Source organism: Weizmannia sp. CD-2023 (genome assembly GCF_036225245.1).
Lineage (GTDB): Bacteria > Bacillota > Bacilli > Bacillales > Bacillaceae_C > Weizmannia > Weizmannia faecalis.
This window is the reverse complement of sequence record NZ_JARTJQ010000070.1, coordinates 1-54,405: the sequence shown is the minus strand read 5'-3', so window position 1 is coordinate 54,405 and position 54,405 is coordinate 1. Positions and strand designations below refer to the sequence as shown.

General features: G+C 48.6%; 64 protein-coding genes, 1 pseudogene and 1 riboswitch. Of the genes and pseudogenes, 12 read left to right on the top strand and 53 right to left on the bottom strand.

Features of this window, described 5'->3' with window-relative positions:
• From P9687_RS10015 to P9687_RS09980, 8 genes and pseudogenes are all read right to left on the bottom strand, one after another.
• Positions 1–150 (bottom strand): annotated as a pseudogene (locus P9687_RS10015) (ISLre2 family transposase); the annotation flags it as partial.
• 275 nt (positions 151–425) lie between these two features.
• The gene (locus tag P9687_RS10010) at positions 426–698 is read right to left on the bottom strand and encodes an HU family DNA-binding protein (protein WP_013859513.1); all 273 of its coding nucleotides are present in this window, start codon (positions 696–698) and stop codon (positions 426–428) included.
• A gap of 290 nt (positions 699–988) precedes the next feature.
• Positions 989–2,467: a stage IV sporulation protein A gene (gene spoIVA / locus P9687_RS10005; protein WP_014098155.1), complete on the bottom strand. Its 1,479-nt coding sequence runs from the start codon at positions 2,465–2,467 to the stop codon at positions 989–991.
• A 243-nt stretch (positions 2,468–2,710) separates the two neighbouring features.
• Positions 2,711–3,430, bottom strand: coding sequence for a hypothetical protein (locus tag P9687_RS10000; RefSeq protein WP_014098154.1), 720 nt, complete (start codon positions 3,428–3,430; stop codon positions 2,711–2,713).
• A gap of 18 nt (positions 3,431–3,448) precedes the next feature.
• On the bottom strand, positions 3,449–3,655 hold the full coding sequence (locus tag P9687_RS09995; RefSeq protein WP_014098153.1) for a DUF2768 domain-containing protein: 207 nt from the start codon (positions 3,653–3,655) through the stop codon (positions 3,449–3,451).
• Positions 3,656–3,894: 239 nt separating this feature from the next.
• Positions 3,895–4,935 (bottom strand): NAD(P)H-dependent glycerol-3-phosphate dehydrogenase, encoded by a 1,041-nt coding sequence (locus tag P9687_RS09990; protein WP_014098152.1) that lies wholly within the window; start codon positions 4,933–4,935, stop codon positions 3,895–3,897.
• A 20-nt stretch (positions 4,936–4,955) separates the two neighbouring features.
• Positions 4,956–6,266, bottom strand: a complete 1,311-nt coding sequence (gene der / locus P9687_RS09985) for a ribosome biogenesis GTPase Der (RefSeq protein ID WP_014098151.1) — start codon at positions 6,264–6,266, stop codon at positions 4,956–4,958.
• A gap of 88 nt (positions 6,267–6,354) precedes the next feature.
• A complete protein-coding gene (locus P9687_RS09980; RefSeq protein ID WP_017550473.1) occupies positions 6,355–6,951 on the bottom strand; it encodes a YphA family membrane protein in 597 nt (198 codons plus the stop codon).
• 100 nt (positions 6,952–7,051) lie between these two features.
• Between P9687_RS09980 and P9687_RS09975 the strand changes: the two genes are divergently transcribed.
• The gene (locus P9687_RS09975; protein WP_014098149.1) at positions 7,052–7,180 is read left to right on the top strand and encodes a YpzI family protein; all 129 of its coding nucleotides are present in this window, start codon (positions 7,052–7,054) and stop codon (positions 7,178–7,180) included.
• 94 nt (positions 7,181–7,274) lie between these two features.
• Here P9687_RS09975 and rpsA read toward each other — a convergent pair whose 3' ends face one another.
• The 10 genes from rpsA to P9687_RS09925 form a co-directional block, all read right to left on the bottom strand.
• Positions 7,275–8,411 carry a 30S ribosomal protein S1 gene (gene rpsA, locus P9687_RS09970; RefSeq protein ID WP_014098148.1) on the bottom strand — a complete coding sequence of 379 codons (1,137 nt, stop codon included), beginning with the start codon at positions 8,409–8,411 and terminating at the stop codon, positions 7,275–7,277.
• Positions 8,412–8,523: 112 nt separating this feature from the next.
• Positions 8,524–9,228: a (d)CMP kinase gene (gene cmk, locus P9687_RS09965; protein WP_017550474.1), complete on the bottom strand. Its 705-nt coding sequence runs from the start codon at positions 9,226–9,228 to the stop codon at positions 8,524–8,526.
• A 121-nt stretch (positions 9,229–9,349) separates the two neighbouring features.
• Complete coding sequence (locus P9687_RS09960) at positions 9,350–9,994, bottom strand: flagellar brake protein (protein WP_014098146.1); 645 nt, start codon at positions 9,992–9,994, stop codon at positions 9,350–9,352.
• 121 nt (positions 9,995–10,115) lie between these two features.
• Positions 10,116–11,465 carry a germination protein YpeB gene (ypeB, locus tag P9687_RS09955; protein ID WP_035184684.1) on the bottom strand — a complete coding sequence of 450 codons (1,350 nt, stop codon included), beginning with the start codon at positions 11,463–11,465 and terminating at the stop codon, positions 10,116–10,118.
• Between the two features lie 15 nt (positions 11,466–11,480).
• Positions 11,481–12,275, bottom strand: a complete 795-nt coding sequence (sleB, locus tag P9687_RS09950) for a spore cortex-lytic enzyme (RefSeq protein WP_014098143.1) — start codon at positions 12,273–12,275, stop codon at positions 11,481–11,483.
• A 111-nt stretch (positions 12,276–12,386) separates the two neighbouring features.
• The gene (prsW, locus tag P9687_RS09945) at positions 12,387–13,067 is read right to left on the bottom strand and encodes a glutamic-type intramembrane protease PrsW (protein ID WP_014098142.1); all 681 of its coding nucleotides are present in this window, start codon (positions 13,065–13,067) and stop codon (positions 12,387–12,389) included.
• 107 nt (positions 13,068–13,174) lie between these two features.
• The gene (locus tag P9687_RS09940) at positions 13,175–14,158 is read right to left on the bottom strand and encodes a YpdA family putative bacillithiol disulfide reductase (protein WP_014098141.1); all 984 of its coding nucleotides are present in this window, start codon (positions 14,156–14,158) and stop codon (positions 13,175–13,177) included.
• Between the two features lie 157 nt (positions 14,159–14,315).
• Positions 14,316–15,593 carry a Glu/Leu/Phe/Val family dehydrogenase gene (locus tag P9687_RS09935; RefSeq protein ID WP_035188063.1) on the bottom strand — a complete coding sequence of 426 codons (1,278 nt, stop codon included), beginning with the start codon at positions 15,591–15,593 and terminating at the stop codon, positions 14,316–14,318.
• Between the two features lie 97 nt (positions 15,594–15,690).
• A complete protein-coding gene (locus P9687_RS09930) occupies positions 15,691–16,236 on the bottom strand; it encodes an adaptor protein MecA (protein ID WP_017550477.1) in 546 nt (181 codons plus the stop codon).
• Between the two features lie 59 nt (positions 16,237–16,295).
• Complete coding sequence (locus tag P9687_RS09925) at positions 16,296–17,075, bottom strand: metallophosphoesterase (RefSeq protein ID WP_026683317.1); 780 nt, start codon at positions 17,073–17,075, stop codon at positions 16,296–16,298.
• A 176-nt stretch (positions 17,076–17,251) separates the two neighbouring features.
• Here P9687_RS09925 and P9687_RS09920 point away from each other — a divergent pair, with 176 nt between their 5' ends.
• From P9687_RS09920 to P9687_RS09910, 3 genes are read left to right on the top strand one after another with little or no spacing between them, the layout of a single operon-like run.
• Positions 17,252–17,479, top strand: coding sequence for a spore coat associated protein CotJA (locus P9687_RS09920; RefSeq protein ID WP_061565204.1), 228 nt, complete (start codon positions 17,252–17,254; stop codon positions 17,477–17,479).
• Positions 17,476–17,736: a spore coat protein CotJB gene (locus tag P9687_RS09915; protein ID WP_017553600.1), complete on the top strand. Its 261-nt coding sequence runs from the start codon at positions 17,476–17,478 to the stop codon at positions 17,734–17,736. The genes P9687_RS09920 and P9687_RS09915 overlap by 4 nt, the downstream gene beginning before the upstream one ends.
• Before the next feature lie 23 nt (positions 17,737–17,759).
• Positions 17,760–18,329, top strand: a complete 570-nt coding sequence (locus tag P9687_RS09910; RefSeq protein WP_061565205.1) for a manganese catalase family protein — start codon at positions 17,760–17,762, stop codon at positions 18,327–18,329.
• A 64-nt stretch (positions 18,330–18,393) separates the two neighbouring features.
• Here the strand turns inward: P9687_RS09910 and P9687_RS09905 are convergent, their stop codons facing one another.
• The 5 genes from P9687_RS09905 to P9687_RS09885 form a co-directional block, all read right to left on the bottom strand.
• Positions 18,394–18,840: a YpbF family protein gene (locus P9687_RS09905; protein ID WP_035188060.1), complete on the bottom strand. Its 447-nt coding sequence runs from the start codon at positions 18,838–18,840 to the stop codon at positions 18,394–18,396.
• 129 nt (positions 18,841–18,969) lie between these two features.
• On the bottom strand, positions 18,970–19,209 hold the full coding sequence (locus P9687_RS09900) for a hypothetical protein (RefSeq protein WP_014098133.1): 240 nt from the start codon (positions 19,207–19,209) through the stop codon (positions 18,970–18,972).
• 24 nt (positions 19,210–19,233) lie between these two features.
• Positions 19,234–19,812 carry a CPBP family intramembrane glutamic endopeptidase gene (locus tag P9687_RS09895; protein ID WP_035184675.1) on the bottom strand — a complete coding sequence of 193 codons (579 nt, stop codon included), beginning with the start codon at positions 19,810–19,812 and terminating at the stop codon, positions 19,234–19,236.
• The gene (locus P9687_RS09890) at positions 19,785–21,269 is read right to left on the bottom strand and encodes a RecQ family ATP-dependent DNA helicase (RefSeq protein ID WP_061565206.1); all 1,485 of its coding nucleotides are present in this window, start codon (positions 21,267–21,269) and stop codon (positions 19,785–19,787) included. The genes P9687_RS09895 and P9687_RS09890 overlap by 28 nt, the downstream gene beginning before the upstream one ends.
• Complete coding sequence (locus tag P9687_RS09885; protein ID WP_061565207.1) at positions 21,241–22,317, bottom strand: helix-turn-helix domain-containing protein; 1,077 nt, start codon at positions 22,315–22,317, stop codon at positions 21,241–21,243. The genes P9687_RS09890 and P9687_RS09885 overlap by 29 nt, the downstream gene beginning before the upstream one ends.
• A 265-nt stretch (positions 22,318–22,582) precedes the next feature.
• Between P9687_RS09885 and P9687_RS09880 the strand changes: the two genes are divergently transcribed.
• The gene (locus P9687_RS09880; RefSeq protein ID WP_014098129.1) at positions 22,583–22,831 is read left to right on the top strand and encodes a ferredoxin; all 249 of its coding nucleotides are present in this window, start codon (positions 22,583–22,585) and stop codon (positions 22,829–22,831) included.
• A gap of 31 nt (positions 22,832–22,862) precedes the next feature.
• Here the strand turns inward: P9687_RS09880 and P9687_RS09875 are convergent, their stop codons facing one another.
• The 13 genes from P9687_RS09875 to P9687_RS09815 all read right to left on the bottom strand — a co-directional run bounded on the left by P9687_RS09875 (position 22,863) and on the right by P9687_RS09815 (position 35,387).
• A complete protein-coding gene (locus tag P9687_RS09875) occupies positions 22,863–23,441 on the bottom strand; it encodes an ECF transporter S component (RefSeq protein ID WP_014098128.1) in 579 nt (192 codons plus the stop codon).
• A gap of 147 nt (positions 23,442–23,588) precedes the next feature.
• Positions 23,589–23,724: riboswitch (FMN riboswitch) on the bottom strand.
• 70 nt (positions 23,725–23,794) lie between these two features.
• Complete coding sequence (locus P9687_RS09870; protein ID WP_235601121.1) at positions 23,795–24,520, bottom strand: peptidoglycan DD-metalloendopeptidase family protein; 726 nt, start codon at positions 24,518–24,520, stop codon at positions 23,795–23,797.
• 99 nt (positions 24,521–24,619) lie between these two features.
• Positions 24,620–26,389 carry an ATP-binding protein gene (locus P9687_RS09865; RefSeq protein WP_035184669.1) on the bottom strand — a complete coding sequence of 590 codons (1,770 nt, stop codon included), beginning with the start codon at positions 26,387–26,389 and terminating at the stop codon, positions 24,620–24,622.
• Positions 26,386–27,102: a response regulator transcription factor gene (locus tag P9687_RS09860; RefSeq protein ID WP_014098125.1), complete on the bottom strand. Its 717-nt coding sequence runs from the start codon at positions 27,100–27,102 to the stop codon at positions 26,386–26,388. Before P9687_RS09860 ends, P9687_RS09865 begins: the two co-directional genes overlap by 4 nt.
• Positions 27,103–27,252: 150 nt before the next feature.
• Positions 27,253–28,452 (bottom strand): c-type cytochrome biogenesis protein CcsB, encoded by a 1,200-nt coding sequence (gene ccsB, locus P9687_RS09855; protein ID WP_061565236.1) that lies wholly within the window; start codon positions 28,450–28,452, stop codon positions 27,253–27,255.
• Between the two features lie 43 nt (positions 28,453–28,495).
• Positions 28,496–30,136 (bottom strand): cytochrome c biogenesis protein ResB, encoded by a 1,641-nt coding sequence (gene resB / locus P9687_RS09850; RefSeq protein WP_035184667.1) that lies wholly within the window; start codon positions 30,134–30,136, stop codon positions 28,496–28,498.
• Between the two features lie 15 nt (positions 30,137–30,151).
• Positions 30,152–30,691: a thiol-disulfide oxidoreductase ResA gene (resA, locus tag P9687_RS09845; RefSeq protein ID WP_035184665.1), complete on the bottom strand. Its 540-nt coding sequence runs from the start codon at positions 30,689–30,691 to the stop codon at positions 30,152–30,154.
• Between the two features lie 117 nt (positions 30,692–30,808).
• A complete protein-coding gene (locus P9687_RS09840; protein WP_035184663.1) occupies positions 30,809–31,546 on the bottom strand; it encodes a pseudouridine synthase in 738 nt (245 codons plus the stop codon).
• Between the two features lie 131 nt (positions 31,547–31,677).
• Positions 31,678–32,211, bottom strand: a complete 534-nt coding sequence (locus P9687_RS09835) for a spore maturation protein (RefSeq protein ID WP_019720473.1) — start codon at positions 32,209–32,211, stop codon at positions 31,678–31,680.
• A complete protein-coding gene (locus P9687_RS09830) occupies positions 32,211–32,801 on the bottom strand; it encodes a nucleoside recognition domain-containing protein (RefSeq protein WP_013859547.1) in 591 nt (196 codons plus the stop codon). The genes P9687_RS09835 and P9687_RS09830 overlap by 1 nt, the downstream gene beginning before the upstream one ends.
• A complete protein-coding gene (locus P9687_RS09825) occupies positions 32,794–34,074 on the bottom strand; it encodes a D-alanyl-D-alanine carboxypeptidase family protein (protein WP_080666377.1) in 1,281 nt (426 codons plus the stop codon). The genes P9687_RS09830 and P9687_RS09825 overlap by 8 nt, the downstream gene beginning before the upstream one ends.
• A complete protein-coding gene (scpB, locus tag P9687_RS09820; protein ID WP_014098117.1) occupies positions 34,040–34,642 on the bottom strand; it encodes an SMC-Scp complex subunit ScpB in 603 nt (200 codons plus the stop codon). The genes P9687_RS09825 and scpB overlap by 35 nt, the downstream gene beginning before the upstream one ends.
• A 1-nt stretch (position 34,643) precedes the next feature.
• Entirely contained in the window at positions 34,644–35,387 is a 744-nt protein-coding gene (locus P9687_RS09815) for a segregation/condensation protein A (protein WP_017550482.1), read from the bottom strand.
• A gap of 156 nt (positions 35,388–35,543) precedes the next feature.
• Here P9687_RS09815 and P9687_RS09810 point away from each other — a divergent pair, with 156 nt between their 5' ends.
• A complete protein-coding gene (locus P9687_RS09810; protein ID WP_014098115.1) occupies positions 35,544–35,636 on the top strand; it encodes a YjcZ family sporulation protein in 93 nt (30 codons plus the stop codon).
• Between the two features lie 70 nt (positions 35,637–35,706).
• Here the strand turns inward: P9687_RS09810 and P9687_RS09805 are convergent, their stop codons facing one another.
• From P9687_RS09805 to P9687_RS09730, 16 genes are all read right to left on the bottom strand, one after another.
• The gene (locus P9687_RS09805; RefSeq protein WP_014098114.1) at positions 35,707–36,066 is read right to left on the bottom strand and encodes a GNAT family N-acetyltransferase; all 360 of its coding nucleotides are present in this window, start codon (positions 36,064–36,066) and stop codon (positions 35,707–35,709) included.
• A gap of 148 nt (positions 36,067–36,214) precedes the next feature.
• Positions 36,215–37,531, bottom strand: coding sequence for a diaminopimelate decarboxylase (gene lysA, locus P9687_RS09800; RefSeq protein ID WP_035184659.1), 1,317 nt, complete (start codon positions 37,529–37,531; stop codon positions 36,215–36,217).
• 142 nt (positions 37,532–37,673) lie between these two features.
• Positions 37,674–39,152 carry a spore germination protein gene (locus P9687_RS09795; protein WP_014098112.1) on the bottom strand — a complete coding sequence of 493 codons (1,479 nt, stop codon included), beginning with the start codon at positions 39,150–39,152 and terminating at the stop codon, positions 37,674–37,676.
• Positions 39,145–39,717, bottom strand: a complete 573-nt coding sequence (locus P9687_RS09790) for a stage V sporulation protein AE (protein WP_014098111.1) — start codon at positions 39,715–39,717, stop codon at positions 39,145–39,147. Before P9687_RS09790 ends, P9687_RS09795 begins: the two co-directional genes overlap by 8 nt.
• Before the next feature lie 16 nt (positions 39,718–39,733).
• Positions 39,734–40,159 carry a stage V sporulation protein AB gene (locus P9687_RS09785; protein WP_014098110.1) on the bottom strand — a complete coding sequence of 142 codons (426 nt, stop codon included), beginning with the start codon at positions 40,157–40,159 and terminating at the stop codon, positions 39,734–39,736.
• Positions 40,146–40,766, bottom strand: a complete 621-nt coding sequence (locus P9687_RS09780; RefSeq protein WP_014098109.1) for a stage V sporulation protein AA — start codon at positions 40,764–40,766, stop codon at positions 40,146–40,148. Before P9687_RS09780 ends, P9687_RS09785 begins: the two co-directional genes overlap by 14 nt.
• 205 nt (positions 40,767–40,971) lie before the next feature.
• Entirely contained in the window at positions 40,972–41,730 is a 759-nt protein-coding gene (gene sigF, locus P9687_RS09775; RefSeq protein WP_014098108.1) for an RNA polymerase sporulation sigma factor SigF, read from the bottom strand.
• Positions 41,731–41,742: 12 nt separating this feature from the next.
• On the bottom strand, positions 41,743–42,186 hold the full coding sequence (gene spoIIAB, locus P9687_RS09770; protein WP_014098107.1) for an anti-sigma F factor: 444 nt from the start codon (positions 42,184–42,186) through the stop codon (positions 41,743–41,745).
• On the bottom strand, positions 42,187–42,537 hold the full coding sequence (gene spoIIAA, locus P9687_RS09765) for an anti-sigma F factor antagonist (protein ID WP_014098106.1): 351 nt from the start codon (positions 42,535–42,537) through the stop codon (positions 42,187–42,189).
• A gap of 111 nt (positions 42,538–42,648) precedes the next feature.
• A complete protein-coding gene (locus tag P9687_RS09760) occupies positions 42,649–43,812 on the bottom strand; it encodes a D-alanyl-D-alanine carboxypeptidase family protein (RefSeq protein ID WP_014098105.1) in 1,164 nt (387 codons plus the stop codon).
• Positions 43,813–44,088: 276 nt separating this feature from the next.
• Positions 44,089–44,982 carry a site-specific tyrosine recombinase XerD gene (gene xerD / locus P9687_RS09755; RefSeq protein ID WP_014098104.1) on the bottom strand — a complete coding sequence of 298 codons (894 nt, stop codon included), beginning with the start codon at positions 44,980–44,982 and terminating at the stop codon, positions 44,089–44,091.
• 5 nt (positions 44,983–44,987) lie between these two features.
• Positions 44,988–45,206: a YqzK family protein gene (locus P9687_RS09750; RefSeq protein ID WP_013859564.1), complete on the bottom strand. Its 219-nt coding sequence runs from the start codon at positions 45,204–45,206 to the stop codon at positions 44,988–44,990.
• A gap of 140 nt (positions 45,207–45,346) precedes the next feature.
• Positions 45,347–45,823, bottom strand: coding sequence for a ferric iron uptake transcriptional regulator (fur, locus tag P9687_RS09745; RefSeq protein ID WP_013859565.1), 477 nt, complete (start codon positions 45,821–45,823; stop codon positions 45,347–45,349).
• Positions 45,824–45,932: 109 nt separating this feature from the next.
• Entirely contained in the window at positions 45,933–46,577 is a 645-nt protein-coding gene (gene spoIIM / locus P9687_RS09740; RefSeq protein ID WP_035188054.1) for a stage II sporulation protein M, read from the bottom strand.
• A gap of 93 nt (positions 46,578–46,670) precedes the next feature.
• Positions 46,671–47,846, bottom strand: a complete 1,176-nt coding sequence (locus P9687_RS09735; protein WP_014098102.1) for an endonuclease Q family protein — start codon at positions 47,844–47,846, stop codon at positions 46,671–46,673.
• Complete coding sequence (locus P9687_RS09730) at positions 47,843–48,397, bottom strand: NUDIX hydrolase (RefSeq protein ID WP_014098101.1); 555 nt, start codon at positions 48,395–48,397, stop codon at positions 47,843–47,845. Before P9687_RS09730 ends, P9687_RS09735 begins: the two co-directional genes overlap by 4 nt.
• An 85-nt stretch (positions 48,398–48,482) precedes the next feature.
• Here P9687_RS09730 and mciZ point away from each other — a divergent pair, with 85 nt between their 5' ends.
• Positions 48,483–48,614 (top strand): Z-ring formation inhibitor MciZ, encoded by a 132-nt coding sequence (mciZ, locus tag P9687_RS09725; RefSeq protein WP_014098100.1) that lies wholly within the window; start codon positions 48,483–48,485, stop codon positions 48,612–48,614.
• Positions 48,615–48,683: 69 nt separating this feature from the next.
• The gene (locus P9687_RS09720; RefSeq protein WP_014098099.1) at positions 48,684–49,595 is read left to right on the top strand and encodes an aldo/keto reductase; all 912 of its coding nucleotides are present in this window, start codon (positions 48,684–48,686) and stop codon (positions 49,593–49,595) included.
• Between the two features lie 206 nt (positions 49,596–49,801).
• Here the strand turns inward: P9687_RS09720 and P9687_RS09715 are convergent, their stop codons facing one another.
• A complete protein-coding gene (locus P9687_RS09715; protein ID WP_026104517.1) occupies positions 49,802–50,050 on the bottom strand; it encodes a YqkE family protein in 249 nt (82 codons plus the stop codon).
• A 329-nt stretch (positions 50,051–50,379) separates the two neighbouring features.
• Here P9687_RS09715 and P9687_RS09710 point away from each other — a divergent pair, with 329 nt between their 5' ends.
• The 4 genes from P9687_RS09710 to P9687_RS09695 all read left to right on the top strand — a co-directional run.
• Positions 50,380–51,030 (top strand): 5-bromo-4-chloroindolyl phosphate hydrolysis family protein, encoded by a 651-nt coding sequence (locus P9687_RS09710; RefSeq protein WP_014098097.1) that lies wholly within the window; start codon positions 50,380–50,382, stop codon positions 51,028–51,030.
• Entirely contained in the window at positions 51,027–52,235 is a 1,209-nt protein-coding gene (locus tag P9687_RS09705; protein WP_061565209.1) for a toxic anion resistance protein, read from the top strand. The genes P9687_RS09710 and P9687_RS09705 overlap by 4 nt, the downstream gene beginning before the upstream one ends.
• Positions 52,236–52,433: 198 nt before the next feature.
• Positions 52,434–53,357 (top strand): alpha/beta hydrolase, encoded by a 924-nt coding sequence (locus P9687_RS09700; protein WP_046720761.1) that lies wholly within the window; start codon positions 52,434–52,436, stop codon positions 53,355–53,357.
• A gap of 74 nt (positions 53,358–53,431) precedes the next feature.
• On the top strand, positions 53,432–54,405 hold a 974-nt coding region (locus tag P9687_RS09695), incomplete at its 3' end, for a LysM peptidoglycan-binding domain-containing protein (RefSeq protein ID WP_328228891.1).

Sequence of the window (54,405 nt, the reverse complement as noted above, 5' to 3'; positions counted from 1 at the left end):
CTCCTGTTTTAGTGATTTATCTAACTCTTCAAATATTTCCCCAACCCATTGTGTAAAAGCCTTCTGCATCAGAAGTTTAAGCTGTTCTTCAAATTCGATAAGACTCTTTGTATCCTTTAATAATCCAGCAATTATTGATATAATATCCATGGGAAGACCTCTCTCTCTAGATGTTCATCTTGAAGTGTACAATTAGATGATAGAGCGTCTTCCCATTTTTTTCCACTCATCTGCCCCTTCGAGTAAAATTTTACACATACAAACGCCGCGCTCAGGCTTTCCCCGGCTGTACCGGGATTTCGCAGGCATTTGCCCCGGGAAAACGGGTGCCAAACGTATGCGCGTTTCCCTTTTTTGGGCCCTGCTGTATTAAAAAAAAGGCTGCCCAGGCAGCCTTTTTTCCGCTCAAAGCCAACCATATGTAATTACTTCACTGCGTCTTTAAGCGCTTTCCCCGGCTTGAATGCAGGCACTTTGCTTGCCGCAATGTCGATTTCCTCGCCGGTTTGCGGGTTTCTTCCTTTACGGGCAGCGCGTTCGCGCACTTCGAAATTACCAAACCCGATCAGTTGGACTTTATCTCCGTTTGCCAATGCATTTTGAATTGTATCAAAAATAGCGTCAACTGCTTTTGTCGTATCTTTTTTGGAAAGTTCGGTAGCTTCTGCCACTGCATTGATTAAATCCGTTTTATTCATTCCATTCACCTCCTCCAAAAGAAACGTAGAAGTCATTTCCAGTTTCTTCTCTTCAGTGTATACGGTTTTCCCTCATCATAAACGTTTAAAACCGGATGGAATCAGGCTTTTCAGCACCAATTCTGTTAAAAGATTATCATAATCGCAAGAGAGGTGCAAGAACTATTCGCTAACAAAGGAAAACTTTTCAATTTTTTTCGGATTTAAAGTACTTTTCCCGAAAAAATTCTAACTTGCGGCCAAAGATGCTCGTCCCACGTATACAAAAAAGGGATACCGCGGTATCCCTCTTACAAAATAATGGCGATCAGGCCGCCTGACCCTTCGTTAATGATCCGTTCGAGCGTTTCTTTTAACTTATAGCGGGCATTTTCCGGCATAAGCGATAATTTTGCCTGGATGCCTTCCCTGACAATGGAACTTAAGTTGCGCCCGAAAATATCCGAATTCCAGATGGACAGCGGGTCATCTTCAAAATCCTGCATCAGGTACCGCACAAGCTCCTCGCTCTGCTTTTCCGTCCCGATGATCGGGGCAAATTCCGATTCGACATCGACTTTGATCATATGGATGGACGGCGCCACTGCCTTCAGCCGGACGCCGAAACGGGATCCTTGGCGGATGATTTCCGGCTCATCCAGGCTCATATCCTGCAGGGAAGGTGAGGCAATCCCGTAGCCGGTTTGTTTCACCATTTTCAGGGCATCGGAAATTTGGTCGTATTCCGATTTTGCATGGGCGAAATCCTGCATCAGCTCGAGCAGATGATCCTTGCCGCGGATTTCAACGCCGACGATTTCCTTTAAGACCTGGTCGTACAGTTCATCCGGCGCCTCGAGGTCGATTTCCGCCACCCCTTGCCCCATTTCAATGCCAGCAAGGCTTGCAGATTCAATAAATTCATATTCGTTAAAAGCCTGGACAACGCGGTCCACATCGCGTAGCCGCTTAATGTCTTTTACTGACTCTTTCACGGCGTCCTGATAATTTTCACGCAGCCAGTGGTTTTCTTTTAACACCATGACCCAGCTCGGCAGGTTCACATTGACTTCCAGTACCGGAAATTCGTACAGCGCTTCCCGCAGCACATTCAGCACATCGGCTTCACGCATGCTTTCCACTGACATGGCGAGCACCGGAAGATCATACTTTTCCTGCAATTCCGCCCTCAGCATTTCCGTCTCCGAATGATGCGGCTTTGCCGAATTGACAACAATGATAAACGGTTTGCCGACTTCTTTTAACTCGGCAACAACCCTTTCTTCCGCTTCCACGTAATCCTCACGCGGAATTTCGCCGATCGTGCCGTCTGTCGTGATCACAACCCCAATGCTTGAATGTTCCTGAATGACCTTTCTCGTGCCGATTTCCGCCGCTTCGTGGAAAGAAATCGGTTCTTCATACCACGGCGTATGGATCATGCGCGGGCCGTTTTCATCTTCATATCCTTTCGCGCCCGGAACCGTGTAGCCGACACAGTCGACAAGCCGGATGTTCACATCAAGCCCTTCGTCGACATGGACAGCAACCGCCTGGTTCGGCACAAATTTCGGTTCTGTCGTCATAATCGTTCTCCCAGCCGCGCTTTGCGGGAGTTCATCCTGCGCCCGGTTTCTGTCCGCTTCGTTTGTAATGTTCGGAAGCACAACGAGTTCCATGAATTTTTTAATAAAAGTGGATTTCCCCGTTCTGACGGCGCCCACGACCCCCAAATAAATATCGCCGCCCGTACGTTCTGCAATATCTTTAAAAATATCAACTTTTTCCAATTTGTTTCCCTCCCCACATTCGTTCCCGGGACACCATCATTCGCGCTGATGATAGGACATTATATGTGTATGATGTTGTCCGACCGCCTTATGTCTATAAAATGATTTTTTATAGATTTTCAAAAAGTTGCTGTACAGGATTTGCCCCTGTTTATTTTTTCAAAATTTTTCCTTACGAAGAGACGCAGGACCAAAAAATAAACCCTTTCTCTAACAATATATTGGGATGAGAAAGGGTTATGACTATTTTGCCATAAATACCGGTTCATTTTTTTGATTTACGGTGCAGGGAAGGGAATAAGCCGGTACAAACGGGGAGCCTTCAGTTAACAGCACGCGGATATCTTCCCCGGGTTTAAACGCCCGCTTGCCCGTTTTGAGCGCTTTTGCCAGATCAGCCCGGTAATCGACATAAATGCCGCCTCTCCCGGTAATGACAAACGGCAGTTTCCGGCCGGTATACGGAGACACCACGTACGGATCTGTTTTGTAACCGAGCTTTTTAAAATCTAAAGCGTATACATTTCTTGCAATCTCTTTTTTAAATGGCGGATAGCCCTGGGACGCAATCCGGATTTGCAAGTCTCTTATTTTCTCGGGTATTCTCGTATCAAACACTTTGACCGTCGGATGATGTTCCGGATCAAGGAGCACATATTGCAACGTGCCGCCGTTGTCATACGCATTTGCCGGCGGATCGGGCAGGTAGTTTTTCGGGCTTTTCAGCTTGTTGAAATCAATCGGGTATTTTAAATAGACCGGCGTATTTTGCGGCTTTGTCTTGATCGGAAGCAGGCCGCTATTGTCTTTCCGGTATTCATCTACAGCTTTTTGCACCATTTGAAGCTGCATGTCATCCGGCAGCCCGCTTTCTTTTTCCTGTGCCCCCGGATAAAGGCAGCCGCCTAAACTGATGCAGGCGCAAACAGCTACAAGCAATAGCAGCATATTTTTGAAGTGCAAAACGATCTCCCCCTCCGGTTAATTTGCCGGCCCGCTCAGCACGATATAAGCCATAATCAGGCCGCCCAGCGCCAGGCAGGCATACGCAATCACAGCAGCCGCCCATTTGAACAGTTTTTGTTTCAGCCTGTATCGGCTTGCAACAATCAATACCATCGCCAAACAGAGCAGGCCCATGCCAAAAAGCGAAATCCACATATTCGCCATCCCCCGGGACAAAACCATCTCCCCTTTCTCCCTTGTAAAATTCGTAAACTTTTCGGACTTCGGACATTATATCATAAGCTTTTGAAATGTTTCAATTTACGGCATAAAAAAGGCCGGGGCGAACGTCTGCCCCGGAGAAAAGGTTGACTATACCCAGCCTGCGCAGTTTAAAGCGAATTCTTTTTCCTTGCAGTTTATGCAACATGCATCCATCCGGTATCGTCCGAAAGCCTACCGGGACTTTTTTGCCAAGATGCCTAGTACTGTTCCCCCAGCATATCCATCAAACCTTCCATTTCATGTTTTTTCAGCCGGCCCATTAAATTGTCGACTGCTTCTTTCGGATCAAGTCCTTCAAATAAGACATGGTAAAGGGCATCGGTAATCGGCATTTTCACTTCGTACCGGCTGGAGAGCTGGTAAGCCGCCTTTGTTGTCCGGACGCCTTCCACGACCATTCCCATTTGTTCCAGCACATCATCGAGCTTTTTGCCTTTGCCGAGCATATTGCCGGCCCGCCAGTTCCGCGAGTGGACACTCGTACACGTCACGATCAGGTCGCCAATTCCGGCAAGCCCGAGAAAAGTGAGCGGATTTGCACCCATTTTAGTGCCGAGCCGGGCGATTTCCGCAAGCCCTCTTGTCATTAAAGCCGCTTTCGCATTGTCCCCGTAGCCGAGGCCGTCCGAAATGCCGGCTGCAAGCGCAATAATATTTTTCAGGGAACCGCCCAATTCGACGCCAATGATGTCGGGATTCGTATAGACGCGAAAATTCGAGTTCATAAAAATGTCCTGCGCTTTTTTGGCAGCTGCCATTTTTTTCGATGAAACGGTTACGGTCGTCGGATGGCGCAGGCTGACTTCTTCAGCATGGCTCGGCCCCGATAAAACCGTGAGATCCCGCAGCAACGATTCCGGCATTTCTTCTTCAATCATTTCCGAAATGCGCATCAGGGAACCCGGTTCAATCCCTTTCGTGACATGGATGATGGAAAGCGGGCTTTTCCGCACCGCTTTTACTTGCCTGCATACATCACGCACCGCTTTTGTAGGGACCGCCAGTACAGCGGTATCAATGTCGTCTAACGCTTCTTCAAGTGAAAAGATGCCGGTAATGGCAGATTGCAGCTGAATGCCCGGCAAATAAAACGCGTTTGTATGGGATGTATTGATTTCATCGATCTGGCCTTTTTTGTTTCCCCACAACCTGACCTGAAAGCCGTTATCAGCCAAAACAATCGACAAGGCAGTGCCCCAGCTCCCCGCGCCGAGCACTGCAATCGTTTTTTTGGACAAATGAAACACCCTCTTTATGTTTATTTACGCGCACGGGCGATGATGTGGATCGGCGTTCCGGTAAAACCAAACGCATCACGGATCCGATTTTCCAAAAACCGTTCGTACGAAAAATGCATCAATTCGGGATCATTGACAAACACAACGATCGTCGGCGGTTTGACGGAGACTTGCGTTGCATAAAAAATTTTCAGCCGCCGCCCTTTGTCCGTCGGCGTCGGATTCATCGCAACCGCATCCGTTATAACTTCATTCAGCACGCTGGACTTCACGCGCATCGCATGGTTCTCGCTGACCGTCTTAAGCAGCGGGAACAGCTGGTCCAGCCTCTTTTTCGTTTTTGCCGATACGTAAATGACCGGCGCATAATCAAGAAACTGAAAATGGTCCCGAATTTTCTGTGTAAACTGATTCATCGTTTTTTCATCTTTTTGAACGGCATCCCATTTGTTGACGACAATGATCACGCCGCGGCCCGCTTCATGGGCGTAGCCGGCAATCCGCTTATCCTGTTCGCGGATCCCTTCCTCGCCGTTTAAAACGACACAGACGACATCGGAACGCTCAATCGCCCTCAATGCGCGCAGCACACTGTATTTTTCCGTGTTTTCATACACTTTTCCTTTTTTGCGCATCCCTGCTGTATCAATCATAACATAAGTTTGATCTTCATAAGTATAGACGGTATCCACTGCGTCTCTTGTCGTCCCTTCTATGTCGCTAACAATGACGCGCTCTTCGCCGAGAATCGCATTAAACAGCGAAGATTTTCCGACGTTCGGCCTCCCGATGAAACAAAATTTAATGACATCTTCCCCGTACTCCTCGTCCGCTTTTTCCGGAAAATGTTTGACAACTGCATCGAGCAGGTCGCCAAGGCCGAGGCCGTGTGCGCCTGATATCGGGAAAGGATCGCCAAAACCGAGGGCGTAAAAATCATAAATCTGGGTGCGCATCTCGGGATTGTCGACCTTGTTCACTGCCAGAACGACCGGCTTTTTTGACCGGTACAATATTTTGGCGACCATTTCATCCGCAGAAGTCACGCCTTCTCTGCCGCTTGTGATAAAAATGATCACATCCGCTTCCTGGATGGCGATTTCAGCCTGCTGCCGGATCTGCTCGAGGAACGGTTCATCCCCGATATCAATGCCGCCTGTATCAATCACGTTAAATTCGTGTGTCAGCCATTCAGCCGGACTGTATATGCGGTCCCTTGTCACTCCCGGAACATCTTCCACAATCGAAACGCGCTCTCCTACAATTCGGTTAAAAATGGTAGATTTGCCTACATTCGGGCGTCCGACAATTGCCACAACCGGTTTTGCCATACGATTCACCCTTTCTGTTCCGTTTTCGCAAAACAAATCAACTTTAGTAGTTTATCAATATTTTCTTGTTCAAGCAATATGCCGTAATTCATCCTGGCTTTTCCTTTTTTGCCGCTCTTTCTGAGATGAGATTCAAGGCGGTATCGATGAAATGCCAGCCGCACGCGTAGAGGAGAAAAAGCCCGGCGATATCGAGATATGCCGCAGATCCTGCCGTAATATGGAAATCCCATTTTGCAAGCACGAGCGCATACAGGATTTCCCCTTGTGCCGTACCGGTGAGTGCAGCGGCAACAGCATCCATTTTTGAGCGAAAAAGCAAATGGACAAGGATAAACAAAAACAGGCTATAGCAAATAGTACGCCAGGCAAACATCCAGACCGGATCGTACAGTTCAAATAACAACAGGCCTGCATAACCTGTCATCACGATGAAGACGCCGGCGAGCCGGACCAAAAGTGCCCATTTCGAAAATCTGCCGAAGTACCCATAACCGGCAGCCATAATGACGATGAGCGCCCAGCTCATATCAAGACGGCCCACCGCCGCTTGATGCGGAAAGGCAATCAAAAGCAGCAAAGCAACCAGTGCTGCCGGAAACCGCAAAGGGTGATCCCTTTCCAGCAAAAATGTCGCCCAAATCCATACCGCCCACATCACCCCCAAAAAAAATGCTCCTTCCACGGTGCACCCTCCTTTATCTCCATTATGGGAAAGATTGCACCGGGTTAACCGCAAGTTTTTCGCTTTTTTCAGGCATACTACAAGCGGGGGTGAATGGGCAATGGGAAAAGACCGCCAGGAGAAAAAACTGCGCCAAAGCGGGCGTGTAGAAAGCGACCGTGACCAAGCGCTCCATTACGGAGGGGCAACCCGCCTCGAAAGCGCTGACGCAGCACGCAAACGGCAGTAAAGAAAACGGTTTATAGAAAAGACAAAGCGCAAAAAAGCTGAGCGGCACCGGCAACCCGGGCGCCGCTCAGCTTTTCCATTCCATCCGGACATTTTTACTGTTTAAATTTCTTCAACTGGTCCCCAATCATATCCCCGAGCTGGAACCCGGTATTTTCTTCAGGCAGGTCATAATCAGAAGCTTCTGTATCGGCCTGTTCCAGTTCTTTCATGCTTAAGGACAAGCGGTGTGCCTGTTCGTTGACATCGAGCACTTTCACCTGCACTTCCTGTCCTTCCCTTAACACTTCATGCGGGGTGGACACATGCTTATGGGAAATTTGTGAAATATGAACAAGCCCTTCAACGCCCGGGAATACTTCTACAAACGCCCCGAACGAAACTAGGCGTTTTACCGTTCCTGTAAGGACAGTCCCTTTCGGCGCTTTCTGTTCAATGCCTTCCCAAGGGCCCGGAAGCGTATCCTTGATGGACAAGGAAATCCGCCCGTTGTCCCGGTCCACCGACAACACTTTCACTTTGACTTGCTCTCCTTCTTGGACGACATCGGACGGCGTTTCCACCCGTTCGTGCGCAAGCTGGGAAATATGGACAAGGCCGTCAATTCCGCCGATATCGACAAAAGCGCCGAAACTCGTCAGCCTTTGCACGGTCCCTTCCAGCACCTGGCCTGCTTCGAGATGGTCAAGGATATCCTGGCGTTTTTCTTCTTTTTCTTTTTCCACAACAGCTCGGTGTGATAAAATCAACCGGTTTTTGTCTTCGTCCAGTTCAACGATCAAAAAGGGCAATGTCTTCCCTTTATAGTCGGAGAAGTCTTCAACAAAGTGGTCCTCGACAAGGGACGCAGGAACAAAGCCGCGGACACCCAAATCGACAACAAGGCCGCCTTTTACCACTTCATTGACTTCCGCTTCAATGATTTCCTGGTTTTCAAATTTTTCCTTCAGCTCATCCCAGGCTTTTTCAGCATCATATTTCCGTTTGGAAAGAATGACGGCGTCTTCTTCCACTTTCGTAACGACGAGATTCAGCTCGTCCCCTTCTTTCACGGCATCTGATGCGGTTTCAATATGGAGATTGGAAAGCTCGCTGATCGGAATAATCCCGTCCACTTTGCTGCCTTCAATGGAAACGAGCACTTGCTTTTCCTCCACTTTGACAACCGATGCTTTCACTTTATCCCCTACAGAAAGGGACCGTACTTCTATTTCATTCATTTCGTCTGACATATGTACTTCCTCCTTATCCGGCGCTTCAACTACCATTGAATATACCCGTTCTTTTCAAATTAATTCGTATAATTCAAAAAGAAACGCTTTCCTATCAAATTTCTAACATCTTTTACTTTTTGTCAAGTAAAGAAGCCGATTGCTGCTGTGCCATTTTTTCTTTTGCCATCGCAAGAATCTTTCCGGCAACTTCATCAATATCCATGCTTGTCGTGTCCAGTTCTACGGCGTCCGCCGCTTTAGAGAGCGGTGAAACTTCCCGTTCGGAATCCAGCCTGTCCCTTTCCTCAATCTCCTGTTTTAAACGGCTGAGGTCTGAAGGGATCCCTTTTGCAACATTTTCGGCATGGCGCCGCTTTGCGCGCTCATCGGCGCTGGCTAGCAAAAAAATTTTCAATTCGGCATCCGGCAGTACTTTTGTCCCGATATCCCGGCCGTCCATGACAACGCCGCCACCGCGGGCGAGCATCCGCTGCCGCTTGACCATTTCTTCACGGACAACGGCATGCTTTGAAACAGCCGAAACTGCTCTCGTCACTTCCCTTTCCCTGATCTTGCCGGTTACGTCTTCACCGTCGACAAAAACGACCTGGCCGTTTTCCCCCGGCTCCAGGCGGATATTTGTCTTGTACAAAAGTTCGGCAAGCGCATTGCCGTCTTCAAGGTCCGTTCCGTACTGCAGCGCTTTATAAGTAAGCGACCGGTACATTGCCCCTGTATCAATGTAAATATATTGCAACTGCTCGGCAACTTTTTTCGCCGCCGTGCTTTTCCCTGCAGCAGCAGGACCGTCGATGGCAATATTGATTTTTTTCATACAACGATTTCACCCTATTCTCTCTTGTTGCATATACCCGTTTTTTGGGCAGATAAAAGGATACACCCTTTTTATAGTGTACCATAAAATGGTGAATCCTCCTATCCATGAAATGCAAGTTTTATCCGGAAAGCCCCTTTTTACGGAGCAAAAGCTGCTGCTCGAAGCAAAAACGCAGGATATACTGCCTCTCTTTCGCGCTTGTATTTTTAAACTGGAGCGAGGCCCCTGTTTTTCCGCCGGTTTCAAACAGCCTAACGACGGAAAAATGCAGCTGTAAGTATTGGTAACCTTCTTTTAGCGGCAGGACAAGAAGCGCTTTTCCTGTTTCATGCTCCCTTGGGCGGATATCATCAGGCAAATAGACCGCACAGCCGCCCGAACTGATGTCTTTTGTAACTGCCGTTGTTTTCAAATTGGATTCCGGAAAGGTGAGGGCAATATCGAGTGCGGCGTCTACCCTGACATACTGCCGTCGCTGGATTTTGCGCACATCTTCCGGATCAGGAGCGGATAAAATGAGCATCGGGATATTGCCGAGTTCCCTGCCGGTTACTTTTGATGAAAACCGGTAAGGAATCTGGCCGTCCGAAACGAAATCAACGAGCAGCCCCTGGCCGAGCAGCAAAAATACGGTCCGGTTTGTTTCCATGTCGATCGGGTAATCAATATAAATTTTATCCTCTTTTATATCCGCAATTTTACATCTATATCTTTTACCTGTATCTTTATCTTCCAGTGTGAGTTCCAGCCCGACTTTTAACATCTTCCCAAACCCCTTTTATAGATTCCAATCTTATTATGACACAGGCTGGGCAGTTTTGTATTCTTTTTTCGCGTTTCATTTCATTTTTTGCCAAAAGGCCCGGCTGTACGCCGGGCAATGCTCATATGGACTTGCCGTATGCTCTTTCCGTGTTTTTCAGCTTTTCCACTTTTTCTTCGTTGCCGTTTTCCGCGTTGATATAAATCCGGTACGTTTCATCATGCAACACGCCGAGAAATTCATAACAAAGCACTTCCCGGTTCATGTCGCCGGTCATGATCGCAAGGCGGCTTTCCATAATGTCAAGCTTCGGATTCACACGGGACCTTGCTTCTTTTTCGCTGATGGCGGGCTTTGGAATATCCCTTTTTTGATGGCTTTTCAGAAAATCATCCGCTACAAACCCGATCACCTGGCCGTTGTCAAGCGCCACTTTTAATTTGACCGTTTCCGGATAAATGCGGACATTCCCCTGTTTCGCAGCGAAAGAAAAAACACCGACGTTGTCATATTGTGTGCTTTCAAACATGTCCATTTTCTCAAAATGGTGCCGGTTTAAAAAATCCGCCGCTTTCTTTTGGGCCTCGTTTAAACTGATTTTTTGCTTTCCCACCGGACGCTTGTTGAAAAACCAGACCGGGTATCCCCCTTTCCGCGTCACATCTGCGGTTGTTTCATTGCCGTTTTTGTCTTTTATACGGACGGTGTAAAAAGAAAAACGGGCGCCTTTTTGATTCGGTTTGGCTTCCGCCTGGCGGGCCGTTTTGAGTCCGGCGTATTGTTTTACAGTGGCGACCGCCTGTTTTTTGCTGATCATTTTTCCTTCCAGGTGCTCATAATGGTCATCGCGGTTTTGGAAACTCGTAAAAGACGGGCTGTTCAAATCGGCATTGTCATAGCCTTTGACCGTCCTTTCGACCGTCTTAAAGCCGTCGATGATCGTGTTATCCTTCGTTTCTTTTCCTTGGGCAAGGGCGCGTTCCACGTCCATCCAGCGGAGATTGTGCTTTAAAACATTATTTTGCACGCCCCGGAGCTGGTCCTGGATATCCGCGCTCTGGCCGTACAGTTTTTTCAGTGAAGCATACTCTTTATCGGATAGAGGTTCTTTATCCAAATCGCGCACCGCCGTCCGGTAGCTGAAATTCCCGATATTAGTCAGAAATTCTTCCGTTTTATGAAAAGGCAGAAGCGATAACGGAAGTTGGCCGACATCCGCATGCGCTTCTGATGTCAGGCGCCATACTTCAGCCAGTGCCGGTGAAAGGGACTTGCGTGAGTTCATGGCGAGGGTGTTTCCGATTTCATCATGCAAAAGGTCCATTCTGTATGCAAGGTCATGAAAAGCCCTTTGATACGTGCTTTCTGCATTTAACAAGACCGCCTCTTTTTCACGGTGCTCTTTATATGCCCAGGCAGCAGTCCCGCAAAGCCCGAGGGCAAGCACAACAATCATTGCCCGTTTCAGCATATTCATTTCCCCCTCTTATTTACAAAAAATATGTTTGCCGATTCGTTTGATTTGCGGCCTTGACCAGATCCACTTGCTTGTTGCGGTCGCCGGATTAAAATAATACAGCGCATTACCGGACGGATCCCAGCCATTGATCGCATCGAGGACGGCTTTTTTTGCCGTATCATTCGGCGCAAGCCAGATCTGCCCGTCGGAAACACAGGTAAACGCACCCGGTTCGAAAATCACCCCCGAGATGGTGTTTGGAAAAGACGGGCTGTCAATACGGTTTAAAATAACAGCCGCCACGGCCACCTGCCCTTCATACGGTTCGCCGCGCGCCTCCCCGTAAACCGCTTGCGACAAAAGGCGAATATCGTTTTGCGAAAATCCGTTCGGCACATTGGTAGCGGTTTGGACGGGTTTTTTGGCTGCCGTTTTCGGTGCCTGCTTTTTTGTGCCGCCGTAATACGTGAATTTTTTCCCGCTTGCAACCATGGACTTTACGTATGCCGCATCGTATTTTGACGCTTTGACGAGTTTCGCTTTGACGCCCGGGCCGGCGAGGCCGTCAACAGGCATTCCGTATGCCTTCTGGAAATTTCTTAAAGCCCAGTAAGTGCTGTAACCAAACACCCCGTCAATCGTTCCTTTATAGTAACCGATGTACTGCAGCCTCGCCTGCAGTTCAATCACATCATCCCCGACCGCTCCTTTTTGAATCACCTGATTCGAAAACGCCCGGGCCGTCCCGCTTGTGCCAAAAGAAAACAAGGCCAATACGGCACAAAGCAGCAACATGTATTTTAAGCGATTTTTTCCAATCATACCGCACCCCCCAAAAACTTTAAGCATTATCCGTAGTTTCTGGAGAAGGCGGCAATTTTATGCAAGACATAAAAAAACAACCGGCGATTGATCCGGTTGTTTTGCCCATTATCATAATTGTTGTGTCCCTGCCGCATCCTGCGCAAAATGTTTGGCAGAAAGGCTGTGCGCCTGCTTTGCTTTTTTCAGGCCGAGCCACCAAAGCCCGAGCATAAACGGTACCATAAAATACAGCCATTTTTGCTGGGTGAGCATGATCCAGTCGTAAAAACCGTGCAGGATCACCGGCACCATAAAAGAAAAAAGGAACCAGCACTTTTTGCGCGGGGAGAATCTGGATTTTCCCATATAAAAGCCCATCATGACACCGAAAATGGCATGGCTTGATACAGGAAGAAGCGCACGCCCGAACGCCAGGTCAACGCCGCCCGAAAAAAGCGATAAAATATTTTCGAGCGTGGCAAATCCGAGCGAGACGCTGACGCCGTAAACGATGCCGTCAAAAGGTTCATCAAATTCCCGGTTAAAAAACACAATAGCGGCCAAACACAGCCACTTGCAAAGTTCCTCCGGCAAAGCGGAATGGAGGAAAGCATGCCAGATGCTGCCCGAAAAGAGATGCTCCCGTTCGAGGATAAACTGCAAAAACATAACCGGCAGCGTGACAAGCGCACCGTATAAAAACGCTTTTGCAACAACAAGTATCGGCTCTGGCTCAAACTGGTCCCGCAAATAAAAATAGCATAGCAGGGCAAGTCCGGGGGCGATGCCGGCTGACAAAAGGACAAGCATATCGAAACCTCGCTTTTTGCAAAACTCAAATGATCCGTGCCAAGTCATTTGTTTTCATCGTAACATGAAAAAGCCGGAAAAGAAATACTGCCCCCCGAAAAAACCCTTTAATTTCCTTTTTGCAAGAGAGCCTCCCGGTTTTTGATCGCTGTGGCAATTACACCGCCATGGAAACGTCCGTTTTCAATAAAAATCTCATTGGCATTGTTTCCGGCAGCAAGCACGCCCGCAATAAAAATCCCTTCAACATTCGTTTCCATTGTCTCTTCGTTGTAATGCGGGCGGCCTGTTTCCGGGTCAACGTCCACTCCCATTTTCCGCAAAAACGTATGATCCGGATGATAACCGACCATCGCAAATACAAAATCATTCCGGATCTCTTTCACTTCTCCGCCTGCTTCGTATACAACGCTCTGTTCTTTAATTTCTTTTACGTGCGCCTGAAATTCCATTTTCACTTTCCCGTGGCGGATAAGCGAATCAAATTCAGGCAATATCCACGGTTTAATGCTTTCGGAATAATGATCGCCGCGGTACAGCACGGTCACACGGGCACCCGCCTTGTGAAGCTCAATGGCAGCGTCCACAGCCGAGTTTTTTCCGCCGATCACACAAACATCGGTGTCAAAAAACGGATGGGCTTCTTTAAAATAATGGTACACTTTGTTTAAATCTTCCCCCGGAACATCCAGCCTGTTCGGATTGTCGTAATAGCCGGTTGCGACGACCACATAAGGCGTCTCATATTGGCCTTTTGTCGTCGTAATGGAAAAGGTTCCGCGTTTCTTTTCGACACGGAGCGCTTCTTCAAACCGGTGGATGCGAAGGGCCTTCAGTTTCGCCACTTCACGGTAGTATGTAAGCGCTTGGTTGCGTTTCGGCTTTAAATTTTCGGTAATAAACGGCACATCACCAATTGCAAGCCGGTCGCTTGAACTGAAAAAAGTCTGGTGCGTCGGATACCGGTAAATCGCATTGACGACATTTCCTTTTTCCAGTATAAGCGGATGTTTCCCGATTTCCTGCAGGCTGATTGCAGCAGCCAATCCGCAAGGGCCGCCGCCGATAATAATACAATCTTCTTTTCGCATGTTTGTCCACTCATCCTTTTTTCGTATCTGCCTTTTCGTTTTCATCCGTTTATTTAAAAATCTCCCACCGTGAACACGACAGGAGATTTCAGCCTTTCCTTCTTCTGAACCTGTAAAGCCCCGTTTGCTGCCCAGCTGGAGCCGGCTTTCGGAAACTCTAAATCCAGCCTCTGAACCGCGAAGCTTCCGCCACTCTTCTCACACCGATCATATAAGCGGCAAGCCGCATGTTCACCCGGCGTGAGCGGGAAGTATTGTAGACCGTATTAAACGCCTGGACAAGCACTTTTTCAAGCTTTTCTTCCACTTCTTCCTCCGTCCAGTAATACCCCTGGTTATTTTGTACCCATTCAAAATACGAAACTGTGACGCCCCCTGCAGATGCGAGCACATCCGGAACGAGCAGAATGCCGCGGTTGGTTAAAATTTCGGTTGCTTCAAGCGTTGTCGGACCGTTTGCTGCTTCCACCACGATTTTCGCCCGGATATTATGGGCGTTTTCTTCTGTAATTTGGTTTTCAATGGCGGCCGGAACGAGAATATCGCAATCCAGTTCAAGCAATTCCTTGTTCGTAATCGTATTTTTAAACAGGGTTGTAACCGTCCCGAAACTGTCGCGGCGGTCGAGCAAATAGTCAATATCGAGGCCTTCCGGATCATGCAGCGCGCCGTATGCGTCGGATATGCCGATCACTTTTGCGCCCGCATCATGCATAAATTTTGCAAGGAAACTTCCGGCATTGCCGAACCCCTGAATGACAACCCTGGCGCCTTTTAAATCAATCCCTTTTTTTCTGGCCGCTTCACGGATGCAGATGGTTACCCCTTTGGCCGTAGCGGATTCGCGGCCGCGCGAACCACCAAGCACAAGCGGTTTTCCTGTGATAAAGCCCGGCGAATTGAATTCGTCAATCCGGCTATACTCATCCATCATCCAGGCCATAATTTGCGAATTTGTAAACACGTCCGGTGCCGGAATGTCTTTCGTTGGGCCGACAATCTGGCTGATCGCCCGGACATAGCCGCGGCTCAAATTCTCAAGCTCGCGGAAAGACATTTTCCGCGGATCGCAGATAATGCCACCTTTTCCTCCCCCATACGGCAGATTCACAATGCCGCATTTCAGCGTCATCCAGATAGATAAGGCTTTCACTTCATTTTCCGTCACATCCGGGTGAAACCGGACGCCTCCTTTGGTCGGGCCGACAGCATCATTGTGCTGCGCGCGATACCCCGTAAAAATCTTAACCGTACCATCATCCATTCTGACGGGAATTTTAACCGTTAACATACGGACCGGCTCTTTTAAAAGTTCGTATACTTCTTCAGGGTATCCAAGCTTTTCAAGAGCTTCGTGAATAATTGTCTGTGTCGATTTCAGCACATCTCGACTTGCTTCCATTGTTTGATGATCTGCGCCCTTTTCGGCTGCCATTATCGCAAACCTCCTAGATACGAAAGAAATATCTGCTATCAAATTTAGTATACAACTTTCCCCAGCAGATGAAAACCTGAAAAAACATGGCGGACGGTTACGGGAAATGCTTCAGGAGTTCCGCAAGCGCATTTTCCTCAAACACCGCGATCCCGTATTCCCGGACCATAAACGGGGAAATCCGGGCGCGCTCGCCGTATTCAAGAATAAGCGGCGCATTTTGTGTTCCCGGTTTTTGCAGCAAATAATACTGGTCTTCGAATATATAAAGGCTGCACGCGGAAATCCGGCCGATCTGGTTTAAAAAGCCCGCAAGCGCAATCACTTCCTCAATCGATGGAAAAAAGTAGGCTTCTTCCTGTTCCAGCGTTTCCGGATCCGCCCATTCGCCCGGATCCGCGTCGTCCGCTTCGCCCACTGTCAGAATAAACACCAATTCCTGGACATTAAATGAATAGATTTCAATGGTCAGCATATCGCTTTCGCCGACATGGTAAGCCTGATCCGCCAACTCCAGCATTTCTTCAAATAAATGATTCCAAATGGGCGAGTCGAGATCGTTTTCCATAATACCGCGTTCCGATAACTCTTCAAACGTAATGGAGTATTTAATTTTATTGGATGAAATCCGTTCCAGCTTCATTGATTTCCGCCCCCTGCATACGGATCTTACCTTATCGTATGCGGAAGGGGAAAGATGGTTCATGATGGCCGCCTGCTGCTTTCGATCGTAATTAAATGGGCTTCCGGTTTTGCACAAAGCCTGAGTGGAACAAGTGTCGTGCCGTAACCGTTGCTTATGAGGTGGATGACATTGCGCACTTTTCTCACCCCGCCGCGCCTGTAACGGCTAAGGCCGAGAATACGAATCTGCCCGCCGTGCGTATGGCCGCTCAGCATCACATCGATATTGTCCCATTCATGAAGCTGGTGGATCATTTTCGGGTTATGGCTGATTAAAATCCGGAGATCGTCCGGCTGCACCGATTGAAGTGCTTCATCGAGATTTTCGTTTTCCGTCGTCAAATCATCCACGCCGATCAGCGCAATTCGTTTTTTCCCGTTTACATATACAAAATCCGCCGCGTTGCGCAGCGTGCGGACGCCGGTTCTGGCAAAAACGGTCGCGAGCGCTTCGCCGTCCGCTTCATAATCATTATTTCCCCACACAAAAAATACCGGGCCAATTTTTTTCAGCAACCGCAAATTTTCCTCTGTTCTGGAAAGCGGAACCCCCTTTTCCAGCAAATCTCCCCCGATTATTGCAAATCGTGCTTCTCCTGTTGCCTCTTCGACCAGCCTGGGATCAATTTTGCGCCGGTGGATATCAGAAATAAAGAAAAAAGTGCACGGCTCCTCTCCGGCCGGATACTCATCAAGCAAAAACCGGTGCCGGATGAGCCGATTTAACGATGCTTCATAATGCATATACATCAATAAAACAATGCCAAGCAAAAAGGCAATCGATAAAAATGCAAACATACACGAGTGCTCCTGTTCCGCCGGGTGCTGGCCGGCACAAACGAAATTTTCTGCAATCCCTATCCGTATTATATCTTAATCATGGCAGATAGAAAGCATTCCGGCATTGTTTTTGACATAGCGGGAGAGAACCGCACATAAAATGAAAAAGACTTTTAAATGTCAGGAGGACTGAGATGAAAAACCATTATAAAACGTATCATCCCTTTATCGGACCGTTTGACCCCTGCCCGCCGATAACCGAAAAAGTTTACTCCACCCCGCCGAATTTGTATTTAGGGTTTCAGCCCCCGAACCTTCCGCAATTTGCACCGCAGGAAGCGTTAAGGCGCGGGACGCTTTGGAGGCCGCTTTATGACCCGTATTACAGCCCTTATGAACGGGCAAAGGAGGAAACCGATTGAAGCAGCTGCCAAAAGAGTATTACACAAGGCTTGAAGAACTGCAGGCCCTTGATTTTGCAATTGTGGAGCTGAACCTTTATTTGGATACCCATCCCGATGATCAGGCAGCGATCGAACAGTATAACACTTTTGTCCATGCCAGGAAAAAAGTCAAAAGAGCATTTGAAAAACAGTTCGGGCCGCTGACAAACTTCGGGCACAGCTATTCGCCAACGCCTTTCCAGTGGAAAGAGCCGCCGTGGCCATGGCAGGTATAAGCAAATAAAGGGGGAAAACGTTCATGTGGATCTATGAGAAAAAATTGCAATATCCCGTCCGGGTCTCAAGCTGTAACCCGAGACTTGCGAAACTTTTAATCGAACAATACGGCGGAGCGGACGGAGAGCTTGCGGCAGCGCTCCGGTATTTGAACCAGCGCTACACCATCCCGGATAAAGTGATGGGGCTTTTAAATGATATCGGTACGGAAGAACTGGCCCATCTTGAGATGATTGCGACGATGGTCTTAAAATTAACAAAAGATGCCACGCCGGACCAATTGATTGCTGCCGGCCTTGACGCGCATTATGTTGACCATGATAAGGCACTGCATTACCATAATGCCGCAGGGGCCCCATGGACAGCCACCTATATCCAGGCAAAAGGGGACCCGATTGCCGACATCTATGAAGACATTGCCGCCGAAGAAAAAGCGCGGGCTACGTATCAATGGATCATCAATTTAAGTGACGACCCCGACCTAAATGACGGGCTCCGCTTTTTAAGGGAGCGGGAGATTATCCACTCGCAGCGGTTCCGCGAAGCCGCGCAAATTTTAATGGAAGAAAGAGACAGAAAAAAAATTTTTTAGAAGATGCCGGGGCATCTTCTTTTTTTCGGCGGCTTTTAGTCTCCGTACCTGTTCCGGTGAATGGCTACTTGTTCTCGTGGTATAAATTAATATCAAACTCTTTTTGCATCATTTCGAATACAAGGTGGCGATCCTTCCAGCTTTCCCCTTTCCATAAATCTTTGCTTTTATCAATAATTTCGCAGCGGAGCGCATGAAATTCTTTTTCAGCCTTTTCCCGCTTGTCAAACAAGATTTTGCTCATGCCCCAAAGCGCAGCGGCCAAAAGCAGGAAAAACAGGTGAAACGGGCTTTCAGAAATACCGGAGAAAACGGAGAACACGGAACCGGCATTTTCAAAAGACCTGTAAACATAGTAGGCCCATGCGCATGTGTAGAGCATGCTTGTCCAAAGAAAAACAAGATGCCGCTTCCGCAGGCGGTCAAATTTTTTTTTGCGTTTGACAGCACTTTGCAGCATCTGCTTTGTCGCCGCATCTGTCCCTTTTAGCCCGGTGATGGACGGCTCCATACTGATCCCCCCTCACTCTACTATATGCGGCAAGGGACAGATCCATGACAAGCAGGCAGCTGCCCTGTCCTGAAATTTCGCCGGCAGATTCTCCTCTTTTTGGGGCGCCATTTATCGCGGGATGGGCATCTATCTGAAAAACAAAAACGTATAACAGATGTAAACGGCAATTGGCACTAAAATAAAAATGACAGCCAATAGGTTCACAAGCGGCAACCGGGAGCGGGATTCCTTTTCGGTACTTTTCCGCTTTTCTGCCCGCGAAACGGCCGCCGCCGTTTGTTTCTCCGTTTTTTCCTTTGCTTTGCCGGCCGGTTCAAGCTTTTGCCGCCGTTTTTCCATTTCAATGATATATTTTTCGTCTGACATGGCTTCCCCTTCCCCACATCCGGACTAAATCCCCTGTTTTTTGATGCGGATACCTAGTAAACAATCGATTGTAAAATGCATGATGATGACCGCCGGAAGATTTTCATGAGAAAGCACATAAACGGCACCAATCCAAAAACTCAAAAGCAGCACATTCGCGATTAAATACCAGTGGCCAAAATACCGGATATGCATGAGTGCAAAAATAAGGCTTGCTGCCGGCAATCCAAAATGCGTCTGGATGGCGCCCCGAAACAAGAGCTCTTCCGCCACCGCGATCAGCGCCGTTAAAGCAATAATAGACGGAACCGAACGGGTTTTAAAAATCCGCTCATTCACGCCCCCGTCATCATAATACGCTTTCGGGAGCCATTTCATGAGCAAAGTATCCGCAAAAACGACAGCAACTCCGTTTAATAAACCGTATGCACATTTCGCAAATGACATACGAAAGTGCTGAAAAAATGCTTTGCCATCCGGAAATAACAGAAATCCGAGCAAAGCGGCAGCAAACAGGAGAATCAGCTGTGTCAAAATTAAGTGAAAAGTAAGTTCCCGGTCTGTGAGTTCCTTGATCAAATCCGCCTGTTTTCTTCGTGCCATTTTTGTTCCCCTTTTCTGAATAGGTCCTGCAAAAGCAATTCCCATGCAGGAACGGTTTCGAGGGTGCCCCCGCTTTTTTGATTGCTTTCATATAAGGCTGTTTCAAGGCCGCAAATGTCACAGCACGCTTCATTGCCAGCAGCGGGCGGTTCACCGAAATACCGTAAAATTTCCGAGCGGCGGCATGACGAAGACCGGACCATCTGCACCATTTCCTTTAACTTCCGGCGCTTGTACGCCATCCGCTCGTTCCGGATGGCTGCAACCTCCCGGGTCCATGCTTCTTCCGGCAGGTTAAGCACTCTGTGGTGCAGCAGAAACCGGAGTTGCGGTTCCGTGCATCCAAGCGCCGCCCCGGCTTCCTTCAAATCTCCTTTCCATCTGCTGAAAGCGGCCAATTGTGCATCAGTCGGAAGCTCAGCCTCGATCAGCTGAAGCGGGAGCCGTTCATCCCCTTCCGTATACAAAAGGACGGCAATGCTCGGAAGCCCGTCCCGCCCGGCTCTGCCGATTTCCTGCAGATAGGCTTCCATCTGCAACGGCAGGTGAAAATGGATGACAAAGCGGATATCTGCTTTGTCCACCCCCATGCCAAACGCGCTTGTCGCACAAATGATCTTGATCTGTCCGTAAATAAACTGCTGCTGGATCAAAATTCTTTGCTCCTGGTCAATGCCGCTGTGATAGGCGGCCGCTTCGGCGATCCCCTCCTGCCTTAACCGCGCCGCCATTTCCTCAGCCGCCTTTTTGCTTGAAAAATAGATGATGCCGGGCTTCTGCAAGTTTTTCGCATAGGCAACTAGTTTTTCCTCTTTTTCGCGGTATGAAGGAATCCGGTCTATTTTAATGGCGATATTGGGCCTGTTGACAGAATAAATAAACCGGTTTGGGTCTTTTAAGCCAAGATACTTGCAAATATCGTCCCTCACCTGTTCTGTTGCTGTGGCGGTCAGAGCTAGGGTAAGCGGTGTGCCCAATTGTTTCCGGACTTCGCCAAGGTTTAAGTATTCCGGCCTGAAATCATGACCCCACTGGGAAATACAATGCGCTTCATCGACTGCAAAGAGCGCAGTCCGGATGGTTTTTAATTTTCCGAGGACATGGCGGTTGTGCAGCATCTCCGGCGAGACAAAGATGAATTTGAAAGCGCCCAGATGCGCAAGGGCCGCTTCCCGCTCCGGACCGGTTAAAAACGAATTTAACGCAACCACACTTTTTTCGCCGCGCATTTTCATCTGCTCTGTCTGGTCCTGCATGAGCGATAAAAGCGGAGAAACAATGATGCAGGATCCGTCCAGCAAATAGGCAGGCAACTGGTAGCATAAAGATTTTCCGGTACCGGTCGCAAGCATCGCCAGTGTATCTTTACCGTCCAGCAGTGAACGGATGACTTCTTCCTGCCCTGGCCGGAATGCGCTGAACCCGAACTTACTTTTCAAAAAGCTTAAAAGATCCACTGCGGCCCATCCTTTCTGCCAATACAAGGCGAATATGGAAATACGGGATGTCCCCTACTTTTTCTTTAATCGGTTTTAATTTCTTTGTATTTAAATCAGCGGCTGCCCGGATGATCTTTTGTTCTTCATCCTTTGGCACATACCGGTTCAGCGGAAAATCCGGGACCGTTAACGCGATTTCAATCAAATGGTCTTCAATCGTGCTTTGTTTTAACCCTCTCAGCGTGCTGATTTCCGCAATCGTTTTCCCTTGCTTCAAGAAGCCAAATGTCACCGCGGCAGACCGGGTCAGTGGCAAGGCCTTTTGCACATCGTGAAGCATTTGGTATAAATACCGGAATGTTTCAGGATCTCCGAGGATGCGCCGGACGATAAAATGAAGCAAATGCAAAAACCGGTACCAGTACTCTACAGGATCAAGGTGCAGGGCGGAGGCAGCCTGCGTGATCGTATATCCGATCCGGCCCGCACCCGTCAACCGAAGGACAAAAATTTCAGGCTTTTCCGGCGGGCTGCCGGAAAACAGACGGTAAAATTCACGGTACAAATGCTCCGCTAACGCAATCCTGCTTTTTGCATGCTGTTTCAGCCAGTTTTTTGCCCAAGCCTGAAGAGCCGGGTCCCTTTGAACCGGATAATATACTTTATTTCCATACACTAAGTTGGATACGGCCTGGGTAATGAGATTCAACCTTTTCCAAAACAGATTTGCCGAATCCTGGTATTTCAAGCCGTCCAGGTAAGGAAACCGTTCTTCCATCCTGCCGGTTGCCAAAAGCAGGGCAGCACCTTTTTCTGTGACCACGCAGGCATCCGGGCCGCTTTTTTGCAGCAACCCGGCTTTTAATAGGGCCTCTACTTCGCGTGTGAAAGCCTCACGGGAAATAAATGGAAACGTTTGAAAGAGCCTGCCAATCTTGAAAAAATGGGAATCCTGGATCGTCTGTGCTGATTTTTTGCCGTTTAATAGATGAAAAACAGCATAAGGGGTGCGTTCTCCATTCAGGTTGCTGAAGCAATCCAGCAATACAGCCTGTAAAAAAGGCATCTGAATCCTCTCCTGTTCTTTAGCTGAAAAAAGGGGGAAGTGCAAGGAAAAATCGGGGGTTGGTTCTATTTTAACATGGAAACCGGCGATTTGTTTACCATTTTTTTCATTGATTCGACAGGTTTCACGAACTCCGCCAGCCCGCTATTGAAATAAGAAAAAAAGAGTTTTAAAATGAAGGAGAAACACCGGCATGCCTTCGTGCACATGACGAGGCTGCCCGTTTTTCTTTTCTGCCATGATTGAACAACGAGGAGGAATCAAAATGGCAAAGTTTACAATCGTGGACAAAGATACATGCATCGCTTGCGGCGCTTGTTCCGCCAGCGCTCCTGATATTTTCGACTATGACGATGAAGGGCTTTCTTTTGTGATTTTGGATGATAATAAAGGCACTGCGGAAGTCCCGGAAATATTGGAAGATGACCTGATGGATGCCTTTGAAGGATGCCCGACAGAATCGATTAAAGTTTCCGACAAGCCTTTTGATGGCGATCCGTTAAAATACGAATGAAAAAAAGCAGGCCGTTTGAGCCTGCTTTTTTTCATATTCTTTTCCCCCCAATGGCGGATGCTTTGTCAATCCAATTTTTCATTTTTGTAAACATGAGCATAAACAAAGCCGTCACGATGAGGCCTTTCACAAGATTAAAAGGCAGCACGCCCGCCACAATATACGCTTTTACATTCCCGACCGAAAAGTTCATGAAGTACAGGTAAGCCGGTAAAATGACGAAATAATTTAAAATGCTCATACATACCGACATGGATACCGTGCCAGTGACTAGACCTACAGTCATGCCTTTTTTTGTCCGCATCCGTTTGTAAATGAGATATGTCGGCAGGACGAACAGCATCCCTGCAAAAAAGTTTGCCACATTCCCGATCGGTACCCCTGCTTCACTGCCGAGTGATAAATAATTCAGGATATTTTTGATTAGTTCCGCTACAACAGAAGCCATCGGCCCGTAAAGAAGGGCTGCCACCAATACCGGAATGTCGCTGAAGTCCACTGTTAAAAACGATGGAAAAGGCGGAACCGGAAATTTAATAAACATCAGCATAAAAGCCAGAGCACTGAGCAACGCGACCGCAACGAATTGCTTTACATCCCATTTCTTCATTTAAACTTCCTCTCTCCTTGTGACCGATTTATCATCAAAGGAAGAAAGGTGCCGCGGACCAAAATGAAAAGCCCCTGACAAAATGTCGGGGGCTTTGTAATAGGCGAGTCCAAATAAGCGTTTAATACGTCATTAAACACTGGCAACCCTTATCTTCTCCCATCCAGACTATACTGTCGGTTTTGGAATTTCACCAAATCCTGCCGGAAATCCGGCTCGCGGACTGAAAGGCAACTGCCTTATCACCGCCGGTCGGGAATCTCACCCAGCCCCGAAGATAAATCGTATGAAATTTTGATTACAAGCTTATTATACATGCCGGCTGCCATTTTGTGAAGCATTCCGCATCACTTTCATTCATTTTTTATTTTCAGCACCTGGCCGGCCATAATCCGGTCCGACCGCAATTTGTTCCAGCTTTTCAGCCTTCCCACGCTCGTATGAAAATGGAGGGCAATGTTCCAGAGCGTGTCGCCTTTTTTCACAGTGTAAGCTGCAGGCTGAGGGACGGTGGAAGCAGCAAAAACCCCGTAAGGATCATGGGTCTTGGCGGAAACCGTCTGGCCCGGCGCGCCTGGTCCGAAGATCAAAAACGGGTCAATGGCGTTTTTCTTATCCGGCGTCCATGGCCCGTTATGCACTTCAAAATGAAGATGGATACCAGTTGAATGGCCGGTCGAACCCATATAGCCGACCACCTTTCCTTTTTCAACATGCTGCCCCGCTCTCACTGCCCTTCCGGCAAGATGGGCGTAAACCGTTTCATAACCGGACGGATGGCGGATAAAAACAACATGGCCGTAGGATGCGGACAGATAGGAACGGATAACGGTACCTTCTTGGGCGCTGAATACTTTTGCGCGGTATCTTCCGGCAATATCAAGCCCTTTATGTGTGCCGTATCTTGTGTTAAATGTGTCGGAGATCGTCCCTGCCGCCGGAAAAATCCAGTCTTTTGTCGCTTCATGGATAACCGACCCGGATGCGGCTACGTCATTTGCCGAACAGGCAAACCCCAGGCATGCAGCTGTCAATGAAACGAAAAGGCATATTTTGATGTATGCCGGCAATTGATCCACCCCATTTTCATTTTTTCAATTCCGTTTCAAGCAAAGCCATCTTCTAAGATGCGCAAAAAACGGGAAAATATACAAAAAAAGGCAGACCCGGCGCAGAGGTCAGCCTTTTTTTGGAAGGAAAAATGAAAAGGTGGTCCCTTCCCCTAATTTGCTTTTGACAAAGATCCGGCCACCATGCCCTTCGACAATGTTTTTGGCAATCGCAAGGCCCAGCCCTGTTCCCGATTTGCCGCGCGTCCTTGCTTTATCCGCTTTGTAAAAGCGTTCAAATACAAACGGCAAATCTTCATCCGGAATACCGGATCCGTTGTCTTCGACGTGTACATATACGCCGCCGGGTGCTTCTTCCTCTTTTACTTTGACGTAACCGTTCGGGGAAGTATGCCGGAGGGCGTTATCAATTAAATTCGTCAGCACCTGTTCAATCCTGTCGGCATCGATTTCAAGGGTGAGATCGCTGTCCGAAGTCTCGCAAACGAGGTCGATTCCTTTTTCTTTCGCGATGCCGTTAAATTTATGTGTCACTCTTTCGATGAAACTGTTGAATGAGACCGGCTCCATTCTAAACGAAAAATGCCCTGCTTCCATTCTTGCCAGATCGAGCAGCTCATTGACAAGCCGGCCGATCCTGAGCGTTTCATCGTAAATGATTTTGGCAAATTCTTTCTTTTCTTCTTCACTTGCCGCAATATCATCAATGATCGCTTCGCTGTATCCCTGCAGCATGGCAACCGGCGTCCGCAATTCGTGCGAAACGTTTGCGATAAAATCATCGCGCAGCTTGTCCAGCTTCCGTTCTTCCGTCATATCGCGGATAATGGTGACAACGCCGCGGATCCGAGACAAATTATAAAGCGGGCTTGCAATCATAACATAGTACCGGCCGTTGATTTCAATTTCATCCGTCTGTTCTTTCTCCGTTTCGACCACTTTTGCAAGCAATGCGGACAGCCCTTCAGGAAGTGGAGCATCTTTTGCAGCCTGGTTATGATACCAGTTTTGAAGAAACATCTCAGCCGGCGGGTTCATGATTAAAATGGCGCCGTCCCGGTTAAAGGTCAAAACACCATCGGCCATGCTGCTTAAAATATTCCGCAGCTGCTCTTTTTCCTGCTTTAAGGCGTCCATATTAAATTTAAGCTGTCGCCCCATCGTATTAAAAGCGGTCGCCAGTTCCCCGATTTCATCACGGGTTAAAATCGGCACCTTTTTGTCAAAACGCCCTTTTGCCACTTCAAAAGCCGCTTCCCGCATTTTATGCAATGGCCCGCCAATCCTTTTTGAAAGGAAGAAAGCAAAGCCGGTCGTTAAAATAATGGCAATGCCTGCACCGAGCAAAATGATTTTTGTCGTTTGCCGCGTCATTTCCTGAAGCACTTCCAATGACTGGTAAACAAATACCGCGCCCGGTTCTTCCCCCTTCACATGAAGCGGGACGGCCGTCACAATCACATGATGGTACTTATTGCGGGAAGACCCGCCAGAAGGGGTTAACTCTTTGCTCACTTTCTTCTTTTCGCTAAACACTTGGGACAGCTGCTTGTCCTTTAAAATCGACGCGTACGGGATCCCTTTGTATGATTTGGAACCGGACGGATAAAAGATATCATTTTTGCGGTAAACGATCATGACTTTCTCGTTTTGGTCCAGAACGCCGAGGGCAATTTCTTTCCCGATCTTTCCGCTTGGGTGCTCCTCCATAATCCTCGAGATTTTTTGCGCCGTATTAGACAAATCCTGCTCAATCTGATTGATATGGTATTCTTCAAAAAACTTGAGCAACAGTACCGTCAGGATGAGCAGAACGCAGGCAACCATCAGCAGAATGGTCATCCACAGTTTCCCGACAACCGTCCGCCAAATTCTCATTCCGGCGCAACCTCAAATTTATACCCGACGCCCCAGACGGTAACGATCATTTTAGCCGCGTTTTCGCTCACTTTATTCAATTTTTCCCGCAAGCGTTTGACATGCGTATCCACCGTACGGAGATCACCGAAAAATTCATAATGCCATACTTCTTTTAAAAGCTGTTCGCGGTCAAACACTTTATCCGGAGATTTGGCGAGAAAATAAAGCAGCTCATACTCTTTCGGGGTCAGATTGACTTCCTTTCCGTCCGCTGTGACGCGGTGAGCATCATTGTCAATGGTAATATGCGGGAAAACGACAATGTCTTTTGCTTTTGTATCCGCGTTTAAGAAACCCGTTTGCAACGACCGGCGGAGCAGGGCTTTCACCCGCAGTACCACTTCGCGCGGGCTGAAAGGTTTTACAATATAATCATCCGCGCCAACTTCAAATCCTTCCACCCTGTTGGCTTCTTCGCCTTTAGCCGTCAGCATGATCACGGGCGTCATTTTCTTTTCGTGCAATTCCTGGCACACTTCAATGCCGTCTTTGCCCGGCATCATAATATCGAGCAAAATGCAGCTGTAGTCTTTTTCAAGCGCCATTTTCAAAGCGGTATCGCCGTCTTCCGCTTCATCTATCGTGTAATTTTCCCTTTCCAAATACATTCGTAACAGGCGCCGGATCCTTTCTTCATCATCAACCACTAAAATTTTTACATCCTCATCCATGGCTATTCCTCCTCAGTCAATATCAGCCGCCTGCTGCGAGCAAGATTCATCCAGCCGGTAAAATCCTTGCGGGCTTCCCGGGGCCATGCAAGCCGCCCGCATCCCCGGGTGGGGCTCCCGGGGATGCGCAGGATTCAAAAGCTTACAAAATCAGGCATACGAATGCAGCCCAGCAATGACAAGATTTACTGCAATCAGGTTAAACAGAATAATGGCAAAGCCAATGACGGCCAGCCAGGCGGATTTTTCACCTTGCCAGCCTTTTGACATGCGCAAATGGAGAAAAGCGGCATAAAACAGCCACGTAACCAGTGCCCACACTTCTTTCGGGTCCCAGCTCCAAAATTTGCTCCAGGCAATTTGTGCCCAGATCATCGCAAAGATTAACGCGCCGAGCGTAAACACCGGAAACCCGATCAATACCGAACGGTAGCCGATCTCATCCATTAAATCCGCATTTATATTTTTGGTGAGCGGTTTTAACAGCGCGCCGATCCGCTTTCTGGCCGCCAACCGGACCAGCACGTAAAGAATGATGCCGCTCAAAACAGACCAGAGCACCGTGTTCAGTTTGACGGCATTGATAAAGGCCGGCACATAAAACCACGGCGTCATTCTCCCAGCTGTTAAAAGTTCCCCGCCATGCGGCCCGATAACAGCCGGCATATGGTAGACGAGGGCATTTTCCCCCGTGTTTTTTGCCCCGTTGCGGTCAATCCAGCTGAAATCCACTTTGTAATGAAACAAGCCGAAAGCGGATTTTGCAACAATAAAACCGGCGATGCAGATTAAACAAAGCATAACAAATTCCAGCCAGAAAGTCTGCCGGTTTGATTTTTGCTGATCAGTGCTTTTCACAAGGTAAATCAGCCCGGCAGCAAAACTGACAGCAAGAATGGCCTCCCCGGCGGCCGCCGTTGTCACATGAATCTGCAGCCAGTAGCTCCTGAGAGACGGCACGAGCGGATTGATGTCTTTCGGGAACATGCTTGCATAGGCAATCAAAAGAAGTGCAACCGGCAAAGCAAACAGCCCGAGCACCGCACTCCTGTAAAGAAAATAAATGACCATAAAGGCTCCAACAAGCATCATACCAAAAAAAGTAGTGAATTCAAATAAATTACTTACAGGGGCATGCCCGGATGCGATCCACCTTGTAATAAAATAACCGGCCTGGCAAATAAACCCCGCAACCGTTGCGAAGATCGCAAAATTTCCCCACTTCGTTTTTTGCGGCCCAGTGCTTCCCTGTCCCTTTTTCGGTGTGCGGATCGCGCCGCCAAACAGTAAAGTGCCGATTAAATACAAAAGAAATGCGGCGAACAACAACCGGCTGCTCGTTTCGACCAGATTTTCCAATTTTCCCCCTCCTCATCCGATTGCTCCTGTCTGTTTAAGCCGTATGGGCCTGTTGCGGATTCTTCCGTTCTTTTCTGTCAACAAGCGCCGGCATGCCGGATGCGCTGAGCACCCATTCCAGCTCCCTTTTTAGCCCGTACCAGTTTTTATTTGTATGGGCTGCCAAAAGCACGGCGCCTTTCTCCCGCTTCAGCCAGAAACGGCGGTGATTCCAGTACGCGCCCTGAATGACCCCGATCATAAAGATCGCGCCCCCAACGGCCAGTACCCAGAGCGTCTCGTCTTTTCTTACGGCCAAAGCAGAAACATTCCGCGTTTCAAGCCCGGCAAAAGCCAGCTTGTAGTCATTTTTTCCGAGCGGTTCCACAGTCTGACGGATGGCAACAAAGCTTTTTTCCCCTTTCGGATGCTCCGGCGAAATTAAGCTAAAAAGAAAAGCAGGATTGTTTGGAATATACGAATCCGTTTGCGGCTCCCCGTTTTTGGCAAACCCTGTAAACGAAGGATAGTAGCCGAGCAGCTTGACTTTATAGCCGTTTCCGAGCGGGTACTCCGCCTTTGGATGGTACAGGTCAATTTTAAGTTTGCCGTATATTTTTTTATTCGACTTCTTCTCAAAAGCAAAAGACATCGCCTGGAATTCATCCAGCTTGTAATCCATTTGATACACGGCGTAATGTCCGAATTTCAAAGGCTTATTGACCTGGATGCGGTAGAATTTCACTTTTTTAAGCGGGGCGTCTTCCCCTAAAACGCGCTTTTTCCCCTGCTTGTAAAGCACGGCATCCGTCTCGAAATTTTTCGCAACATTGCCGACCCTATTCAGTGCCGATTCAAAATTTTGATTGTCTTTTTTGCTGTAAACTTGCAGCTTGAATTGCTTGTTCAGGAGCACATACTGCCCGTTTGTGCCGGGGAGCACCGCTTTTTCTCCTTCCCTCACCCAGACCAGTTCATCGACATACATGCCGGGAACAAAGCGGAGCATAGAGCCGCAAAGAAAGATGATCAATCCGATATGGTTGACGTACGGCCCCCAGCGGGAAAACCGATTTTTCTCGGCAAATAAGTTCCCGCCTTCTTCGCGGATTTTATAATGTTTCGCTTCAAGCCGGTGTTTGACCTGTGCATAAGCGGCGTCATCGATGGCCCCTTCCTTTTTCACGTACAGGCGCTGCCGCTTCAGAAACCCTTCATGGCGCGCTGCTTTCTGGTTTGAGAGGGCGCGGCGCAGCGGGATAAAGCGGTCAAGGCTGCAAATGACGAGCGAAACGCCGATCAGGGCGATGAAAAGCAGATACCACCAGGAATTGTACAGGTTATCAAATCCGAGCGTATACCAGAGCTTGCCGAACCAGCCGTACTGATTCTCGTAATACTCGGACGGGTCGACATTGGAAGGGATATAGTCGGCCTGGGGCAGCACAGTGCCGAGTGCTGACGCAATTAACGTCAGGACAATCAGCCAGACACCGGTTTTTACGGACGAAAAAAAATTCCAGATTTTATCCACCGGCGTTTTTTTATACACTTGCGACCTGCGCGCGCTTCCTTCATACCGCATATCATGGAGGACTGCCGCCTCCGCTTCTGCTGTCAGCGCTTTCCCGCACGACTCGCACAAAACGGTCCCGGGAGGATTCACATGTCCGCACTCACATTTTATATCCTTCATTGTCTCTCTCCTCGGTTATGGTTTGATCATATCCATCATGTCCTGAATGTCTTTTTTGGAGAGGTTTTGGTTTCCAATGATCACTTTTTTGACTTTCCCGTCCGGCCCGATCAAAAAGGTTGTCGGAAGGGGGTCGATGTGATACGCATGCTGGACATCACCGTTTTTATCAATCAGCACCGGGAACGTAAGCCCGTACTGTTTCACGAATTCGTCCACAAGAAAGCGCGTATTTTTTACGTGGACGGCAAGAATTTCCACGCCTTTTGGTTTATAGGACGAATAGAGTTCATTCATATAAGGCATTTCTTTCTTGCACGGCTCGCACCATGTCCCCCAAAAATTCAAAAGGACACCTTTCCCTTTATAATCAGATAACCGGTACGTTTTCCCATTCAAATCTTTCAGGATAAAATCAGGGGCCTTATCCCCCGCTGCAAGCGCTCCCCGCGACTCCTTCGTCGCATTTGCATACAGTGTGTAACCGACAGCCAATACCAAAACAGCGAGAATCGCGGCGCGGAAAATGAGACGTTTCTGTTTCGTTTGTGACATTGCTCCTCCCCCTGTCCAAAAGTGTCACACAACTCTCATACATTATAACATTTTTCTGTCCTTTTTCGCTGTTTTTTGAAGTTTTTGTGAACAAAATAAGCCCCTTAACTTGCGCTTTTATTTACGGGAGGCGCCGCCGTTTTCGGCAAGGGATCTTAACGTCTTGACTTCGTGCGGGGTGAGCTCCCTTTTTTCGCCCGCGTTTAATCCTTTTAATGTCAGCATGCCGTATGCTTCGCGCCGCAGTTTTTCAACCGGGTAGCCGAGATGTTCGAACATGCGCCTCACTTGCCTGTTTCTGCCTTCATGGATCGTAAGCTGGACGATCGCTTTCTTTTTTCGTTTGTCCATGGACAACAGTTTTGCCCTGGCAGGCGCAGTCATGCCGTCCTTTAGCCGGATCCCTTTTTCCAGCTGCTTTAATTCCTGCCTGGATGGAATGCCGGAAATCCTTGCAATATACGTTTTGTCGATTTCAAAACGCGGATGCATCAGAAGGTTTGCAAATTCACCGTCATTGGTGACTACTAAAAGGCCCGACGTGTCGTAGTCGAGCCGGCCGACCGGATAAACCCTTGCACCCGCATCGCGGAAATAATCGCTTACCGTTTTTCTCCCTTTGTCATCGCTGACAGTGGAAATCACCCTTCTTGGTTTATAAAAAAGGTAATATACTTTTTCTTCACGCTCAAGCGGAATGCCTTCCACTTCAATTTTATCCGACTGGGATACTTTTGTCCCCAGCGTTCTGACTGTCTCCCCGTTCACTTTTACTTTCCCTTCCAGTATCAGCTGTTCCGCTTTTCTCCGGGATGTGACACCGGCCTGTGCGATCACTTTTTGCAAACGTTCCATCCGTTACACCTCAATCTGTTTTGCTTAAACTATCCTTTAAGCATTATGGCATAACGTAAATAAAATGCAAAGCCGGACGAGCGAAACAAGCACCCTGAAATGACGGAGAAACCGTTTTTTCTTTTACCGCGTCAGAATAACAACAGCACCATGAAAATCGCAATCATAATCCCGAACAGATCGGCGAGCAGCCCGACTTTTAAGGCGTCCCCCATTTTCCGGATGCCGACTGCCCCGAAATAAACGGTTACAACATAAAGGGTGGTATCCGTGCTGCCCTGGATGACGGATGCCATTCTCCCGATGAGCGAGTCCGGCCCGTATGTTTTGATCAGATCCGCCATCAGGGCAAGAGCGGCATTGCCGGAAACCGGCCGGATCAAAGCAAGCGGCACGACTTCAGATGGGATACCGAGCAAATGCAGGGCCGGTTTTAAAAATCCGACAAAAAAATCGAGCGCCCCTGAGGCCCTGAAAATTGTGATCGAGACAAGCATGCCAACTAAAAAAGGAATGATGGAAAAGGCAATTTTAATGCCTTCTTTGCCGCCTTCCACAAATGTTTCGTAAGCCGGCACTTTTTTCCATGCGCTGTAAAGCAGGATAAATCCGACCATTGCCGGAATCAGCCAAATTGAAATCAGTGAGATCCATTTCAAAAACATCACTTCCTCCGTTTCGTCCGCCGGTGGTAAAAATAGCGGTCAATGCAAATGGCGGCAATGGTCGTTGCAAAAGTGGCGATGCAGGTCGGCGCCACAATCTCGGTCGGATGCGCGGAACCTGCATTCAGGCGGATGGCAATCACCGTTGCCGGAATAAGTGTGAGCCCGGATGTGTTTAAAGCAAGGAACGTGATCATTGAACGGCTTGCTTCCGGTTTCCTTCCGTTCAGTTCGTGCAGCTGCTCCATCGCTTTAATGCCGAGCGGAGTGGCGGCATTTCCGAGCCCAAACATATTGGCAATCATATTGGAGAGGATGTAGCCGAGTGCCGGATGGTTGTCCGGCACATCCGGAAACAATTTTTTTATCACCGGCCGGAACAGGCGGGAAAGTTTCGAAAGGAGGCCTGAAACTTCCGCAATCTTCATCATCCCGAGCCAGAAAACAAGAACGCTGATCAGGCCGATGCTGATCGAGACCGCATCGCGCGCGGATGTAAAAATCGCCTCGTTCACCGCCTGCATCTTGCCATTTACCGCCGCAAAAACGAGCCCGATCACGGCCATGCCGATCCAAATATAATTAACCATTGTTTTTCAGCCCCAATTGGATCCAAAATGTCTCTTTGAACTGTTCAAGCCATGTTTCTTTCTCTTTAACCGGCGTTTTCTGATAATAAATAGGCGTGCTCGCGATCACCTTTTCGTTTAAATAAACAATCGCCCTTCCGACGGTCTCCGGCACTTTTTCCGGGTCTTTCCACGAATTTTCAGGCTTTTTGATCCGGTATTCGACTTTTACGGCGTCTTCTTCTCCGGCTTTAAGCGGGTAGGTGATATCCCGTTTCACATAAACATGCTGTTTCAAATATTTCGTGCGGACGGCGGCAACCGGCCCCTCTTCCACAATCCGTTTCCTGTCATACTGGCTGAAGCCGTACTCATACATCGCAATATGGTCATCCCAGTCATCCGAATCGTTCAGGGTAACGGCGATGAGATTTTCGCCGCCTTTTGCCGCCGTTGTCACAAGTGTCCGTCTGGCCGCTTTCGTATAACCGGTTTTCCCGCCCGTACAGTACCGGTACTTTTCAGTCAGCAGCCGGTTTTTGTTCCGCCAGCCTTTGTAAAATTTCGTGCCGGTAATTTTCCGGAACTCTTTATTTTGCATCGCGTATTTCATTAACAGCGCCATATCGTAAGCGGTCGAATAATGGCGGCCACCCGGGTCTTCAAGGCCGTTCGGGTTAGCAAAATGGGTGTCATGCATGCCGATCTCCTTCGCTTTTTCGTTCATCATAAAAACAAAGCCTTCTATGCTGCCCCCGACATTTTCGGCAATGACATTGGCGGCGTCATTTCCCGACCGGAGCATGAGCCCGTAAACAAGATCCTTCATTTTCCATTTGTCTCCCGGTTTCAAATACAATGATGACCCCTCGGTACGTACGGCGCGGTTCGAAACGACAGCCTCCTTGTCCATTTTTCCCGATTCAATGGCCACTAGCGCCGTCATGATTTTCGTAATCGAGGCAATGCTTCTCGGTTCATATGCATCTTTTTCGTACAAAATCCGCCCTGTATCCTGGTCCATTAATATCGCGCTTTTTGCCTGCACAGACGGCGTATCAGCAGCAGCCGCTCCGGGCGGAAGGGCCGAAAAAACAAGCACTGCAAGCGCCGCATATAGGAAGTACCGTTTCATAAAGAAGCTCCTTTTTTCAGCTTTTCCAAACCGCGTTTTGTACAAGTTTATGCACGGAACAGGAAGAAATAACCGGAATATGTGTGAGACGAAAAAAGCCTGCACCAATTTGGGCAAGCTTTCTTCACGGCGAAAATCCGTTTTCGCCTTTTTCTTCATGGAATTTTTCAAAAAACAGATCTGCTTCTTCCTGCGAAAATTCGTCTTCCGGCTGTTCGGGAAACGGCGGCAGTTCTTTTAAACTTTTCAGCCCGAAATGGTCAAGAAATTCTTTGGTCGTACCGTAAAGGATTGCCCGCCCGGCGCCTTCCTGCCTGCCGACTTCCTGGATGAGCCCTTTTGCCATCAGCGTCTGCAGCGGCCTTTCTGTTTTCACACCGCGGATTTCTTCGATTTCAATTCTTGTAATCGGCTGTTTATAGGAGATGATCGCCAGTGTTTCAAGTGCCGCCTGCGATAATGTATTCGTATTCGGGGATTCGACCAGTTTTTTTAAATACGGCGCATGCTCTTTTTTGGTTGCCAACTGGTACGTGCCGGCCAGTTCAATGAGCGTAATGCCGCGATCCGGGTCGTTTTCATATTGTTCTTTTAAACGCTTTAAAATTTCAACTGCTTCAAACTCTTCAATTTCCATTACATGGGAAATTTGCTTCAGGGAAAGCCCCTCGTCCCCTGCAACAAACAACAGGCTTTCGAGGATGCCTTTCCAATGGACGATTTCCATATCAATCCCCCTCTTTCCTTACAACGGTAATGTCACCGAAATTTTCTTCCTGTACCGCCATAATTTGATGGCGCTTAATCAGTTCCAGGACAGCCAAAAAAGTTACGACAATTTGTTCTTTATCGTGAAAAGAGAATAAGTCGTAAAATTGGACGCTTCCCGGCGCCGTTTCCAGCTGTTTTAAAATTTCATCCATTCTTTCTTCGATCGAGATTTCCTGCCGTGTGATTTTGGTAAACAGCGGTTTTTGCAATTTTTTTCTGCGCAAAAGTTTATTTAACGCGCCGATCATATCATAGATCGTCACATTGGCGCCGATTTTTCTTCCATCTGCGTCCGACGCATACGCCGACAAATCGCTCGGCGGCTTGGTGAAGATTTCGCTGCGGCCGGCTTCAAGGCGTTTGAACGTGCTGGCTGCTTCCTTGTATTTTTTGTATTCGAGGAGGCGCTCGACAAGTTGTTCGCGCGGGTCTTCTTCCACCGTATAATCTTCATCCGGTTCATCTGGCTCCTGTTTTGGCAAAAGCATTTTGCTTTTGATCGCCAAAAGCGTGGCCGCCATCACAAGATATTCGCTTGCGACGTCCAGTTCAAGCTCTTTCATTGTATGGATGTAGTCCAAATACTGCTCGGTAATTTCAGCAACCGGAATATCGTAAATGTCGATTTCAAGCTGGTGGATCAGATGCAAAAGCAGATCGAGCGGTCCTTCAAACGCGCCGATTTTCACCTTATATTCCATAAAATTGTACACCGTTCCTTTTTCAAAGCGTCAAAATAAGTATAGCCTGAAACGTATGTATCTCCAATCAAAAGCGCGCAGATGGGCAGGAGTCCATACACGTTCCGGCGCGCCTACATAGTATACCATGTAATGACTGTTGAGGGAGGGGTTATCATGGCTGACGGTTTTGGCTGGGGCAGCGGATTTGCGTTAATTGTCGTGCTTTTTATTTTGTTGATCATTGTCGGCAGTGCGTATATCTGGTAACCGTAAAAAGGGCCTCCGGCATCATGCCGGCAGGTCCTTTTTGCCGTATCCGAAATAAAAGAAGACCCGGTCAGGACAGGTCTTCTTTTTCAGCACACTTATGGAAGAAGTCAACAATGTATTTATTCGGAACCACTTCTTTTCCTTCATACATTTGTTTTAAAGCCTTGACCATGCTTTTCCCGATTCCTTGGTCGCGATAAGACGGATTGACGGAAATATGCTGGATTTCCACTTTGTCCCCATCCAGTACAACCCCGATCAGGCCAACAATGTCATCATCCTCTTTCCATAAAAAAAGCTGCCACTTGTCTTCTGTTTCGTACAATTGCTTTGTTTGCTGCAGCTTTTTCAAATCTTTTTCATCTGGCATAAAGGACAACAGGCCCATTGCAATCTTATCGAAAGATTTTTTATACCGAATTAACATACTGAATCCCTCGTAATCATCCAATTTAATTCAAACGCTTTACTTATTAGTATATTCCTATTTCAGAGAAAGTAAACAAGGCACGTACAATATTTTCCAAAAGCAAGTCCGGAAAACAAGTGCCATCCGCTTTTCCGCCCCGGATTTGTCAAGAAAGCGGCACGCGCAGACGGAGATCATTGCGGATCAGGTCTTCGTACGTCTCCCGCTTTACGACAAGCTCATCTTTGCCGTTTTCGACAAACACAACCGGCGGGCGTGGGATCCGGTTATAGTTATTTGCCATCGAATAACCGTAAGCGCCAGTGCAAAATACGGCCAAAAGGTCATCGCTGCCTGTCTTCGGCAGCGGCAGATCCCAAATCAGCATATCCCCCGACTCGCAGCATTTCCCGGCAACGGATACGGTCTCTTCGCACTTATCAAGCGGACGGTTGGCCAGCACTGCTTCATATTTTGCGTCATAAAGTGCCGGGCGGATATTGTCGCTCATCCCCCCGTCAACCGCAATATATTTTCTGACATGCGGCACTTCCTTGCGGGACCCGACCGAATAAAGCGTCGTCCCGGCTTCGCCGACAAGCGAGCGGCCCGGTTCGATCCAGATCTCGGGAACCGGCAGGCGGCGGGAACCGGCCTGTTTCTTCACTTCTTTGACGATTTCTTCTACATAATAAGCAGGCGGAAGCGGATGGTCTTCTTCCGTATAGCGGATGCCGAAACCACCGCCAAGGTTAAGCACTTCCGGAAAATAACCGTACCTGGCATGCCACTCGTCCAGTTTATCCATAATTTTCTGCACAGCCAGGACAAAGCCGGCTGTTTCAAAAATTTGCGATCCGATATGGCAATGCACCCCGAGCAATTTTATCCAGCCGGATGAAAGCACCTGCTTCAGCGCCGCCTCCGCCTGCCCGTTTTGCAAGTCAAAACCGAATTTTGAATCTTCCTGGCCCGTTAAAATATAATCATGCGTATGGGCTTCAATGCCCGGTGTGACCCTTAAGAGCGCGGAAACTTTGCGGCCTTTTTCAGCGCACAAGTTTTCCAGCATGTCAAGCTCGTAAAAATTATCGGCAACGATGCAGCCGATTCCGGCATCAAGCGCCATTTCCAATTCTTCCCGGCTTTTATTGTTGCCGTGGAAATGAATGTGTTCAACAGGAAACCCGGCAGCAAGGGCAGTATACAGTTCCCCGCCTGAAACAACATCCAAAGACAGCCCCTCTTCATCTGCAAGCTGGATCATGGCAATGGCGGAAAAAGCCTTGCTGGCATAAGCAACCTGGGATTTGACGCCGAGTTTCCGGAATGTTTCCTTGAACGCTCTGGCCCTTTGCCGTATTAAAGCAACGTCATATACATAAAGAGGCGTTCCGTAACGGGCAGCGAGGCTTACCGTGTCAACACCGCCGATTTCGAGATGCCCCTTTCCATTTACCTTTACCGACCCGTTATGCTTCATGTTTTCAACCCCACCTAATATTCCGCCAATCGGGAGAGAAGCCTTCCCGGCATAAACCGGGGTAGGCTTCCCTCCCTTTCCTAGAGCTTTTGCGTTAATTTTCTACTAACTTTAACATAAAAACAGGCTTTCTGCAATAGTTTCAAGCTTCAGGCGGCTGGCGGAAGCGATCGACCGGGTGGACAATGCTCGGGCGGTACTTGGAGCCCGGAACCGGCCTTCTGAACAGGATTTGGAAAAATGCCTGCGGGTTAAACGGGATAAACGGCCAGAAATACGGCGTGTTCAACGGCCGGATGGACACGAGGAACAGCAGAAAAACGGTGCTGCCGATCACAAAGCCTTTGACTTTAAAAATTGCTACGATAATCAGTAAAATCATTCTCACAAGTTTATTCGCCACGCTCAGCTCATAACTTGGTGTGACAAAAGTGCCAATCGCCGCGGCGGATACATACAAAATGACTTCCGAAACAAACAGCCCGGCTTCAACCGCAATCTGCCCGACCAAAACGGCCGCAATCAAGCCCATGGCGGTGGCGAGCGGCGTCGGCGTATGGATGGCGGCAACCCGCATAAACTCAATGCCTAAATCGGCGATAAGAAGCTGAAGGACAAGCGGGACATGCGACTGCTTATTCGGCCCAATGTAATCCAGTTGCTCCGGCAAAAGCGACGGTTCCACCGCCACTAAATACCAAAGCGGCAGGAGAAAAAGAGAAACGGCAATCCCGAAAAACCGCACCCAGCGGATAAACGTGCCGACAGCTGCAGCCTGGCGGTATTCTTCGGCGTGCTGCATATGGTGAAAAACCGTTGTCGGCATAATCATCACGCTTGGTGAAGTGTCCACCAATACAAGCACATGCCCCTCCAGCAAATGGGTGGCCGCGACGTCCGCCCGTTCCGTATAGCGGATCAGCGGGAAAGGATTATAATTTTGTTTCAAAATAAATTCTTCTACCGTTTTATCTGCCATCGTAATTCCGTCAATATCAATCGCCTTCAGTTCTTTTCTGACCGTTTCGATGACTTCGGGATCTGCCACGCCTTCAATATAAGCAATCGATACATCCGTTTTCGAGCGTTCGCCAACTTTCATCATTTCAAAGCGCAGCCGCTCATCGCGGATCCGCCGCCGCGTCAAGGCCGTATTGATAACAATATTTTCAACATAACCGTCACGCGCCCCACGGACGACTTTTTCCGTATCCGGTTCCATCGGCGTCCTTCCCGGATAACTGCGAACATCGATAATAAATGCTTCTTGTTTTCCTTCGACATAAATGGCGATCAGCCCGGACAGCACTTCATCGACCATTTCATCATAGGTTTTGACTTTTTCGACCTGCATATGGACGATGTAATTTTCAACAAGCTCATGCACTTTCCCGGAAGAAAATTTGCCGTTATTTAATCTCAGCAGTTCTCTCATAATTTGGATAATCGAAATCGTTTCCGTGAGCCCGTTGACATAGTACAGCTGGATTTCTGTATCAAGGACCTGGATTTTTCTGACACCAATATCATAACTGATGCCAAGTCCGACTTTATTTTTAAAAAATGCTTCCACTTCTGCCGGATTGGATGAAATCAGCCTTTTCCTGCCTGTTTCAGCCATGCTTGAACCCGCTCCTTTCCAAGATCAGTCGTACCGCTTTTTCTGTGATCGGGGCGCCGATATGATAATCGTCTTTTTTCGACATTTTGCCGACATCCCCGATGCCGACAATAATGGGCACGTCCAGCCGGTCAAGACTGTAAACCGTGTCCCCGTTGATTTTTTTCAAATCCATTTCCGGAATGCCGAATTTGTCCACCCCGTACGGCGTGATTTCACCGGTATTGTCAATGCACACATCCACCCTTGACCATTCGGCCTGATGGGTTTTCGATGCGACCGCAATCACGCCGAGCACTTCGATGCGCGGATGCCCGGCCACAAAAGTGAGCGCCTCTTCGCCGGGTCCCGGGCCGATCACCCCTGAATCATCGAACATGGCAAAAACAGGGTCTCCGGCCGCCTTGAGGATCAGGTCCGCGATCTGCTCCCCACAAAGCCGGGTTGGATTTCCGTATGATTGTGAAATACAGCGCCCGCCCATTTTTTTCGCGACGCATTCGATTGCTTTTTTCGCATACTCATCCCCGTCCGTGACAAGGATCACCCGCCGTTTTTCCCCCATGCCGGTTGTTCCTTTCTTAATGATTTACATAATAAAGCCATTGAAATAAAGCGCCAGCCACCTTCCCGAGCACGATCGCCATCAATGCGCCGGCAAGACGCCCGTCCATTCCAATTCTTTTGGAAAAAATTGGGATGACATTGACCACTTCTGTGAGCGCCGCAGCAAGCATGCCGACAAACAGGCCGCAAAACAACCCGACAGGCGCCGCAACGATTGCTGAAAGCCGGCCGCCTGCGTCACCAAGCCCCCACCATGTCCCGGACAGCACCCCGAATACAACTGCCCATTCGTATGATTGGATGAACCGTTCTGTCCTGGACAGCTGGACAAGCCGCGGCACAATGCCAAGCACCGTTAAAAAAGCCACATACCCGCAGCCGACCACAAGCCCGCCGCCGAGCCCGCAAAACACGGTGAAGATTTGCTTAAGGATGGTCAAAATGTTTCATGTTCTCCTTATTCTCATTCAACAGGATATAATGGTCGATGTCCTGCTGATAGTTGAAAATTTCAACTTCAAGCGGGCTCGGTTCTTCATTAAATTTCTTTTTAAATGCATGGTTAAAAAAAATTACCATACCCGCCCCGAGGCCGAGCGAATAGGGAATTTGAAACATAAGCGGCGTATTGTCGCGGATGCCTGTAATCAGATAATAAATTTTTTCCTGGGCAGCCCGCATGCCGACATCTTCGTGAAAATTGATAATCCCAAGCGCAGAGCCTAAAAAAAGCAAAATCCAAATCAATATAAAAAACAAAAGCGGCAGGTACCTCTTTTTTGCGGCTACTTCCACAATCGTTGCCGCCGGACCGACCGGAGACACGGCAGCGTCCGGAATCTTTTTCTTGATACAGGAAATAATTTTCATCATATCAATGACAACGGTGTTCCCGTCGGCCTTGGAAATGGTTTGGACGGGGGTGTCCAAAAGGGTTTCCTGTATACCGGACGGCGCGTGAATCTGGGCAATATGGGATAATCTTACAGTAAAGCCCGGATTGACGCGAATACGGTGGCGGAGCCGCAAATAAATCGTTTCATCCACTGCCTTCACCCCCTGCTTTCATACGTTGTGTTTGTAGTATGTGATATTGGAAGATTTTCATGCACCAGTTTCATGCTGTATGTATCGTATGATCAGGCGATTCGCCGGACTTTTGCACGCTTCCTGTACTTTTTTCCATTGCCGGATGATTTTCGGCTTCTGTTGGACGCCACATCCGGGAATAAAAAAGCAAAAAAGCGCACGTTTACAACTCCATGCGCTCTTTCATTACTTCAAGTATTTTCTTTTCAAGCCGTGAAACCTGCACTTGCGAAATGCCAAGCCGTTCGGCCACTTCGGACTGTGTCTGGTCTTTGTAATAGCGGAGGTACACAATCAGCCTTTCGCGCTCCTCAAGCCCTCTGATCGCTTCCTGGAGGGCAATCTGGTCAAACCACTTTTGGTCGTTCTGGTCTGAAATCTGGTCGAGAAGCGTGATCGGGTCGCCATCGTTTTCATATACCGTCTCATGGATCGATGACGGGGCTTTGCCTGCCTCCTGCGCCATGACGACTTCCTCGACCGGCATCCCGAGTTCTGATGCGATTTCGTGCACGGTCGGCGATCTCCCCAGCTTTTTCGTTAACTCATCGCGGGTTTTGCGGATCCGGTTGCCCGTTTCTTTCAAAGAACGGCTTACTTTCACCGTTCCGTCGTCGCGCAAAAACCGCTGGATTTCCCCGATGATCATGGGGACTGCATAGGTGGAAAATTTGACGTCATACGAAAGATCAAATTTATCGACCGATTTTAACAGCCCGATACAGCCGATTTGAAATAAGTCATCCGGTTCATATCCGCGATTCAAAAAGCGCTGGACAACCGACCAGACAAGGCGCATATTTTTTTCAACAATCAGGTCGCGTGCCCCCTGGTCCCCTTCCTGGCTGCGCCTGATCAGGTTTTTCACTTCCTCATCTTTTAACCGGGTTTTCTTTTCTGCCTTTTTCAGTTCTGCATCCATCGGCACGACTCCTTAATTGCATAAGGCGTTTTTCAAGGCCAAATGCTTTTTTAGACGAATGATGGTGCCTGATTCTGGCTGCGACTTGATTTCTACATCGTCCATAAAGTTTTCCATGATCGTAAAGCCCATTCCGGATCTTTCCAGGTCAGGCTTTGTTGTAAATAGCGGCTGCCTGGCTTCTTCAATATCCGCTATGCCTTTTCCTTCATCGCGGACGGTAATTTCAACCGTGCCGTCGTCATAAATGGCAGCCGATACATAAACCATTCCGTCCGGGTTTTCTTCATATCCGTGAATAATCGCGTTTGTTACCGCTTCGGATACGACCGTTTTGATTTCGGTCAATTCATCAAGCGTCGGGTCAAGCTGGGCAACAAAAGCGGCAACCGCCACGCGGGCGAAAGATTCATTCCGGCTGAGCGCGGAAAACTGCAATTGCATTTTATTTTTCATTCAGGCAACCCCCAATCTGTGCAGCGCGTATTGTTCCGATTCATCAAGGCGGATGATTTTAAAGAGGCCGGACAGTTCAAACAGCCTTTTTACGGCCGGAGAAATGGCGCAGACGATCATTTCCCCGTTTTTCTGCTTGATCTGTTTGTATCTTCCCAATATCACACCTAAACCGGAGCTATCCATAAAGGAAAGCTGCTCCAGATTTAATACAAGATGGCGGATGCCGTTTTCTTCAATTGCTTTTGTCACACTTGCACGCAAACTTTCAGCCGTATGATGGTCCAATTCCCCCTGCAGCCGGATGCACAGGACATCTTTTTTCACTTCCAGGTCAATTGCCAGACTCACAATTAAAGCCTCCTTCGCTGTTAATAGTGAGTCATTTCGACCTTGCTTCCCGTTTTTCCTTCCGGGAGACAAAAGAAGCTTTAAAAAAACAGAAACCAAGCGGATTCGACATCAATCTTTCTGGACAAACATGCCCGCTGCACGTTTAAACAGCTGCCACCAGCCTGCACGTTTCACCGTTTTGTCGGCAACAAGCGTTGTTTTTGAAAGCACCTTTCCGTCTTGGCTGATAGTCAGTGTTCCAATTTCATCGCCTTTTTGGACAGGGGCCTGCACATTTTTTTTGAGCTTCACGGTTTTTTTCAAATTTGACAATTTGACACCTTTTTTCGTCAGCACCGATACCGGTTCGCTCGTCACCGCCCGGACATGCCGCATGCTCCCTTTTGACACTTTGACCTGGTCAAGCGCCGCGCCTTTTTTGTACAGCGGGTGGGAGGTATACTGGCTGAACGCATAGTCAAGCATTTTTGAAACCTGGGCGTTCCGCACTTTTGTTGATGGCGCCCCGAAAACGACGGCGATCACACGCATGCCGTTTTTCTTTGCCGTTGCGGTCAGGCAGAATTTTGCTTCATTTGTAAAGCCGGTTTTCAGGCCGTCAACGCCGGGATAATGGCGGACCAGTTTATTGGTATTGACGAGCCAGAACTTTTTATCGGAGCCTTCCCTTAAGTAATCTTCATATTTGCCGGTGAAATGGGTAATGCCGTGATGTTTCAGCAATTGCTTCGCCATGATGGCCATGTCATAAGCTGAACTGTAGTGACCTTTGACAGGGAGCCCGGTCACATTTTCAAAATGGGTGTTTTTCAAACCGAGCGCTTTTGCCCGCTCATTCATTTTGTCGACAAAAGCTTCTTCGCTTCCGCCAATTCTTTCCGCCATCGCAACGGCCGCGTCATTTGCCGAACCGATCGCAATCCCTTTCAGCATTTGTTCCACCGTCATTTCTTCGCCGGGCTCGAGAAAAATTTGCGATCCGCCCATGGATGCCGCATACTCACTCGTCCGTACTTTTTCATCCATTTTGATTTCGCCTTTGTCGAGCGCTTCCATAATTAAAAGCATGGTCATGATTTTCGTCATGGAAGCAGGCGGCAATTCTTCATGGCTGTTCTTGCTGTACAGCACTTCGCCCGTGGCCTGTTCAATTAAAATGGCGGATTTCGCTTCCGGCGCCAGTTCATTTTTCTTTTCAGCTGCGAACGCTTCAGGCACAAGGACGCCGGCTGCAAGCATGAAGCAGGTAACCAAACCAATGATTTTCTTCATGATGACCCTCCAACTTGTAAAATCATAAAACGTGAAAACAAAACCTCCGTACACGATGGGAGATATGCATAAAATCATTTTTTCCAGTTGCGCCATTTTTATACTGGATAAATTCCCTTTCTTCTAATCCGCGGGATGCCGGCTGCCAGACAAATAAAAAACGCACGGTTTTTACGCCGTGCGCCTTAAAAATCTGTTTTTAGTTTTGTCCTTATAATTCCCGGAAACAGGGTGCTGCCAAACCCGGCTCGCCCGGAAAAAAGCATGCGGCCGGGTTTAAGCCCTTGGATGGAATTTCGCATAAACATCCTTTAACCTCGTTTTGGAAACATGGGTGTAAATTTGCGTTGTGGAAATGTCGGCATGGCCGAGCATTTCCTGGACCGCCCGCAAGTCTGCCCCGTTTTCAATCAGATGAGTGGCAAATGAATGCCTCAGTGTGTGCGGGGTAATGTCTTTCTCAATATTGGCTTTTTTCGCAAGCGCCTTTAATATTTTCCAAAAGCCTTGCCGTGAGAGACGGGCGCCGTGATGGTTCAAAAACAGGGCATCCGTTCTATTCGTTTTTGAAACCAGTTTGGGCCGCCCTTCTTTTAAATACCGTTCAAGCGCAGCCGACGCCGTGCGACCGATCGGGATAATCCTTTCCTTGTCCCCTTTTCCGATACATTTAATAAATCCCATTGATAAATGCAGATCATCAAGATTAAGGCCGGTCATCTCACTGACGCGCATGCCGGTCGCATACAACAGTTCAAGCATCGCACCATCCCGCATATGAAGAGGGGTATCCCCTTTTGGCGCAGCAAGGAGCGCTTCCACTTCCTGAACGCTCAGCACTTTCGGAAGCGTCCGCTCAGGCTTCGGGGTTTCAATATGGACAGTCGGATCCTGGCCCGCAAATTTTTCCCGCAACAAAAACTGATGAAAAGACCGGATGGAGGCGACATGCCTGGCAATCGTCTTCGAGGACTTTCCCTGCTGTTTTAAAAAGTTCAGAAAGTGGAGGATGTGAAACCGCGTCACTTCATTCCAGGATGTAACAAGCTCCACTTTTTGCAGGTAGCGGAGATAACTGTGCAGATCGCGTTTATAGGACGCGATCGTATTTTCAGCAAGCCCTTTTTCAACGATCATAAAATGCATGAAATCTTTGATTTGATCTTCCATTCCAATTACTCCCCATCCATATAAAAGAGCAGCAGCCGTTCTGCCCAGGCAGGCTTATGGTCCCCGGCACTCACCTTTACAGCCGCGCCTTTTGGTTTTTCATAACGGTGGTAGCTTTCATATTCCTGATTCACCCAAAGCAGGGCAAAGTAGAACAACAATGTGCAGCATAAAAATAAAATGAAGACTTTAAGCGCATGAAGCAAAAGTTTCAGCCACGGCATATCCCGCCCGCCTTTCTGTATCGCTTTACATACAAGCTATGACAGACTTCCGCCGTTTTATACATCCTTTTATGTAAAAATTCAACCGGCTGAAAATGCGGTGTTATAACAAAAACCTTTTCGTCTTGCGAAAAGGCCGGTTATTTTTCGTTTTTTCCGTTTTCGTTTCCCTTTTCTTTTTGCTGGCACCGGTAACAAATCCCGTGAAATGTCAGGCGATGGTCTTTGATAATAAAATTCCAGCGGCTTTCCACAACTTTTTCGACATTTTCCAGTAAATCTTCCTGAATTTCGTCCACCGCGCCGCATTCAATGCAGACAAGATGATGGTGAAAATGTGCGGCGCCTTCCTGCCTCAAATCATAACGGTACACCCCGTCGCCGAAATTGATTTTGTCCACCACTTTCAGTTCGGACAGCAGTTCCAGCGTGCGATAAACGGTGGCCAGACCGATTTCAGGGGATTTTTCTTTCACAAGGAGGTATACATCTTCCGCACTTAAATGGTCTGTTTCATGTTCCAGCAAAACGCGCACGGTTGCTTCCCGTTGCGGCGTCAGTTTGTAGCTGGCCGAATGCAATTGCTTCTTAATTCTATCAATACGAGCTTCTTCCATGATTCCTCCCCCTTGCCGCTGTCTCTGATATTATAGCAGATTAAGGGGAATAGTCAAAATGAAATGATTATAAACAGTTAAAAACAACATTTATTATTTAAGAATGATTTTAATGGATCATCTTCATCACGGCCTGCATCAGCTGCGGAGAAAGATAAGCCTCGATGCAGGCGGCCGCGAGAGATGCGATGAAAACAGCGAGAAGCGCCGTGCAATACCTTAAAAACAATTGAAAAAAAGCAAAGTGGGCAGCCTGTTTCATAAAAATTTTCCGGATCAGGTTCAAGGAAAACATGACAGCCATCACCGAGGTGAAAATAAACAAAGGAATGATCAGCAAATTTTGCGGAAGAACGGTTACAAACGAAAGCAAAAAACCGCCCCATTTCATCTGGTTGACAAGAAAACCGATCGAAAACCCGACGACAAGCCCCTTTAAAAATAAGAGAACAAGAATGAGCGGCAGGCCGATGATCGAAATACCGAGCAGCCAGATGAGGCCGAGAAATTTCAAATTGTGCAGGAAACTTGAACGGAACAGGTCCTCAGGCGCGGCGAGTTTGCCGGTTGAGACTTGTCCGAAAAATTGCTTTAAGTAAAAAAACAAGTCTTCTTTCTGTGCGATCGACAGGCTGTTGACGATGACGGCGCCAAAAATGACGCCCATCAGGAACAACGCGATGACAAATGCATAAATAGAGGAGTTTTCCCGGATATGGCGGCTGACAGGATTTTGCAGGGCAACTTGCTTCATGAGCGGTGTCCCCTCCTTCAAAAGATTGGCACTTGCTATTAATCTATGAAAGGACATAGCCGCTTATGAAAAAAGTCCAAAACCGGAGCGAAACTATTCCGGCTTTGGATTTTTTACCTTGCCATATTTTCCGCCCCCGCCGGCCTCAAACGCCAATCCCCCGGAACGCTGTTTCAAGATCAGTTCCGAAAGCGGCGGTTTTACAACGCTTTTCAGGGCGGATTCGGGCGCCCGGTGCAAAATATTCATCTCCGTCCCGAAATGGTCCAGCAGCTTGCCCATCGTTTTCGGGCCGAGCCCCGGCAAAAAATCAAGCGGCACCTGGTGGATGTAGGGTGGCCGGGCAGGATGCGTTTTTGCGTCTGTCAGCTCTTCTATTCTTTCCGAGACACCTTTTGTTTTCAGGCGCGACCCGCAATGCGGGCATGGGCCGTTTGAAACAGGGTTCCGGCATTTGGCGCAAGTCGTTGTATAATATTTCCCAAGTTTCGGGTTTAAGCCGTAATTGGCGGCAATCCGGTTTTCCCCTTCGCCGCGCAAAGCTTTTAACAGCCCTGTAAACCCCGGCGTTTCCAGCATCAATTTTTGGTATTCCCTTGCCATTTTGCCGAGGGAATGGGCGTCTGAATTGGTCACGAACGGATAGCGGTGCAGCTCACTGATGTTATCAGCCATGGTGGTATCAGAACTTAATCCCAATTCCACAGCATCTATCAGATCCGGGTCCAGCACTTCTGTTAGCGACCGTTCCACACCTTTTCCATAAAGGCTCTTAAAGGGGGTAAATACATGGGCGGGAATAAACAGCCCGGAGAGTTCTTTCGTTTTTTCCTGCACTTTCCGGGCCTCTGCGCGGACCCGCTGTGTGCTTAAATGCGGATTGGACACGCGCCCGCCATACCATGCGGAAAACTTGCCGAGTGTGTCCATATCCGGAAAATAGCTGAGCAGATGGACCGGCCCACGGCAGTTTTCATCATACACTTCCATTTCAATCCCGGGAATCAGCGTGACTTCCCCCTGGTAGAGGAGGCCGCCTTCATCAAGCTGCACCAGTTCACCGGCTGCAAGAAGCGCCTTCATCTCTTCCCTGACTTCCGGGACATGGCAGTCGATCACCCCGACGAGATCGAGCCCTTTCGGCTGTTTGGCCGCCTTTAATATATTTTCAAGCGTCAGGCTTTTTGCCCCCGTAATTTTGACGGGCCGCCCCGTTTTTGTGCGCCCGATGTGGATGTGTAAATCTGCAAAGTACGGATTGACACTCATTTTCGCGCCTCTTCAAGCATCCAGTGCTGGAGGGCAACCAATGTTTTGGCGTCGCATATTTTCCCCGACCGGATCATTTCCCTGACTTCATCCATGCCCAGTTCCAAAATATCGACAAATTCATCATCATCGCCCGCTTTTGGATTGGAAAGTTTTTCAAGGCCGGTTCCGGCATAAAGATGGATATATTCATCCGCAAAGCCCGGTGAAGTATAAAAAGCGGTTACCGGTTCTAATTTCGCGCAGGCATAACCGGTTTCTTCCTCCAGTTCGCGTTTTGCCGCTTCAAGCGGGTCTTCCCCCGGCTCGAGCTTTCCCGCCGGAATTTCAATGAGCGCGCGTTCAGCCGCTTTCCGGTATTGTTCCACCATCACCACTTTATGCTCATTTGTAACCGCAAGCACACAGACGGCGCCGGGGTGCTTGATGACCTCGCGTTTCGACGTTTTTCCGTCCGGCAGTTCAACCTCCAAGACTTGCACGTGCAAAATTTTGCCGTTGAAAATTTCTTCCGTCTTCAATGTTTTCTCTTCGTATTTATATTTATGCATGTTACCCGGCTCCTTTTGTTCTTCACCTGAAACTAACACATATATTTTACCATAAAAAACAGACTGTTCCGGGAGGGAAAGCTTGATGATCATCATCGTCCATCCGAAAGGCATCCTCATGAAGGGAAAAGCATGGGAAATTCGCGACCGGCTGAAAACATACTGTAAAAAATACGAAACGGTCGCCGAATGGGTTGCAAAAACAACTTCCTCATAAGGGGGCTGTCTCCATATTTGTATTTTTTCCTGCCCCTTCTATACAATAAAAAAAAGGAGGCAGAAAAACATGGAAAAAAACCGGTTGGGAAATTCAGATTTATATGTTTCAAAGCTCGGGCTCGGCTGCATGTCGCTCGGTACGGATCCGAAAAAAGCACGGATCATCATTGAATCCGCACTTGAAGCAGGCATCAACTATTTTGACACGGCCGATCTTTATGACCACGGGGTGAATGAAAAACTGGTCGCAGAAGCGCTTAAAACTGTGCGCGATGAAGTCGTCATTGCCACAAAAGCCGGAAACCGCTGGAATGAAGACGGCAAAACGTGGCGCTGGGATGCTTCCAAAGCTTACATAAAAGAAGCGGCAAAACAAAGCCTGAAACGACTCGGCACGGACTATATCGATTTGTACCAGCTGCACGGCGGCACGATTGAAGACCCGATAGACGAAACGATCGAAGCGTTTGAGGAATTAAAGGCAGAAGGCATCATCCGCGCTTACGGCATTTCTTCCATCCGCCCGAACGTGATCCGCGAATATGTGAAAAAGTCATCCATCGCAAGCGTCATGATGCAGTACAGCCTGCTTGACCGGCGGCCGGAAGAGGCCATCACGACGCTTTTGGGCGAAAACGGCATCAGCATTGTCGCAAGAGGCCCGGTCGCAAAAGGGATTTTAAGCGGTCTGCCGGAAAAGATTCCGGCAGACGGTTATCTTGGTACCCGTTATGAAGAAATCGCCGCCCTTCTTGAGAAAATCAAAAATACGCTTTTAACCGGCGGGCGGACGATGCTTGAACTTGCACTTCAATATGATCTCGCCTGCCCTCCAGTTGCCGCCGTGGTTGCCGGCGCCAGTTCCCCGGACCAGGTGCGCGCCAATGCAAAAGCCGTAAACGCTGCGCCACTTACACCGGAGGAGCACCGGCTTCTGCGCGAGCTCACCAAACAAAACCGATACGAAGCGCATCGGTAATCTGTTTTCAGCAAAGAATGCACCGCGTTCTTTGCTTTTTTGTTTATTTTTTTACCTTGTTCCAACAGCCCTTTCCCGGTTATGCCGGAAACCATCCCGTTTTCCCCCGTGCAAAGGAAGGATTTAAACGGCAAATGGAAATCAGGGCGTAGTCCATCGTACAGGCAGTTGTGTCAAGACAACTGCCTGTACGATGGCCCCCTTTTTTAGCCTTTATATCGTTTCCAGTCCAAATCGGATTCTTCCAGCAGTTCCGCAAACGATTTGTTCCGCTCGCGCTGCTTCCGTTCTTCTCTTTTTCGTTCTTCTTCCGCCCTCTTTTTTTCTACTTCCACTGCCGCAAGTTCCTGCTTTGCCTGTTTCAATTTTTCGAGCACATCTTTTTGCAGCGCATCCTTCAGCTGCACTTTCTCATCCTGTTTTCCTTTTTGTTGTGCCTGTCTCTTTTTTGCCATTTGCTGCCGTTTGCAAAAAGCCCGCATGCCTCGAGTGCAGCCGGGGGCATCTTACAAACGGCCTTCACCGCCCTTCTTCTATCATCTTTTTTCATTATAATATATTTACCAATGCTTCATCATCCCTCAGGAGGTCCGTTCATGAGCGACCCGGCTCCCAGACTGAAAAATATTTTCCGGAAGCTGCTTTCTCTCTTTAAATCCATGCGCGATCTCTGGTATAGTAGCGTTAAAGAAGAAATTTGCAAGGTTTTCGAATCTTTTCAGGGCTGCTTTTCGTATAAGACGTATGGCCGAATCAACCAAGATCGTGATCAGGGGTGTCGATTATGAAATTTTTTATGGGTACGGTGATTCGCACCGTGATAACCATTTCTAGCGTTATCCTTCTCTTTCTCGTCATTTATTTTTCATCCGGCCATCTGTTCTGGCTGTCGCTTTTGCTTTCGCTTGTCGGCGGCTTTCTGATCAACCGGCTTGTGAAGTGGCAAATGTTGCGGGGTTTTCTGAAAGCGCAGCAGCTAACGCGGAAAGATTATCAATATATCCGGAAAAACCTGAAAGAAGCGGACGAAAAAATCAGGCGATTGCAAAAAACCTTTTTATCCGTTCGTTCCATTAGCACGTTCAAACTTTTTTACGATATGAATAAAGTAATCAGGAAAATACAGGCACTGGTCAAAAGAGAGCCGAAACGTTTCTATCAGGCTGAATCTTTTTATTTTTACCATTTGGATTCCATGACGGAGCTTGCGGAAAAATATGCCCTCCTGCAATCCCAGCCTGTAAAAAACAAAGAAATGGCCGTGCAAATCCGGGAAACGGAAGAAACGTTAAAACAATTGGGACGCGAAACAGAGAAAGATCTGTACCATATGCTGTCAACGGATATGGATGAGCTCGATTACGAACTGGCATACGCCAGGCACACCATCGAACGCAAATCCCCTTCCCGGCATGAAAGGAGTGCAAAAAAATGAACGCAGACAAAGAACTTTGGCAGGAACCAACAGGCGGCGGGCTGGATGATCTGCTTGCCGATCCGTTCGGCACGCGTGACGCCATGCTGCCGGATGAGGGACAGAAAGCGGAGCCTGTCACTGAAACGAAACCATCACGCCTTGTGGACATGCTGCCGGAGGAAAACCGGCAAAAAGCATACGAACTCGCAAAGCAAATTGACCCTTCAAACCACCAGGCCGTCATTTTATATGGCACACAGGCGCAATCGAAGCTGCTAAATTTCTCACATGCCATGCTTGACCAAGTCCAGAAAAAAGATATCGGGGAAATCGGCGATATTTTAAATGATTTGATGAAAAAACTTGAGCAGGTGAATCCCGAAGAACTTGTCCCAGAAAAGAAAAACTTCTTTTCCCGCATGTTCGGCAAAATTTCCAATTCGGTGCAGGAACTGCTTTCAAAATACCAGAAAACAAGCGCGCAGATCGATCGCATCAGCGTGAAGCTCGATCTCTCGAAAAAGACGTTGCTGAAAGATATCCAGCTGCTCGAACAGCTGTATGAAAAAAACAAAGATTATTTCCATGCGCTTAATATTTATATTGCAGCCGGCGAGCTTAAGCTTGAGGAACTGAACACAAAAACGATTCCTGAAATGAGGAAAAAAGCAGAAGCAACCGGCGACCAGATGGCCTTCCAGGAAGTCAACGACATGATCCAGTTTGCCGACCGGCTTGAAAAACGGCTGCACGACTTAAAATTAAGCCGGCAAATCACGATCCAAAGCGCGCCGCAAATCCGACTGATTCAAAACACAAATCAGACGCTGGCTGAAAAAATCCAGTCCTCTATTATGACGGCGATCCCGCTATGGAAAAACCAGATCGCGATTGCCCTGACGCTCATCCGCCAGCGCCATGCGGTCGAAGCGCAAAAACAAGTGTCCAAAACGACCAATGAACTTCTGTTGCGCAATGCCGAAATGCTGAAATCGAACACGATCGAAACGGCGCAGGAAAATGAGCGCGGCCTTGTCGACATTGAAACGTTGAAAAAAACGCAGGAAAGCCTGATTTCAACGCTCGAAGAAACGCTGCGCATCCAGCAGGAAGGAAGAGCCCGGCGGTTCCAGGCCGAACAGGAACTGGCGACGATGGAAAACGAACTGAAACAAAAACTAATGAACTTGAAAGGACCGGGGCCGGATGCCGGGGCGTCCTGACCAAAACGGGCAAAACGGCAACAGACCGGGCCGGCGGACGGAAAGCCTGCTGCCGCTTTCAAACAAAGATCCATCCGGAAAAGCGGCAGGAGCCTGAAAATAAAACCGGCGCAACCGGAAACTTGCGCCGGTTTTTTCTTTCCGCTTATTAAAGCGCATCCGGCATCCTTTTTTACTTCAACATGCGGAGGGATTTTGATGAAAAAATGGTTTTCCCTGCCCGCCACGGCGGCGGCGCTTGCTGCAGGCGGGCTCGGCTTTTACATGTCAGAGCGGGTGATGCATATCCGAAAAAAAGACGACAGCCTCGTCATAAGCCGAGAAGTGGCCGCGAAAAGGCTGGATCTTAAAGCGTACGAATCATTGCCGAAAGAGGAAGTTTTGATTCCGTCCCCATTCGGTTACAAGCTCAAATCGGTTTTTGTGAAACCGTTCCCCGAGTCGAAAAAATGGATGATTTTTTGCCATGGCGTGACGGAAAACAAAATGAATTCCGTTAAATATATGAACCTGTTCCTGAAGCGGGGCTTTAACGCTGTCCTCTACGACCACCGCCGCCACGGGGAATCCGGCGGCAGTACAACGAGCTACGGGTACTATGAAAAGCATGACTTAAAAGCGGTGGTGGATGAACTTCTCAGGCGCGAAGGGGACGGCATCTTTTTCGGGATTCACGGCGAATCAATGGGCGCCGCCACGCTCCTGCTGTATGCCGGCGAGCTTTGCGGCCGCGCCGATTTTTACATCGCCGACTGCCCGTTTTCCTCGTTCCGGGCGCAATTGATCCGGGAATTTACGCGGGAAACGCGGCTGCCCGGAAAATGGTTTTTTCCGCTTGCCGATTTTTTTGTCCGCATCCGCGACGGCTACTCGCTCCGCCGTGTGTCGCCGATTGATGTAGTCGGCCGGATCAAACAGCCGGTCCTCTTTATCCACAGCGCCAAGGACGACTACATTCTGCCCGGGATGACCAAAGCGCTTTATGAAAAGAAAAAAGGGCCGAAACAGCTGTTTATTGCCGAAAACGGCGCCCACGCCCAGTCGCTCAACTTAAACCGCGAACAGTATGAACAGGTGATTGACGAATTTCTTGAAAAAATGGCGGCGTCCCGTAAGCTTTAATGCCATTTTTTGCGAACGTCCGCCCATGTTGCTGAATATGGTATAGGAGCCTATCAAAACAGGGAGTGTCCATGATGGAAATCTATACCGTACAGCAAGGCGATACCCTTTGGCGGATTGCAAACCGCCTCGATGCCGATCTTGCCCAGCTCTTTTTGGCAAACGGGCTAACTGCATCATCCCCGCTCGTCCCCGGCCAGGCGCTTGTCATTCCTGACCGGTTCTTTCAGTACATCGTCCAGGAAGGGGACCAGCTCGGCACAATCGCCGCACGCCTCGGCGTTTTGGCCCAAGCGCTTATAAACGCCAACCAGCTCCGCAATCCCGCCTCGCTTTTTCCGGGGCAGGTGCTTTTTATCCCCTACCGGAACCATACGGTAAAACAGGGTGAAACTTTGTACGGCATTGTCCGTACTTACGGGGCGGACATGGGGGCCATTATGCAGGCGAACCGGCTTCCCGGCACGGCTCTTTCCGCCGGCCAGGTGCTGCGTATACCCGCACCCCGCCGCCCTGTGAAAGAAGTCAATGCCTATACAACCGGGTTCGGCGCTGCGGGCACCGCTGAAGTTTACCAGCTTGGGCCTTATTTTACGTACTTGTCCCCTTTCCGTCATACGTTCCGTGAAGATGGCAGCCTGACGCCGCTCAACGACCGCTCCGTCCTTCAGGCAGCGGAAGCAAACGGTGTCCTTCCGCTTTTAATCCTGGCCAATTTCACCTCGGAAGGATTCAGCTCCGATCTGGCTGCCCGGCTGCTTCGCAATGAAGCATTGCAGGAAACTTTGATCAGCAATCTTCTCGCCACGATACGGCAAAAAGGGTACCGGGGCGTCAATTTTGATTTTGAATATGTGTATCCGGAAGACCGCGACCGTTATACGGCGTTTCTCAGGCGCGTCGCCCGCCGGTTCCGCCCGGAAGGCCTGCTCGTCTCGACTGCGCTTGCGCCGAAAATTTCCGGCACGCAGCCGGGCCTGCTTTACGAAGCCCACGATTACGGCGCACACGGGGCCATCGTTGATTTTGCCATTTTGATGACGTATGA

Bases quoted from the DNA above. Each gene is read 5' to 3' on its own strand.
- P9687_RS10010 (WP_013859513.1), bottom strand. From the start codon at position 698: ATGAATAAAACGGATTTAATCAATGCAGTGGCAGAAGCTACCGAACTT.
- P9687_RS09995 (WP_014098153.1), bottom strand. From the start codon at position 3,655: ATGGTTTTGTCCCGGGGGATGGCGAATATGTGGATTTCGCTTTTTGGC.
- der (WP_014098151.1), bottom strand. From the start codon at position 6,266: ATGGCAAAACCGGTTGTGGCAATTGTCGGACGCCCGAATGTAGGCAAA.
- P9687_RS09975 (WP_014098149.1), top strand. From the start codon at position 7,052: ATGGGAAAAGACCGCCAGGAGAAAAAACTGCGCCAAAGCGGGCGTGTA.
- rpsA (WP_014098148.1), bottom strand. From the start codon at position 8,411: ATGTCAGACGAAATGAATGAAATAGAAGTACGGTCCCTTTCTGTAGGG.
- cmk (WP_017550474.1), bottom strand. From the start codon at position 9,228: ATGAAAAAAATCAATATTGCCATCGACGGTCCTGCTGCTGCAGGGAAA.
- P9687_RS09960 (WP_014098146.1), bottom strand. From the start codon at position 9,994: ATGTTAAAAGTCGGGCTGGAACTCACACTGGAAGATAAAGATACAGGT.
- ypeB (WP_035184684.1), bottom strand. From the start codon at position 11,465: ATGCTGAAACGGGCAATGATTGTTGTGCTTGCCCTCGGGCTTTGCGGG.
- sleB (WP_014098143.1), bottom strand. From the start codon at position 12,275: ATGATTGGAAAAAATCGCTTAAAATACATGTTGCTGCTTTGTGCCGTA.
- prsW (WP_014098142.1), bottom strand. From the start codon at position 13,067: ATGCTTGTCCTTTTGTCAGCCGGCATCGCCCCCGGACTTGCCCTGCTA.
- P9687_RS09940 (WP_014098141.1), bottom strand. From the start codon at position 14,158: ATGCGAAAAGAAGATTGTATTATTATCGGCGGCGGCCCTTGCGGATTG.
- P9687_RS09935 (WP_035188063.1), bottom strand. From the start codon at position 15,593: ATGGCAGCCGAAAAGGGCGCAGATCATCAAACAATGGAAGCAAGTCGA.
- P9687_RS09930 (WP_017550477.1), bottom strand. From the start codon at position 16,236: ATGAAGCTGGAACGGATTTCATCCAATAAAATTAAATACTCCATTACG.
- P9687_RS09925 (WP_026683317.1), bottom strand. From the start codon at position 17,075: ATGTTTGCATTTTTATCGATTGCCTTTTTGCTTGGCATTGTTTTATTG.
- P9687_RS09920 (WP_061565204.1), top strand. From the start codon at position 17,252: ATGAAAAACCATTATAAAACGTATCATCCCTTTATCGGACCGTTTGAC.
- P9687_RS09910 (WP_061565205.1), top strand. From the start codon at position 17,760: ATGTGGATCTATGAGAAAAAATTGCAATATCCCGTCCGGGTCTCAAGC.
- P9687_RS09905 (WP_035188060.1), bottom strand. From the start codon at position 18,840: ATGGAGCCGTCCATCACCGGGCTAAAAGGGACAGATGCGGCGACAAAG.
- P9687_RS09900 (WP_014098133.1), bottom strand. From the start codon at position 19,209: ATGTCAGACGAAAAATATATCATTGAAATGGAAAAACGGCGGCAAAAG.
- P9687_RS09895 (WP_035184675.1), bottom strand. From the start codon at position 19,812: ATGGCACGAAGAAAACAGGCGGATTTGATCAAGGAACTCACAGACCGG.
- P9687_RS09885 (WP_061565207.1), bottom strand. From the start codon at position 22,317: ATGCCTTTTTTACAGGCTGTATTGCTGGATTGCTTCAGCAACCTGAAT.
- P9687_RS09880 (WP_014098129.1), top strand. From the start codon at position 22,583: ATGGCAAAGTTTACAATCGTGGACAAAGATACATGCATCGCTTGCGGC.
- P9687_RS09875 (WP_014098128.1), bottom strand. From the start codon at position 23,441: ATGAAGAAATGGGATGTAAAGCAATTCGTTGCGGTCGCGTTGCTCAGT.
- P9687_RS09865 (WP_035184669.1), bottom strand. From the start codon at position 26,389: ATGAGAATTTGGCGGACGGTTGTCGGGAAACTGTGGATGACCATTCTG.
- P9687_RS09860 (WP_014098125.1), bottom strand. From the start codon at position 27,102: ATGGATGAGGATGTAAAAATTTTAGTGGTTGATGATGAAGAAAGGATC.
- resB (WP_035184667.1), bottom strand. From the start codon at position 30,136: ATGAAGGATATAAAATGTGAGTGCGGACATGTGAATCCTCCCGGGACC.
- resA (WP_035184665.1), bottom strand. From the start codon at position 30,691: ATGTCACAAACGAAACAGAAACGTCTCATTTTCCGCGCCGCGATTCTC.
- P9687_RS09840 (WP_035184663.1), bottom strand. From the start codon at position 31,546: ATGGAACGTTTGCAAAAAGTGATCGCACAGGCCGGTGTCACATCCCGG.
- P9687_RS09835 (WP_019720473.1), bottom strand. From the start codon at position 32,211: ATGTTTTTGAAATGGATCTCACTGATTTCAATTTGGCTGATTCCGGCA.
- P9687_RS09830 (WP_013859547.1), bottom strand. From the start codon at position 32,801: ATGGTTAATTATATTTGGATCGGCATGGCCGTGATCGGGCTCGTTTTT.
- P9687_RS09825 (WP_080666377.1), bottom strand. From the start codon at position 34,074: ATGAAGAAAAAGGCGAAAACGGATTTTCGCCGTGAAGAAAGCTTGCCC.
- scpB (WP_014098117.1), bottom strand. From the start codon at position 34,642: ATGGAAATCGTCCATTGGAAAGGCATCCTCGAAAGCCTGTTGTTTGTT.
- P9687_RS09815 (WP_017550482.1), bottom strand. From the start codon at position 35,387: ATGGAATATAAGGTGAAAATCGGCGCGTTTGAAGGACCGCTCGATCTG.
- P9687_RS09810 (WP_014098115.1), top strand. From the start codon at position 35,544: ATGGCTGACGGTTTTGGCTGGGGCAGCGGATTTGCGTTAATTGTCGTG.
- P9687_RS09805 (WP_014098114.1), bottom strand. From the start codon at position 36,066: ATGTTAATTCGGTATAAAAAATCTTTCGATAAGATTGCAATGGGCCTG.
- lysA (WP_035184659.1), bottom strand. From the start codon at position 37,531: ATGAAGCATAACGGGTCGGTAAAGGTAAATGGAAAGGGGCATCTCGAA.
- P9687_RS09795 (WP_014098112.1), bottom strand. From the start codon at position 39,152: ATGGCTGAAACAGGCAGGAAAAGGCTGATTTCATCCAATCCGGCAGAA.
- P9687_RS09790 (WP_014098111.1), bottom strand. From the start codon at position 39,717: ATGGGGGAAAAACGGCGGGTGATCCTTGTCACGGACGGGGATGAGTAT.
- sigF (WP_014098108.1), bottom strand. From the start codon at position 41,730: ATGGATGCAGAACTGAAAAAGGCAGAAAAGAAAACCCGGTTAAAAGAT.
- spoIIAB (WP_014098107.1), bottom strand. From the start codon at position 42,186: ATGAAAAATAAAATGCAATTGCAGTTTTCCGCGCTCAGCCGGAATGAA.
- P9687_RS09760 (WP_014098105.1), bottom strand. From the start codon at position 43,812: ATGAAGAAAATCATTGGTTTGGTTACCTGCTTCATGCTTGCAGCCGGC.
- xerD (WP_014098104.1), bottom strand. From the start codon at position 44,982: ATGGAAGATCAAATCAAAGATTTCATGCATTTTATGATCGTTGAAAAA.
- P9687_RS09750 (WP_013859564.1), bottom strand. From the start codon at position 45,206: ATGCCGTGGCTGAAACTTTTGCTTCATGCGCTTAAAGTCTTCATTTTA.
- fur (WP_013859565.1), bottom strand. From the start codon at position 45,823: ATGGAAGAAGCTCGTATTGATAGAATTAAGAAGCAATTGCATTCGGCC.
- spoIIM (WP_035188054.1), bottom strand. From the start codon at position 46,577: ATGAAGCAAGTTGCCCTGCAAAATCCTGTCAGCCGCCATATCCGGGAA.
- P9687_RS09735 (WP_014098102.1), bottom strand. From the start codon at position 47,846: ATGAGTGTCAATCCGTACTTTGCAGATTTACACATCCACATCGGGCGC.
- P9687_RS09730 (WP_014098101.1), bottom strand. From the start codon at position 48,397: ATGCATAAATATAAATACGAAGAGAAAACATTGAAGACGGAAGAAATT.
- mciZ (WP_014098100.1), top strand. From the start codon at position 48,483: ATGATCATCATCGTCCATCCGAAAGGCATCCTCATGAAGGGAAAAGCA.
- P9687_RS09720 (WP_014098099.1), top strand. From the start codon at position 48,684: ATGGAAAAAAACCGGTTGGGAAATTCAGATTTATATGTTTCAAAGCTC.
- P9687_RS09715 (WP_026104517.1), bottom strand. From the start codon at position 50,050: ATGGCAAAAAAGAGACAGGCACAACAAAAAGGAAAACAGGATGAGAAA.
- P9687_RS09710 (WP_014098097.1), top strand. From the start codon at position 50,380: ATGAAATTTTTTATGGGTACGGTGATTCGCACCGTGATAACCATTTCT.
- P9687_RS09705 (WP_061565209.1), top strand. From the start codon at position 51,027: ATGAACGCAGACAAAGAACTTTGGCAGGAACCAACAGGCGGCGGGCTG.
- P9687_RS09700 (WP_046720761.1), top strand. From the start codon at position 52,434: ATGAAAAAATGGTTTTCCCTGCCCGCCACGGCGGCGGCGCTTGCTGCA.